General features: G+C 61.1%; 51 protein-coding genes and 1 pseudogene (2 of these 52 only partly in view). 37 read left to right on the top strand and 15 right to left on the bottom strand.

From position 1 onward, the window contains the following. Positions 1–1,103, top strand: partial view of an amino-acid N-acetyltransferase gene (argA, locus tag MRY17_RS24835; RefSeq protein WP_057723403.1) — the 3' portion only. It extends 196 nt beyond the left edge of the window; only the last 1,103 of its 1,299 coding nucleotides appear in the window; its start codon lies off the left edge, out of view; it ends in the stop codon at positions 1,101–1,103. A gap of 130 nt (positions 1,104–1,233) precedes the next feature. Here the strand turns inward: argA and tauA are convergent, their stop codons facing one another. Further along, on the bottom strand, positions 1,234–2,220 hold the full coding sequence (gene tauA, locus MRY17_RS24830; RefSeq protein ID WP_243353020.1) for a taurine ABC transporter substrate-binding protein: 987 nt from the start codon (positions 2,218–2,220) through the stop codon (positions 1,234–1,236). Positions 2,221–2,590: 370 nt separating this feature from the next. On the opposite strand from tauA, the gene MRY17_RS24825 reads away from it, so the two are divergent. From MRY17_RS24825 to MRY17_RS24790, 8 genes are all read left to right on the top strand, one after another. Continuing rightward, positions 2,591–3,934, top strand: coding sequence for an OprD family porin (locus MRY17_RS24825; RefSeq protein ID WP_181282566.1), 1,344 nt, complete (start codon positions 2,591–2,593; stop codon positions 3,932–3,934). A gap of 272 nt (positions 3,935–4,206) precedes the next feature. Next, on the top strand, positions 4,207–4,845 hold the full coding sequence (locus tag MRY17_RS24820; protein ID WP_017139542.1) for a peroxiredoxin: 639 nt from the start codon (positions 4,207–4,209) through the stop codon (positions 4,843–4,845). A gap of 324 nt (positions 4,846–5,169) precedes the next feature. Beyond that, on the top strand, positions 5,170–5,763 hold the full coding sequence (gene ssuE / locus MRY17_RS24815; protein ID WP_057723407.1) for an NADPH-dependent FMN reductase: 594 nt from the start codon (positions 5,170–5,172) through the stop codon (positions 5,761–5,763). A 96-nt stretch (positions 5,764–5,859) separates the two neighbouring features. After that, the gene (locus MRY17_RS24810; protein ID WP_243353019.1) at positions 5,860–6,828 is read left to right on the top strand and encodes a sulfonate ABC transporter substrate-binding protein; all 969 of its coding nucleotides are present in this window, start codon (positions 5,860–5,862) and stop codon (positions 6,826–6,828) included. Positions 6,829–6,853: 25 nt separating this feature from the next. Continuing rightward, complete coding sequence (gene ssuD / locus MRY17_RS24805; RefSeq protein ID WP_005792361.1) at positions 6,854–8,002, top strand: FMNH2-dependent alkanesulfonate monooxygenase; 1,149 nt, start codon at positions 6,854–6,856, stop codon at positions 8,000–8,002. A gap of 9 nt (positions 8,003–8,011) precedes the next feature. Next, positions 8,012–8,800: an aliphatic sulfonate ABC transporter permease SsuC gene (gene ssuC, locus MRY17_RS24800; protein WP_057723410.1), complete on the top strand. Its 789-nt coding sequence runs from the start codon at positions 8,012–8,014 to the stop codon at positions 8,798–8,800. Further along, positions 8,797–9,603, top strand: coding sequence for an aliphatic sulfonates ABC transporter ATP-binding protein (ssuB, locus tag MRY17_RS24795; RefSeq protein ID WP_191952549.1), 807 nt, complete (start codon positions 8,797–8,799; stop codon positions 9,601–9,603). The genes ssuC and ssuB overlap by 4 nt, the downstream gene beginning before the upstream one ends. Positions 9,604–9,622: 19 nt before the next feature. Continuing rightward, complete coding sequence (locus tag MRY17_RS24790) at positions 9,623–9,838, top strand: TOBE domain-containing protein (protein WP_003176783.1); 216 nt, start codon at positions 9,623–9,625, stop codon at positions 9,836–9,838. Between the two features lie 125 nt (positions 9,839–9,963). Here the strand turns inward: MRY17_RS24790 and MRY17_RS24785 are convergent, their stop codons facing one another. After that, entirely contained in the window at positions 9,964–10,593 is a 630-nt protein-coding gene (locus tag MRY17_RS24785) for a TetR/AcrR family transcriptional regulator (protein ID WP_243353018.1), read from the bottom strand. 222 nt (positions 10,594–10,815) lie between these two features. Beyond that, positions 10,816–12,192, bottom strand: a complete 1,377-nt coding sequence (locus tag MRY17_RS24780) for a glutamine synthetase family protein (protein WP_003176781.1) — start codon at positions 12,190–12,192, stop codon at positions 10,816–10,818. A gap of 597 nt (positions 12,193–12,789) precedes the next feature. Between MRY17_RS24780 and MRY17_RS24775 the strand changes: the two genes are divergently transcribed. From MRY17_RS24775 to MRY17_RS24740, 7 genes are all read left to right on the top strand, one after another. Next, positions 12,790–14,148: a glutamine synthetase family protein gene (locus MRY17_RS24775; RefSeq protein WP_057723413.1), complete on the top strand. Its 1,359-nt coding sequence runs from the start codon at positions 12,790–12,792 to the stop codon at positions 14,146–14,148. Between the two features lie 58 nt (positions 14,149–14,206). Continuing rightward, positions 14,207–15,571 (top strand): aspartate aminotransferase family protein, encoded by a 1,365-nt coding sequence (locus MRY17_RS24770; protein WP_181282562.1) that lies wholly within the window; start codon positions 14,207–14,209, stop codon positions 15,569–15,571. 150 nt (positions 15,572–15,721) lie between these two features. Next, the gene (locus MRY17_RS24765) at positions 15,722–16,816 is read left to right on the top strand and encodes a polyamine ABC transporter substrate-binding protein (RefSeq protein WP_181282581.1); all 1,095 of its coding nucleotides are present in this window, start codon (positions 15,722–15,724) and stop codon (positions 16,814–16,816) included. Between the two features lie 220 nt (positions 16,817–17,036). After that, positions 17,037–18,131, top strand: coding sequence for a polyamine ABC transporter substrate-binding protein (locus tag MRY17_RS24755; protein WP_191952551.1), 1,095 nt, complete (start codon positions 17,037–17,039; stop codon positions 18,129–18,131). Between the two features lie 62 nt (positions 18,132–18,193). Continuing rightward, entirely contained in the window at positions 18,194–19,336 is a 1,143-nt protein-coding gene (locus tag MRY17_RS24750) for an ABC transporter ATP-binding protein (protein ID WP_057723416.1), read from the top strand. Next, the gene (locus tag MRY17_RS24745) at positions 19,333–20,253 is read left to right on the top strand and encodes an ABC transporter permease subunit (protein WP_124360250.1); all 921 of its coding nucleotides are present in this window, start codon (positions 19,333–19,335) and stop codon (positions 20,251–20,253) included. Before MRY17_RS24750 ends, MRY17_RS24745 begins: the two co-directional genes overlap by 4 nt. After that, a complete protein-coding gene (locus tag MRY17_RS24740) occupies positions 20,250–21,134 on the top strand; it encodes an ABC transporter permease subunit (protein WP_057723417.1) in 885 nt (294 codons plus the stop codon). Before MRY17_RS24745 ends, MRY17_RS24740 begins: the two co-directional genes overlap by 4 nt. A 131-nt stretch (positions 21,135–21,265) precedes the next feature. Here MRY17_RS24740 and MRY17_RS24735 read toward each other — a convergent pair whose 3' ends face one another. Continuing rightward, on the bottom strand, positions 21,266–21,907 hold the full coding sequence (locus MRY17_RS24735; RefSeq protein ID WP_243353017.1) for an HD domain-containing protein: 642 nt from the start codon (positions 21,905–21,907) through the stop codon (positions 21,266–21,268). A gap of 272 nt (positions 21,908–22,179) precedes the next feature. Here MRY17_RS24735 and MRY17_RS24730 point away from each other — a divergent pair. Then, positions 22,180–22,808 (top strand): annotated as a pseudogene (locus tag MRY17_RS24730) (helix-turn-helix domain-containing protein). Between the two features lie 58 nt (positions 22,809–22,866). On the opposite strand, the gene MRY17_RS24725 reads toward MRY17_RS24730, so the two are convergent. Then, positions 22,867–25,221, bottom strand: coding sequence for a penicillin acylase family protein (locus tag MRY17_RS24725; RefSeq protein WP_243353016.1), 2,355 nt, complete (start codon positions 25,219–25,221; stop codon positions 22,867–22,869). Between the two features lie 27 nt (positions 25,222–25,248). Continuing rightward, a complete protein-coding gene (locus MRY17_RS24720; RefSeq protein WP_243353015.1) occupies positions 25,249–25,824 on the bottom strand; it encodes a DUF6436 domain-containing protein in 576 nt (191 codons plus the stop codon). Between the two features lie 99 nt (positions 25,825–25,923). Here MRY17_RS24720 and MRY17_RS24715 point away from each other — a divergent pair, with 99 nt between their 5' ends. Further along, positions 25,924–26,859 (top strand): alpha/beta hydrolase, encoded by a 936-nt coding sequence (locus tag MRY17_RS24715; RefSeq protein ID WP_181282579.1) that lies wholly within the window; start codon positions 25,924–25,926, stop codon positions 26,857–26,859. Between the two features lie 105 nt (positions 26,860–26,964). Here MRY17_RS24715 and MRY17_RS24710 read toward each other — a convergent pair whose 3' ends face one another. Next, complete coding sequence (locus MRY17_RS24710; protein ID WP_181282553.1) at positions 26,965–27,717, bottom strand: DUF2059 domain-containing protein; 753 nt, start codon at positions 27,715–27,717, stop codon at positions 26,965–26,967. A 131-nt stretch (positions 27,718–27,848) separates the two neighbouring features. Between MRY17_RS24710 and MRY17_RS24705 the strand changes: the two genes are divergently transcribed. Next, on the top strand, positions 27,849–28,481 hold the full coding sequence (locus MRY17_RS24705; protein WP_181282578.1) for a 2OG-Fe(II) oxygenase: 633 nt from the start codon (positions 27,849–27,851) through the stop codon (positions 28,479–28,481). 140 nt (positions 28,482–28,621) lie between these two features. On the opposite strand, the gene MRY17_RS24700 is transcribed toward MRY17_RS24705, so the two are convergent. After that, positions 28,622–29,101 (bottom strand): transporter substrate-binding domain-containing protein, encoded by a 480-nt coding sequence (locus MRY17_RS24700; RefSeq protein ID WP_243353014.1) that lies wholly within the window; start codon positions 29,099–29,101, stop codon positions 28,622–28,624. A 134-nt stretch (positions 29,102–29,235) separates the two neighbouring features. On the opposite strand from MRY17_RS24700, the gene MRY17_RS24695 reads away from it, so the two are divergent. Next, entirely contained in the window at positions 29,236–29,676 is a 441-nt protein-coding gene (locus tag MRY17_RS24695; protein WP_243353013.1) for a DUF4399 domain-containing protein, read from the top strand. Positions 29,677–29,742: 66 nt separating this feature from the next. On the opposite strand, the gene serA is transcribed toward MRY17_RS24695, so the two are convergent. After that, entirely contained in the window at positions 29,743–30,972 is a 1,230-nt protein-coding gene (serA, locus tag MRY17_RS24690) for a phosphoglycerate dehydrogenase (protein WP_003176761.1), read from the bottom strand. 205 nt (positions 30,973–31,177) lie between these two features. Here serA and MRY17_RS24685 point away from each other — a divergent pair, with 205 nt between their 5' ends. From MRY17_RS24685 to MRY17_RS24670, 4 genes are all read left to right on the top strand, one after another. Further along, positions 31,178–32,572 carry an FAD-binding oxidoreductase gene (locus MRY17_RS24685; protein ID WP_191956221.1) on the top strand — a complete coding sequence of 465 codons (1,395 nt, stop codon included), beginning with the start codon at positions 31,178–31,180 and terminating at the stop codon, positions 32,570–32,572. 11 nt (positions 32,573–32,583) lie between these two features. Beyond that, positions 32,584–33,249, top strand: a complete 666-nt coding sequence (locus tag MRY17_RS24680; RefSeq protein ID WP_191952558.1) for a fumarylacetoacetate hydrolase family protein — start codon at positions 32,584–32,586, stop codon at positions 33,247–33,249. Positions 33,250–33,502: 253 nt separating this feature from the next. Next, positions 33,503–34,429, top strand: coding sequence for an SdiA-regulated domain-containing protein (locus MRY17_RS24675; protein WP_181282548.1), 927 nt, complete (start codon positions 33,503–33,505; stop codon positions 34,427–34,429). A 121-nt stretch (positions 34,430–34,550) separates the two neighbouring features. After that, positions 34,551–35,459: an SdiA-regulated domain-containing protein gene (locus tag MRY17_RS24670; RefSeq protein ID WP_057723431.1), complete on the top strand. Its 909-nt coding sequence runs from the start codon at positions 34,551–34,553 to the stop codon at positions 35,457–35,459. On the opposite strand, the gene MRY17_RS24665 is transcribed toward MRY17_RS24670, so the two are convergent. Both MRY17_RS24665 and rpiA read right to left on the bottom strand, forming a co-directional pair. Further along, entirely contained in the window at positions 35,460–37,406 is a 1,947-nt protein-coding gene (locus MRY17_RS24665) for an autotransporter domain-containing protein (RefSeq protein ID WP_243353012.1), read from the bottom strand. It abuts the gene before it with no gap. 264 nt (positions 37,407–37,670) lie between these two features. Beyond that, a complete protein-coding gene (rpiA, locus tag MRY17_RS24660; RefSeq protein WP_048729769.1) occupies positions 37,671–38,342 on the bottom strand; it encodes a ribose-5-phosphate isomerase RpiA in 672 nt (223 codons plus the stop codon). Positions 38,343–38,479: 137 nt separating this feature from the next. On the opposite strand from rpiA, the gene ilvA reads away from it, so the two are divergent. Both ilvA and MRY17_RS24650 read left to right on the top strand, forming a co-directional pair. Continuing rightward, positions 38,480–39,994 carry a threonine ammonia-lyase, biosynthetic gene (gene ilvA, locus MRY17_RS24655; protein ID WP_191952560.1) on the top strand — a complete coding sequence of 505 codons (1,515 nt, stop codon included), beginning with the start codon at positions 38,480–38,482 and terminating at the stop codon, positions 39,992–39,994. A 40-nt stretch (positions 39,995–40,034) separates the two neighbouring features. Continuing rightward, positions 40,035–40,448: a DUF2269 family protein gene (locus tag MRY17_RS24650; RefSeq protein ID WP_243353011.1), complete on the top strand. Its 414-nt coding sequence runs from the start codon at positions 40,035–40,037 to the stop codon at positions 40,446–40,448. Between the two features lie 95 nt (positions 40,449–40,543). Here MRY17_RS24650 and MRY17_RS24645 read toward each other — a convergent pair whose 3' ends face one another. After that, on the bottom strand, positions 40,544–41,200 hold the full coding sequence (locus MRY17_RS24645) for an HAD family hydrolase (RefSeq protein ID WP_243353010.1): 657 nt from the start codon (positions 41,198–41,200) through the stop codon (positions 40,544–40,546). Between the two features lie 143 nt (positions 41,201–41,343). Here MRY17_RS24645 and MRY17_RS24640 point away from each other — a divergent pair, with 143 nt between their 5' ends. Together MRY17_RS24640 and ptsP are read left to right on the top strand one after the other, a co-directional pair. Then, a complete protein-coding gene (locus tag MRY17_RS24640; protein ID WP_053128161.1) occupies positions 41,344–41,823 on the top strand; it encodes an RNA pyrophosphohydrolase in 480 nt (159 codons plus the stop codon). 22 nt (positions 41,824–41,845) lie between these two features. Further along, a complete protein-coding gene (gene ptsP, locus MRY17_RS24635; RefSeq protein WP_181282541.1) occupies positions 41,846–44,125 on the top strand; it encodes a phosphoenolpyruvate--protein phosphotransferase in 2,280 nt (759 codons plus the stop codon). 126 nt (positions 44,126–44,251) lie between these two features. Here the strand turns inward: ptsP and MRY17_RS24630 are convergent, their stop codons facing one another. Next, positions 44,252–44,998 carry an NRDE family protein gene (locus MRY17_RS24630; protein WP_243353009.1) on the bottom strand — a complete coding sequence of 249 codons (747 nt, stop codon included), beginning with the start codon at positions 44,996–44,998 and terminating at the stop codon, positions 44,252–44,254. 216 nt (positions 44,999–45,214) lie between these two features. On the opposite strand from MRY17_RS24630, the gene lgt reads away from it, so the two are divergent. Both lgt and MRY17_RS24620 read left to right on the top strand, forming a co-directional pair. Beyond that, positions 45,215–46,027, top strand: a complete 813-nt coding sequence (gene lgt / locus MRY17_RS24625; RefSeq protein ID WP_057723439.1) for a prolipoprotein diacylglyceryl transferase — start codon at positions 45,215–45,217, stop codon at positions 46,025–46,027. 51 nt (positions 46,028–46,078) lie between these two features. Then, the gene (locus MRY17_RS24620) at positions 46,079–46,912 is read left to right on the top strand and encodes a thymidylate synthase (RefSeq protein ID WP_191956228.1); all 834 of its coding nucleotides are present in this window, start codon (positions 46,079–46,081) and stop codon (positions 46,910–46,912) included. 70 nt (positions 46,913–46,982) lie between these two features. On the opposite strand, the gene cadR is transcribed toward MRY17_RS24620, so the two are convergent. Continuing rightward, positions 46,983–47,423, bottom strand: coding sequence for a Cd(II)/Pb(II)-responsive transcriptional regulator (cadR, locus tag MRY17_RS24615; RefSeq protein WP_181282537.1), 441 nt, complete (start codon positions 47,421–47,423; stop codon positions 46,983–46,985). 85 nt (positions 47,424–47,508) lie between these two features. Between cadR and MRY17_RS24610 the strand changes: the two genes are divergently transcribed. From MRY17_RS24610 to MRY17_RS24580, 7 genes are all read left to right on the top strand, one after another. Beyond that, entirely contained in the window at positions 47,509–49,755 is a 2,247-nt protein-coding gene (locus MRY17_RS24610) for a heavy metal translocating P-type ATPase (RefSeq protein ID WP_243353008.1), read from the top strand. Positions 49,756–49,770: 15 nt separating this feature from the next. Next, the gene (locus MRY17_RS24605) at positions 49,771–50,634 is read left to right on the top strand and encodes a LysR family transcriptional regulator (protein ID WP_191952566.1); all 864 of its coding nucleotides are present in this window, start codon (positions 49,771–49,773) and stop codon (positions 50,632–50,634) included. A 228-nt stretch (positions 50,635–50,862) separates the two neighbouring features. Next, the gene (locus MRY17_RS24600; RefSeq protein ID WP_243353007.1) at positions 50,863–51,927 is read left to right on the top strand and encodes a putative 2-aminoethylphosphonate ABC transporter ATP-binding protein; all 1,065 of its coding nucleotides are present in this window, start codon (positions 50,863–50,865) and stop codon (positions 51,925–51,927) included. 1 nt (position 51,928) lies between these two features. Next, positions 51,929–53,641 carry a putative 2-aminoethylphosphonate ABC transporter permease subunit gene (locus tag MRY17_RS24595; RefSeq protein ID WP_243353006.1) on the top strand — a complete coding sequence of 571 codons (1,713 nt, stop codon included), beginning with the start codon at positions 51,929–51,931 and terminating at the stop codon, positions 53,639–53,641. A gap of 20 nt (positions 53,642–53,661) precedes the next feature. Continuing rightward, positions 53,662–54,675 (top strand): putative 2-aminoethylphosphonate ABC transporter substrate-binding protein, encoded by a 1,014-nt coding sequence (locus MRY17_RS24590; RefSeq protein WP_191952569.1) that lies wholly within the window; start codon positions 53,662–53,664, stop codon positions 54,673–54,675. Positions 54,676–54,805: 130 nt separating this feature from the next. Beyond that, positions 54,806–55,930 carry a TIGR03364 family FAD-dependent oxidoreductase gene (locus MRY17_RS24585; RefSeq protein ID WP_243353005.1) on the top strand — a complete coding sequence of 375 codons (1,125 nt, stop codon included), beginning with the start codon at positions 54,806–54,808 and terminating at the stop codon, positions 55,928–55,930. Further along, a complete protein-coding gene (locus MRY17_RS24580) occupies positions 55,930–56,502 on the top strand; it encodes a phosphonate degradation HD-domain oxygenase (RefSeq protein ID WP_181282530.1) in 573 nt (190 codons plus the stop codon). Before MRY17_RS24585 ends, MRY17_RS24580 begins: the two co-directional genes overlap by 1 nt. On the opposite strand, the gene MRY17_RS24575 is transcribed toward MRY17_RS24580, so the two are convergent. Next, on the bottom strand, positions 56,481–57,043 hold the 3' portion of the coding sequence (locus MRY17_RS24575; protein ID WP_191952572.1) for a DUF3482 domain-containing protein. The gene runs 805 nt beyond the window's last position; the window shows 563 of its 1,368 coding nt (coding positions 806–1,368); the start codon falls outside the window, past its right edge — the gene reads right to left on this strand; it ends in the stop codon at positions 56,481–56,483. The genes MRY17_RS24580 and MRY17_RS24575 overlap by 22 nt on opposite strands.

Genomic DNA, 57,043 nt, shown 5'->3' with positions numbered 1-57,043 from the left:
TGCGCCTTGAAGCGCGTGGCCTGACCCCGACTTACCACGAAGGCATGCGCATCACCGATGCAGCGACGCTGGAGTGTGTGATCGATGCGGTCGGCCACCTGCGGATCGCCATTGAGGCGCGCCTGTCGATGGACATGGCTTCGTCGCCGATGCAGGGCTCGCGCTTGCGCGTGACCAGCGGCAACTTTGTGACCGCCCGTCCTATCGGCGTCTTGGAAGGTGTGGACTATCACCACACCGGCGAAGTACGCCGGGTCGACCGCAAGGGCATCAACCGCCTGCTGGACGAGCGTTCCATCGTGCTGCTGTCGCCGTTGGGGTATTCGCCCACCGGTGAAATCTTCAACCTGGCCTGCGAAGACGTCGCCACCCGCGCCGCCATCGACCTGGGCGCCGATAAATTGCTGCTGTTCGGTGCGGACCTGGGCCTGATCGATGAAAACGGCCGCCTGGTGCGTGAGTTGCGTCCGCAGCAAGTGCCGGCGCACCTGCAACGCCTGGGCAGCAACTACCAGGGCGAGCTGCTCGATGCCGCCGCCGAGGCCTGCCGTGGCGGAGTAGGGCGCAGCCATATTGTCAGCTATGTCGAAGACGGCGCCCTGCTCACCGAACTGTTCACCCGCGATGGCGGCGGTACGCTGGTGGCCCAGGAGCAATTCGAACTGGTGCGCGAAGCGGCGATTGAAGACGTCGGCGGCTTGCTCGACCTGATCAGCCCGCTGGAAGAGCAGGGCATTCTGGTACGTCGTTCGCGGGAGGTGCTGGAGCGGGAGATCGAGCAGTTCAGCGTGGTCGAACGCGAAGGCATGATCATCGCCTGCGCGGCCTTGTATCAGATCGCGGATTCGGATGCAGGTGAATTGGCGTGCCTGGCGGTGAATCCGGAATACCGCCATGGCGCACGGGGCGATGTATTGCTCGAGCGTATCCAGACCCGTGCCCGGGCGCAGGGTTTGAAGACCTTGTTCGTCCTCACCACCCGCACCGCGCACTGGTTCCGTGAGCGCGGTTTTGTACCGAGCAGCGTGGACCGCCTGCCGTCGGCGCGAGCATCGCTGTACAACTACCAGCGCAATTCGAAAATTTTCGAAAAGGCTTTGTAAACCCGATCCAGCACACACTGCCTAACAAAATGTAGGAGGGGGCTTGCCCCCGATAGCGGTGGGTCAGTCAACTGATAAGTCACTGACAGACCGCAATCGGGGGCAAGCCCCCTCCCACATTGAACCGCGTTTATTCTGTGATGAATTTATCGGTCACATAGGCCGAATAGTCCGGCAACACCGTCTCCACCTTGCCCTGCTCCTTCAAGAACTTCGCCGTCTCCCCAATCGCCTTTGCCGTGCCGCCCTTGAGCAGCGCCTCAGTCTGTTGCGCCTGGGCATCCGCGAAGGTGCTGCCAGCCAACAACTCCGGAATGTCGGCGGCATTGGAGCCTGTCAATTTGGCGATTTTCTGCACCGGCTCCGAATCCACCGTCCAACGGTCTTTGTGTGCGGCATAGTCGGCAAACGCGTCCAGCGTGACCTTGGCGAACTTGGCCACGACGTCAGGGTGTTTTTCCGCGAAATCCTTGCGCGCCACCCACACCTCGAAGGTGGGCGCACCCCACTGACCCACCTGCGCCGCGTCTGTCAGGGTTTTGCCGGTCTTGCGGATTTCTCCGAGGGCAGGCGACCACACGAACGCGCCGTCAATATCACCGCGTTTCCACGCGGCTGCGATTTCGGCGGGTTGCAGGTTCACCACTTTGACTTGCCGAGTGTCCAGCCCCCAGTGTTTGAGTGCACCCAGCAGGCTGTAGTGGGAGGTCGATACGAACGGCGTGGCGATGGTTTTGCCGATCAGGTCGACGGGTTTGTCGATACCGCTGCCGTTACGCACTACCAGGGCTTCAGAAGCGTTGATCTGTGCCGATACGATAAACGCCATAATCGGTAAGTTGCGTGAAGCGGCCGCCGCGAGCGGGCTGGAACCCAGGTTGCCGATCTGTACGTCGCCCGATGCGATGGCCGTGACCACCTCCGGGCCACTGTTGAACCGGCGCCAATCGATCTTCTCGCCAATGGCTTTTTCGTAGAGACCGTCGGCCTGGGGGACTTTGCTGGGATCGATGCCGGTCTGGTAGCCGACAGTCAAACCGGCCGCGTTGACACCAAAAGAAACTAATACCGATACAAAAACTGTAACAAATTGACGGGAGGATATGCGTTTGGCCATGATGGCGTCGCCTTTTTGATCGTGAGTGACGTATGCAACGGAACGTCAACACTAATCGATCTAAAAAGGCACTGATAAATACCCTTTAGGAATTAGCTTATGGACGGGTTCGTCTATCCTGACCAGTCCGTTTCACGAATGCGCTTATTCCTGAATCGTATGAAAAAGAATGAAATAATTCTTTTTGGGTGTATGAAAAACTCATTACCCTGCAGGGACCAAATCAACTGCGATTAGACGAAGGTAGTAGACACACAAGGTTACGATTGACTTGGTGGTCACTATCTGGCGCTAATCGCGCATCTGTGGATCGAGGGCGTCAGACCCGAGACCAAAGAAATACAAAAATTAGAAATGAGAGGAGCGGTACATGAAGAAGTCCACCTTGGCTGTGGCTGTAGCGTTGGGCGCAATCGCCCAGCAAGCAGGCGCTGCCGGTTTCATCGAAGACAGCAAGGCCACACTGGGCCTGCGTAACTTCTACATCAACACCGATAACCGCGAAGGCACGGCCAACCCGAGCAAGAACGAAGAGTGGGGCCAAGGCTTCGATCTGCGTTTCATCTCCGGTTATACCCAAGGCACCGTGGGCTTCGGTCTTGATGCTATCGGCCTGTTGGGTGTTCGCCTGGATTCCGGCGGCGGTACCAACGGCGCGACTGCCACGTCCTACGGCGGCACCATCTTCCCGAGCAAGTCCAATGGCGAAGCCGTTGATAACTACTCGAGCCTGGGTCTGACTGCCAAAGCCAAGATCTCCCAGACTGAACTGAAGCTGGGTACCTTGCAGCCCAAGCTGCCGGTTATCGTGACCAACGATGGTCGTCTGCTGCCGCAGACCTTCCAGGGTGGCCAGATCACTTCCAGCGACATCAAGGACCTGACCCTGGTCGCCGGCCAGATCGAAAAGGCCAAGGGCCGTAACTCCAGCAACAACGAAAGCCTGTCGATCTCCGGTGCCAACAGCCGTGGCGTGAACTGGCGCTCGAGCAACAAGTTCTACTATGCCGGTGGCGACTACAAGCTCACCAAGGATCTGACTGCCCAGTACTACTACGGCAACCTGGAAGATTTCTACAAGCAGCACTTCCTGGGCCTGACCCACAACTGGGCTATCGGTCCGGGTGTATTGAAGTCTGACCTGCGTTACTTCAACAGCTCCGACGACGGTAACAACGGCAACCAGTCCGCCTACTTCTCCACAGGCAACTACGGTGGCGTCAACTCCGGTCGCGGCAAAGTCGACAACAATCTGTACAGCGGCCTGTTCCTGTACTCGGTTGCCGGTCACACCTTCGGTGGCGGTTACCAGGTCAGCAATGGCAGCAGCGACTTCCCTTGGCTGAACCAGGGCGACGGTTCGTCGGCCTACATCACCACTGACATGCAGATCCAGAAGTTCGCCCGTGCCGGCGAGCGTACCTGGCAAGCACGCTACTCCTATGACTTTGCCAAAGTCGGCGTACCTGGCCTGACCGCGGGTGTGGTTTACCTCAAAGGCGACCATATCGACACCGTTGCCAGCAACCGTGCCGAGTTCACCGGTCAGTCCGAGTGGGAACGTGACATCACTGTTGCCTACGTCGTACCGGAAGGTCCGCTGAAAAACGTCGGCGTGGCGTGGAAAAACGCTATGTGGCGCAGCGATATCGCCAACGCGCGTAACCAGGACGAAAACCGCTTGATCGTCAGCTACTCGATCCCGCTGTTGTAAGACTGTAAAACCTTGCCCGGCGCAATGCCGGGCAGGGTGTCTTGCCTTTCAAGTCGGGCTCAACCCCCGCAAGCCCTTCCTGAACCCTCTTTGTGCAGCGTCTCAAGGCCTTCTCGAACCTTGGAAACGATGGTGCTCCTCAGTGCTGATCACGTCCAATGAACAGATTTTTAATATTCGTTTATCGTCTAGATAAATCGATATTTATTCTTTTTAAATTATCTCCGTTCCATGCACAGTGGGCTCCATAAGCACTCATCAGGAGCCACACCATGAGCCTAAGACTGGGCGATATCGCCCCCGACTTCGAACAGGATTCCAGCGCCGGCAAGATTCGTTTCCACGAATGGCTGGGCGATAGCTGGGGCGTGCTGTTCTCCCATCCAGCGGACTTCACCCCGGTGTGCACCACTGAGTTGGGCTTCACCGCCAAACTCAAGGATGAATTCGCCCAGCGCGGCGTCAAGGCCATTGCGCTGTCGGTGGACCCGGTGGACTCGCACCACAAGTGGATCGAAGACATCAACGAAACCCAGAACACGGTCGTCAATTTCCCGATCCTGGCCGATGCCGACCGCAAGGTGTCGGACCTCTACGACCTGATCCACCCCAACGCCAGCGACACCCTCACCGTGCGCTCCCTGTTCGTGATCGACCCGAACAAGAAGATCCGCCTGACCATTACCTACCCGGCCAGTACCGGCCGTAACTTCCACGAAATCCTGCGGGTGATCGACTCGCTGCAGTTGACCGACAACCATAAGGTCGCCACCCCGGCCAACTGGCAGGACGGGGACGAAGTGGTGATCGTGCCGTCGCTCAAGGATGAAGAAGAGATCAAGCAACGCTTTCCGAAGGGCTATCGCGCGGTGAAGCCGTACCTGCGCCTTACCCCACAACCCAACCGTTAACGCAGGTCAAATCTGGAAACAGGACCAGTGTGGGAGGGGGCTTGCCCCCGATTACGGTGCCTCAGTTACCAAATATTTAGCTGACCCACCGCTATCGGGGGCAAGCCCCCTCCCACATGTTGAGCGCATTTCAAGCAGGGGTTTTCAGGCCATTTCGATGGCCTTTTTTTTTGCGTGGCGATCTGTTTCGCGCATATGTTTTTATGGAATAAACAAATGAATAAATAAGATTTAAAGATATATAAATCTGCTGCTAAGGTCTGTTCCATCTTGGCGTCATCGCTACACAGCGAACCGCCGACACTTGCTCAAGGAATTCCCTACATGCTGGTTGTAACACTTGGAGGCAGTCCCAGTCAGCGTTCCCGCTCCGGGGTCTTGCTGGAGAAAACCCGTCAATGGCTGCAAGACCAAGGCGTGGAAGTGGTGAGTTACCAGATCCGCGACTTCCCGGCCGAAGACCTGCTGCACGCGCGGTTCGACAGCCCCAAGGTCATCGACCTGTTGCAGCAAGTGGCGAATGCCGATGGCCTGGTGATCGCCACGCCGGTGTACAAGGCGTCGTTCTCCGGCGCATTGAAGACGGTACTCGACTTACTGCCCGAGCGTGCCCTGGCCCACAAGGTGGTGTTGCCGATGGCCACTGGCGGCAGCATCGCGCACATGCTGGCGGTGGATTACGCCCTCAAACCCGTGTTGTCGGCGCTCAAAGCGCAGGAATTGCTCCACGGGATTTTCGCCGAAGACAGCCAGATCGCCTACGGCGAAGGCAGTGCCCAGGCGCAGTTGGTGCCGGTGCTTGAACAGCGTTTGCAGGAAGCCCTGGAGCAGTTTTACAGCGCCATGGCCCGCCGCCCGAAACCGTTGGACCCACATGTGTTGAACGAACGCTTGTTGAGTGCCCGCTGGAGCATTTGAGCCTTACCCCGACATCTGGAAACACTCACCTTACTCAGCCGCCAACGGCCAAGCAGGTGCAGCCAATACCCCACTCGCATATTTGGAGAGAGCGCCATGCGCACTGTCATTTTGCGTCGCGGTCTGGTCGCACTGTTTGCTGCGGCTGTGTCCTTCGGCGCCATCGTTCAAGCCCACGCCGCAGAAACCCTGCGGATCGGTTATCAGAAATACGGCACGCTGGTGCTGCTCAAGGCCAAGGGCTCGCTGGAAAAACGTCTGGCCGCGCAGGGCGTGCAGGTGCAATGGACCGAATTCCCAGGTGGCCCGCAACTGCTTGAGGGCCTGAATGTCGGTTCCATTGACTTTGGCGTCACCGGCGAAACCCCGCCGGTATTCGCCCAGGCCGCCGGTGCGGATCTGCTGTACGTGGCCTACGAGCCGCCGGCGCCGACCAGTGAAGCGATCCTGGTGCCGAAAGATTCAACGATCAAGTCGGTGGCTGAGCTCAAGGGCAAAACCGTTGTCTTGAACAAAGGCTCCAACGTGCATTACCTGCTGGTGCGTGCCCTGGAAGATGCCGGCCTCAAATACACCGACGTGAAAACCGTGTTCCTGCCGCCCGCCGATGCCCGCGCCGCCTTCGAACGCGGCAGCGTGGACGGCTGGGTGATCTGGGACCCGTACCAGGCCGCCGCCGAGAAACAGCTGCAAGCGCGCACCCTGCGCGACGGCACCGGCATTGCCGACAACCACCAGTTCTACCTCGCCACCAAGCCCTACGCCGAACAGCATCCCGAGGTGATCAAGGCGCTGGTGGAAGAAGTGCGCGCCGTGGGCGAATGGTCCAAGGCCAACCCGCAGCAAGTGACTGACCAGGTCGCGCCGCTGCTCGGCCTGCCGGCTGATATCACCCTGACCTCGGTGAAACGCCAGGGCTACGGCGCGCTGTTCCTGACGCCGGAAGTGGTCGCGGCCCAGCAGAAAATCGCCGACGCCTTCTACCAGCTCAAATTGATTCCCAAACCCTTGAGTATCAAGGACGTGATCTGGACCCCACCCGCCGCTGTTGCCAAAGCGCCGTAATCCGACTTCTTCAGGAGACAACTCCATGAGCCTCAATATTTTCTGGTTCCTGCCTACCCATGGCGACGGTCACTACCTTGGCACCGCCGAAGGCGCTCGCGCCGTCGATCACGGTTACCTGCAACAAGTGGCACAGGCCGCTGACCGCCTGGGCTTCGGTGGGGTGTTGATCCCCACCGGGCGTTCCTGCGAAGACTCCTGGCTGGTGGCCGCCTCGCTGATTCCCGTGACCCAGCGGTTGAAATTTCTAGTCGCGCTGCGGCCCGGGATCATTTCCCCGACGGTGGCCGCACGTCAGGCCGCGACACTGGACCGCCTGTCCGGTGGCCGCGCACTGTTCAACCTGGTGACCGGCGGTGACCCGGAAGAGCTGGCCGGCGACGGCTTGTTCCTCAGTCATGAAGAGCGCTATCAGGCCTCGGTGGAGTTCACCCGCATCTGGCGTCGGGTGCTCGAAGGCGAGACCGTGGATTACGACGGCGAGCACATCAGCGTCAAAGGTGCCAAGTTGCTCTACCCGCCGGTCCAGCAGCCACGCCCGCCGCTGTATTTTGGCGGTTCGTCCGAGGCGGCCCAGGACCTGGCGGCCGAGCAAGTGGAAATGGTGCTGACCTGGGGCGAACCACCGGCAGCGGTGGCGGAAAAGATCGCCCAGGTGCGGGCCAAGGCTGAAAAGCTCGGACGCACCCTGCGCTTCGGCATTCGTTTGCACGTGATCGTGCGTGAAACCAACGAGGAGGCCTGGAAAGCCGCCGATAAACTGATCTCCCACCTGGACGACGACACCATCGCCCGCGCCCAGGCGTCCCTGGCGCGCTTCGATTCGGTGGGCCAGCAGCGCATGGCGGCCTTGCACGGCGGCAGTCGCGACAACCTGGAAGTCAGTCCCAATCTGTGGGCCGGGGTCGGGCTGGTGCGCGGCGGCGCGGGCACTGCGCTGGTGGGCGATGGCCCGACGGTTGCGGCGCGGGTCAAGGAGTACGCGGACCTGGGCATCGACACCTTTATATTTTCCGGCTATCCGCACCTGGAAGAGTCGTATCGGGTTGCCGAGTTGCTGTTCCCGCACCTGGATATCGAACGACCCGAACTGCCGAAAAGCGCCGGCTACGTCAGCCCGTTCGGTGAGATGGTGGCCAACGACATCCTTCCCAAAGCTGCATCGCAGAGCTGAGGCGGCGCCATGAACCTTGAGAAACTCAGCCATCGCGTGGCGCCCTGGGTGCTGCCGATTCTATTGCTGGCGGTGTGGCAGTTGTCGGTCACGGCAGGGTGGTTGTCGACGCGTATTCTGCCGGCGCCCAGTGCGGTCATCGAGGCCGGCATCCATCTGGTCCGCAGCGGCGAAATCTGGACGCACCTGGCTATCAGCGGCTGGCGCGCGGGCCTGGGCTTTGTGATCGGTGGCAGCATCGGCCTGGCCCTGGGCTTTATCACCGGCCTGTCTAAGTGGGGCGAACGTTTGCTCGACAGCTCGGTGCAGATGATCCGCAACGTGCCGCACCTGGCCCTGATTCCATTGGTGATCCTGTGGTTCGGGATTGACGAGACCGCGAAGATTTTCCTGGTGGCCCTGGGCACGCTGTTCCCGATCTACCTGAACACCTACCACGGCATCCGCAACGTCGACCCGGCGTTGGTGGAAATGTCGCGCAGCTACGGTTTGTCCGGCTTCAGCCTGTTCTGGCAAGTGATTCTGCCGGGTGCATTGCCGTCGATCCTGGTGGGCGTGCGCTTTGCCCTGGGCTTCATGTGGTTGACGCTGATCGTGGCGGAAACCATCTCGGCCAGTTCCGGCATCGGTTACCTGGCGATGAATGCCCGTGAATTTCTGCAAACCGACGTGGTGGTGCTGGCCATCGTGATGTACGCGATCCTCGGCAAGCTGGCCGACCTGGCGGCGCGTGGCCTGGAGCGGGTATGGCTGCGCTGGCATCCGGCGTATCAAGTGAACAAGGGAGGTGCGGCATGACGGCTCAACAACCCCCGCGCCTGCTCAAGGGTATTCCCCTGGCGGTGCGCAAATTGCGCAAGTCCTTTGGCGCTCGCGAAGTGCTCAAGGAAATCGACCTGCATATTCCCGCCGGCCAGTTCGTGGCCGTGGTCGGCCGCAGCGGTTGCGGTAAAAGTACCTTGCTGCGCCTGCTGGCGGGCCTGGATAAAGCCAGTGGCGGCGAGCTGCTGGCGGGCTCCGCGCCGCTGCACGAGGCGATCGAAGACACGCGGTTGATGTTCCAGGAAGCGCGCCTGTTGCCGTGGAAGAAGATCATCGACAACGTCGGCCTGGGCCTCAAGGGCAACTGGCGCCCCAGGGCGTTGCAAGCGCTGGAGGCGGTGGGCCTGGCCGAGCGTGCCGATGAGTGGCCGGCGGCCTTGTCCGGTGGGCAGAAGCAGCGCGTCGCCCTGGCGCGCGCCTTGATTCACCAGCCGCGCCTGCTGTTGCTCGACGAGCCATTGGGCGCGCTGGATGCCTTGACCCGTATCGAGATGCAGCAACTGATCGAAAACCTCTGGCAGAAGCACGGCTTCACCGTGTTGCTGGTCACCCATGACGTCAGCGAAGCCGTGGCCATTGCCGACCGGGTGATCCTGATCGAAGACGGCGAAATCGGCCTCGACCTGAACGTCGACCTGCCACGCCCGCGTGCCCGGGGCTCACATCGCCTGGCTGCGCTGGAGGCCGAAGTGCTCAATCGCGTGCTGTCACTGCCCGGCTCACCGCCGGAACCCGAACCTGTTTCACCGCTGCCGACGCAATTGCGTTGGGCTCAATAAACTACACAGGAAAACCATCATGACTATCAAAGCCATCAATGTGCGTAACCAGTTCAAGGGCACCATCAAGGAAATCGTAGTGGGCGATGTGTTGTCGGAGATCGATGTGCAGACGGCCTCGGGTATTGTCACCTCGGTGATCACCACGCGCTCGGTGAAAGAGCTTGAGCTGGTGATTGGCAGCGAGGTGATTGCCTTTGTGAAATCGACTGAGGTGTCGATTGCCAAGCTGTGACTGCTTCAGACCGCTATCGGGGGCAAGCCCCCTCCCACTTTGAATGTATTCACAGATCTAAATGTGGGAGGGCGGTGCGACGATTCGACTTGCCCCCGATGAGGCCGGCCCAGCCAACACAAGACTCAGCGCTTGGGCAAATACGCAGGCAGATAAAGCCCCACATACGCATCAAACACCCGCATCCCTTCCTCCGCCATGCGCGACGTAATCAGCCCATGCTGATGCACCGAGCGCGCATACACGCGGTCGCTCAATTCAAGGGCCAGGGCGAACACGTCCACATCGCTCGGTAGCGTCGGCACTTCGAAGTGGCGGTTGAACACCTCCAACATCAAGTCGCCCAATTCCAGATCGTGCTGACGATCGGCCTGCGTCACTTCAGTCAACCCGTGCTGTGCCAGGATCAACTGGCGCGCGGCGGCGTCATGGCTGTAGATCGCGAGCATGCGCTGCTCGACGATGCAGGACAGGTCACGCCAGGTCTTGAGCGAGTCGTGTTCGATGGGCGCCTGAATGGCCGCGCGAAAGGCCGCGTGCACATCGGCGGTCAACGCTTCCAGCAGTGCCGGCACGCTGGCGAAAAAGTGGTACACCGACGATGGCGGGATCTGCGCCCGTTCGGCCACGCTGTAGATCGATAAACCGGCCACGCCGTCGGCTGCCAGCAAGACGCGGGCGGCGTCCAGGATCGCGTCGATCCGGGCCTGGCTGCGGGCGCGGGGTTTGCGAGGGGCGGCGGGGCGGGTTGTCATGGAAGTCTCCTACAAGGCAGCGGGCATTGTATGAGCAGGAATCTTTGTTGTCTGCCAGACCGCCATCGGGGGCAAGCCCCCTCCCACACTTGAATGTATTCACAAATCTAACTGTGGGAGGGGGCTTGCCCCCGATGAGGCCGACTCGGTCTCCCTCGATAACCCCATAAAAAAACGCCACAGACCCTGAAGCCTGTGGCGTTTCTTCAATACTGCAACCGCTTACACGGTATGCAGATACCAGTTGTACTCAAGGTCGGAGATGGAGTGTTCGAACTCCTCCAGCTCACTTTCCTTACAGGCCACAAAGATATCGATGTATTTAGGATCGATGTACTTGGCCATTACCTCGCTGTCGTCCAACTCGCGCAGTGCATCACGCAGGTTGTTCGGCAGGCTTTGTTCGTTCTGCTCGTAGCTGTTGCCTTCCACCGGTGCGCCAGGTTCGATCTTGTTGGTCAGACCGTGGTGCACGCCTGCCAGGACCGAGGCCATCAGCAGGTAAGGGTTGGCATCGGCGCCGGCCACGCGGTGTTCGATACGTACGGCATCGGACGAGCCGGTCGGTACGCGAATCGCCACGGTGCGGTTATCCAGGCCCCAGCACGGTGAGTTCGGTACATAGAACTGAGCACCGAAACGACGGTAGGAGTTCACGTTAGGGCACAGGAACGCCATCTGGGCGGGCAGGGTCTCGAGCACACCGCCGATCGCGTGACGCAATGCGGCGTTCTGCTCGGGATCCTCGCTGGCAAAAATGTTCTTGCCGTCCTTGTCCAGAATGGAGATGTGTACGTGCAAACCATTGCCTGCCTGGCCTGGGTAAGGCTTGGCCATGAAGGTGGTGTCCATCTCATGGTCGTAGGCGATGTTCTTGATCAGGCGCTTGAGCAGTACCGCGTAGTCGCAGGCCTTGATCGGGTCGGCGACGTGGTGCAGGTTCACTTCGAACTGCGCCGGGGCACTTTCCTTGACGATGGCATCGGCCGGGATGCCTTGCTCTTTGGCACCTTCCAGGATGTCCTGGAGGCAGTCGACGTATTCGTCGAGGTCGTCGATCAGGTAGACCTGTGTCGAGTGCGGGCGTTTGCCGGAGATCGGCGAGCGCGGCGGTTGTGGGCGGCCGTTCACGTTCTCCTGGTCGATCAGGTAGAACTCAAGCTCGAAGGCGGCGCAGATGGTCAGGCCCATGTCGTCGAACTTGCTCACGACTTGGCGCAGTACTTCGCGAGGGTCGGCGAAGAAGGGTTCACCCTCCAGTTCGTGCATGGTCATCAGCAGTTGCGCGGTTGGGCGCTTTTGCCAGGGCTCATTGCACAGGGTGTCGGGGATTGGATAACAGATTCGGTCAGCATCACCGATGTCCAGGCCCAGGCCGGTGCTTTCCACCGTAGAGCCGTTGATATCCAGGGCAAATAAAGAGGCAGGCAGGTTAATGCCCTTCTCGTAAACCTTGTGGAGGCTGGTGCGTTCGATGCGCTTGCCGCGCACCACACCATTCATATCCGCAATTAGAAGGTCTACGTACAGAACCTCAGGATGATCCTTAAGGAACGCGTTCGCTTCGTTAAGCTGAACGGCACGCGGGGGTACCGACATGATGCAACACCTTTGTTGTTAAAAATATCAATCATTGATCTTTTCTGGTTTCAGTCAACCCGAACGGCATGCCGAAGTCAAGCAAGGGCTTTTTTGCCCTGAAAAAGCGCCACGGCGCCTTTTTTGGGGCTTTTTGGGGCGGTTTTTTGGGTTTCACAGTCTTGGGACCAGCAGGCTTGAGCGGGCCGTGTTGTATTTTTTACGGGGGTGTTGTGTAAAAAAATGAACAAGGCTAAGCTCGATTCAAACCCATAACAGCAATAATACCGGGGTGCTTCATGTTTCACCTGCCGCCAATCGGCGTCTGCGCCTGCATCAGCCAGGTGTTGTCCGCAGTCCGTTCGTCCCGCGTGAATGCTCACGCAGCGGCCAATATTCTTGACGGCCCGTCCGATCTCCCCTTTACCCATTCCTGCGCCGCTGACCGGCCCTCATTCGCCGTGCCGATCATAATTGTGCACAAGTTTGGCGTGAGGAATGCAACGTTGCAGCAAATGGCAGGTAAGCTCCTACCCTGAATGAACAAACGACGCGGATGCTGCGTCAACCAACGCCTGGTCTTTAACGGATGCCAGGAAACCCAGCCCAGAGGCATTTATGAGTAACAACCTCGACCAGCTCACCGATTGGTTGAAAGACCATAAGATCACAGAAGTCGAATGCATGATTGGCGACCTCACCGGTATCACCCGGGGCAAGATCTCGCCGACCAACAAGTTCATCGCAGAAAAAGGTATGCGCCTGCCCGAGAGCGTTCTGTTGCAGACCGTGACCGGGGACTATGTCGAAGACGACATCTATTACGAATTGCTCGACCCGGCCGACATCGACATGATCTGCCGCCCCGACCAGAACGCGGTATTCCTGGTGCCCTGGGCCATCGAGCCGACCGCCCAGGTGATTCACGACACCTACGACAAGCAAGGCAACCCGATCGAGCTGTCGCCGCGCAACGTACTCAAGAAAGTCCTCAAGCTCTACGCCGACCGCGGCTGGCAGCCCATCGTGGCGCCGGAGATGGAGTTCTACCTGACCAAGCGCTGCGAAGACCCGGACTTCCCGCTGCAGCCGCCGATTGGCCGTTCCGGTCGCCCGGAAACCGGTCGCCAGTCATTTTCCATAGAAGCCGCCAACGAATTCGACCCGCTGTTCGAAGACGTCTACGACTGGTGCGAACTGCAGGAGCTGGACCTCGATACATTGATCCACGAAGACGGCACCGCACAGATGGAAATCAACTTCCGTCACGGCGATGCGCTGTCCCTGGCCGACCAGATCCTGGTGTTCAAGCGCACCATGCGTGAAGCCGCGCTCAAGCACAACGTGGCCGCCACCTTCATGGCCAAGCCCATGACCGGCGAGCCCGGCAGTGCGATGCATCTGCACCAGAGCATCATTGACATCGCCACCGGCAAGAACGTCTTCTCCAACGAAGACGGGAGCATGAGCCAGCTGTTCCTCAACCACATTGGCGGCCTGCAGAAATTCATTCCTGAATTGCTGCCTTTATTCGCCCCCAACGTGAATTCATTCCGCCGCTTCCTGCCCGACACCTCGGCGCCGGTGAACGTGGAATGGGGTGAGGAAAACCGCACCGTGGGCCTGCGCGTACCGGATGCCGGCCCGCAGAACCGCCGCGTGGAAAACCGTTTGCCGGGCGCCGATGCCAACCCGTACCTGGCGATTGCCGCCAGCTTGCTGTGCGGCTATATCGGCATGGTCGAAGGCCATAACCCGAGCGCACCTGTGGTGGGCCGTGGCTACGAGCGGCGCAACCTGCGTCTGCCGTTGACCATCGAAGATGCGCTGGAACGCATGGAAAACAGCAAGACCATCGAAAAATACCTGGGTCAGAAATTCATCACAGGCTACGTCGCGGTCAAGCGGGCCGAGCATGAAAACTTCAAGCGCGTGATCAGTTCGTGGGAGCGGGAATTCCTGCTCTTTGCCGTCTGATGCGCCGGGCGCGCCCTGCACACGGCGCGCCCTTCACCGAAACGTCTAGGAGATCGGTATGTCCAGCAACAACCCGCAAACCCGTGAATGGCAAGCCTTGAGCAATGATCACCACCTCGCGCCGTTCAGCGACTTCAAGCAATTGAAAGAGAAAGGCCCAAGGATCATCACCAAAGCCCACGGCGTTTACCTGTGGGACAGCGAAGGCAACAAGATCCTCGACGGCATGGCCGGCCTGTGGTGCGTGGCGATCGGTTACGGTCGCGATGAACTGGCTGACGCCGCCGCCAGACAGATGAAAGAACTGCCGTACTACAACCTGTTCTTCCAGACCGCTCACCCGCCGGTACTCGAACTGGCCAAAGTCATTTCCGACGTCGCACCGGCCGGCATGAACCACGTGTTCTTCACCGGTTCCGGCTCCGAAGGCAACGACACCATGTTGCGCATGGTCCGCCACTACTGGGCGATCAAGGGCCAGCCCAACAAAAAAACCATCATCAGCCGCAAGAACGGCTACCACGGCTCCACCGTGGCCGGCGCCAGCCTGGGCGGCATGACCTATATGCATGAACAGGGCGACCTGCCGATTCCAGGCATCACCCACATCGCCCAGCCTTACTGGTTTGGCGAAGGCGGCGACATGAGCCCCGACGAGTTCGGCATCTGGGCGGCCAACCAGCTGGAAGAGAAGATCCTGGAACTGGGCGTGGACAACGTCGGTGCCTTTATTGCCGAGCCGATCCAGGGCGCCGGTGGGGTGATCGTGCCGCCTGAGACTTACTGGCCGCGCATCAAGGAAATCCTTGCCAAGTACGACATCCTGTTTGTCGCCGACGAAGTGATCTGCGGCTTCGGCCGTACCGGCCAGTGGTTCGGCAGCGATTTCTACGACCTCAAGCCCCACATGATGACCATCGCCAAGGGCCTGACTTCCGGCTACGTCCCCATGGGCGGCCTGATCGTGCACGACGACGTGGTGGCCGTGCTCAACGAAGGCGGCGATTTCAACCACGGTTTCACCTATTCCGGGCACCCGGTGGCGGCGGCGGTGGCTTTGGAAAACATCCGCATCCTGCGCGATGAAAAAATCGTCAGCCGCGTGCATGAAGAAACGGCACCGTATTTGCAGAAACGTCTGCGGGAACTGGCGGACCATCCACTGGTGGGCGAGGTGCGCGGGGTGGGCATGCTCGGTGCAATCGAGCTGGTGCAGGACAAGGCCACGCGCAAGCGTCATGAAGGGAAGGGCGCCGGCATGATTTGCCGAACCTTCTGCTTCGAGAATGGCCTGATCATGCGCGCCGTGGGCGATACCATGATCATTTCGCCGCCGCTGGTGATCAGCAAGGCGGAAATCGACGAGCTGGTGACCAAGGCCCGCCAGTGCCTGGACCTGACGTTGGCGGCATTGCAGGACTGAGTAGATAAATGTGGGGGCCGGTTGAAAGCGGGCCCCGGAACTTGCCAGACTGTCGTCCTGTTTTGTCGCCCTTTGGCTGGGCCCGAAACATATACAACGTGCGGCCCAAAAAAGAAAAAATCGGAGCATCACCCAATGAAGGCATTAGGTTTGAAAAACGCTGGCAAGACCCTCCTCGCCTTGTCCCTGATGGGCGCAATGGCGGGCGCGGCCCAGGCGGACAATAAAGTGCTGCACGTCTACAACTGGTCCGACTACATCGCACCGGACACCATCGCCAACTTCGAAAAAGAGTCGGGCATCAAGGTGGTGTACGACGTTTTCGACAGCAACGAGACCCTGGAAGCCAAGTTGCTGGCAGGCAAGTCCGGCTATGACATCGTCGTACCGTCGAACAACTTCCTCGCCAAGCAGATCAAGGCCGGCGTCTACCAGGAGCTGGACAGGTCCAAGCTGCCTGAGTACAGCAACCTGAACAAATCCCTGCTCAAGGCCGTGTCGGTCAGTGACCCGGACAACAAGCACGCGTTCCCGTACATGTGGGGCTCCATCGGTATCGGCTACAACCCGGAGAAGGTCAAGGCCGCGCTGGGCGTGGACAAGATCGACTCGTGGGACGTGCTGATGAAGCCGGAAAACATCGCCAAGCTGAAAAGCTGCGGCGTGAGCTTCCTCGACTCGCCGACCGAAATGCTGCCGATCGCGCTGCATTACCTGGGCCTGCCGACCGACACCCAGAAAAAAGCCGATCTCAAGCAAGCCGAAGACCTGTTCCTGAAAATCCGTCCTTCGATTGGCTACTTCCACTCGTCCAAGTACATCTCGGACCTGGCCAACGGCAACATCTGCGTGGCCGTGGGTTACTCGGGGGACATCCAGCAGGCCAAGTCCCGTGCGGCTGAAGCCGGTGGCAAGGTCAAGGTGGCCTACGACATTCCGAAAGAAGGTGCCGGCAGCTTCTTCGACATGGTCGCCATCCCGAAAGATGCTGAAAACGTCGATGCCGCCTACGCGTTCATGAACTACCTGCTCAAGCCGGAAGTGATGGCTTCGATCACCAACAGCGTGCGCTTCCCGAACGGTAACGAGAAAGCCACCGCACTGGTCGACAAAGACATCACCAGCGACCCGGGCATCTACCCACCAGCGGACGTGCAGGCCAAGCTCTACGCCATTGCCGACCTGCCGGCTGCAACCCAGCGTGAAATGACACGCAGCTGGACCAAGATCAAATCCGGCAAGTAACGCAAAAACCCTGTAGGAGCGAGCTTGCTCGCGAAAAATTCAAGAACGCTGCGGGGTGCCTGATACCCCGCATGATCGTTGACGATCTTCGCGAGCAAGCTCGCTCCTACAGTTAAATGACAGAAAGTTTTGCCGGATCGGTTTATCGAGGGTAAGTTGCGCGCCGGTTTTGTTGCCGGGCAACAACTTCAAGGCCCCAACTATTTAAGAGGACCTCCACTTGCCAATTTCTTTATTTCGCAAAGCCTTGCTGGTGGGTGCAGGGATCACGCTGGCTGTCAGCGTGCAGGCCGCACCGACTGTGCATGTTTATAACTGGTCGGATTACATCGGCCCCGACACACTGGCCAATTTCGAAAAGGCCACCGGCATCAAGCCCGTGTATGACGTGTTCGATTCCAACGAAACCCTGGAAGGCAAGCTGCTCGCCGGGCGTACCGGCTACGACGTGGTGGTGCCGTCCAACCACTTCCTGGGCAAGCAGATCAAGGCCGGGGCGTTCCAGAAGCTCGATAAGTCATTGCTGACGAACTACGCCAACCTCGACCCGGCGTTGCTCAAGCGCCTGGAAAAGAACGACCCGGGCAATGCGTACGCCGTGCCGTACCTGTGGGGCACCAATGGCATCGGCTACAACGTCGATAAAGTGAAGGAAGTGCTGGGTGTCGACCATATCGATTCCTGGGCCGTGCTGTTCGAGCCGGAAAACATGAAGAAACTCGCCAGCTGCGGTGTTTCATTCATGGATTCGGCGGATGAAATGCTGCCCGCAGTCCTCAACTACATGGGCCTGGACCCGAACAGTACCAACCCGGCCGACTACAAGAAGGCCGAAGAAAAACTGCTGAAAGTACGTCCCTACGTGACCTACTTCCATTCCTCCAAATACATCTCGGACCTGGCCAACGGCAATATCTGCGTGGCCGCCGGTTTTTCCGGCGATGTGTTCCAGGCCAAGGCCCGCGCGGCCGAGGCGGGCAAAGGCGTGAATATCGCCTACGCGATTCCCAAGGAAGGCGGCAACCTGTGGTTTGACGTGCTGGCGATTCCCAAGGACGCCGCCAACGTCAAGGAAGCCCACGCGTTCATCAACTATTTGCTGCAGCCTGAGGTGATCGCCCAGGTCAGTGATTACGTCGGTTACGCCAACCCCAACCCCGGGTCGGACACGCTGATGGAGCAATCGATACGCACCGACGCAGCGGTTTACCCACCGCAGGCGGTACTCGACCGGACATTCGTCAACTTCGAGTTGCCCCCGAAAGTGCAACGTTTGATGACCCGTAGCTGGACCAAGGTCAAGACGGGCAAGTAAGGCTCAAACTATCCAAGTTCGCTCACCTGGGGCGAACTGCAAATTTGTTGGGAGTTTCGTAAATGGCAGTTGCCTCCGGCGCCTACAAGAAAGCCCTCGAGGGCGACCAGACACCGAAAAAGGTGCTGGTCAAAATCGACCGGGTCACGAAGAAGTTCGACGAGACGATTGCCGTGGACGATGTGTCCCTGGAAATCAAGAAAGGCGAGATTTTCGCCCTGCTCGGCGGTTCGGGTTCGGGCAAGTCCACCCTGCTGCGCATGCTCGCAGGCTTCGAGCGCCCGACTGAAGGCCGCATCTACCTCGACGGAGTGGACATCACCGACATGCCGCCCTACGAGCGGCCGATTAACATGATGTTCCAGTCCTACGCACTGTTCCCGCACATGACCGTGGCGCAGAACATCGCGTTCGGCCTGCAACAGGACAAGATCCCCAAGGCCGAGGTCGACGCCCGCGTGGCCGAGATGCTCAAGCTGGTGCAGATGAGCCAGTACGCCAAGCGCAAGCCGCACCAACTGTCCGGCGGCCAGCGCCAGCGTGTGGCCCTGGCCCGTTCCCTGGCCAAGCGCCCGAAACTGCTGCTGCTCGATGAGCCGATGGGGGCGCTGGACAAGAAGCTGCGTTCGCAGATGCAGCTGGAGCTGGTGGAGATCATCGAACGCGTCGGCGTGACCTGCGTGATGGTGACCCACGACCAGGAAGAGGCCATGACCATGGCCGAGCGCATCGCGATCATGCACCTGGGCTGGATCGCCCAGATCGGCAGCCCGATCGACATCTACGAAACCCCTACCAGCCGCCTGGTGTGCGAGTTCATCGGCAACGTCAACATCTTCGACACTCAGGTGGTGGACGACGCCGAAGGCCACGCCGTGCTCAAGTGCCCGGACCTGGACCGCGATATCTACGTCGGCTACGGCATCGCCACTTCGGTGGAAGACAAGTCGGTGACCTACGCGATTCGCCCGGAAAAACTGCTGGTCACCACCCAAATGCCGACCTGCGAGCACAACTGGTCCAGCGGCAAGGTGCACGACATCGCCTACCTGGGCGGCCACTCGGTGTTCTACGTGGAACTGCCGAGCGGCAAGCTGGTGCAGTCTTTCGTAGCCAATGCCGAGCGTCGTGGCCAGCGCCCCACCTGGGGTGACCAGGTCTACGTATGGTGGGAAGACGACAGCGGCGTGGTACTTCGCTCATGAACATGAAGAAATTCAAGCGGCGCTTGGATCGCATCGTGCCCAGTGGCAAGCAGGTGGTCATCGGGATTCCCTTCCTCTGGCTGTTCCTGTTTTTCGCACTGCCGTTTTTCATCGTATTGAAAATCAGCTTTGCCGAAGCCGACGTGGCGATCCCGCCCTACACCGAGATCTACACCTACGTTGAGCAGAAGCTGCAAGTGGTGCTGAACCTGGCCAACTACAGCTTGCTGGCGGGCGACGAGTTGTACATCGCCGCGTACCTGGGCTCGTTGAAGATGGCATTCTTCAGCACGCTGCTGTGCCTGCTGATCGGCTATCCGATGGCCTACGCCATTGCCACCGCACGCAAAGAAATGCAAACCGTGCTGGTGCTGCTGATCATGATGCCGACCTGGACCGCAATCCTGATCCGCGTCTATGCGTGGATGGGCATCCTCAGCAACAACGGCTTGCTCAACGGCTTTTTGATGTCGATGGGGCTGATCAGCGAACCGCTGCAGATCCTTAACACCAACATCGCGGTGTATATCGGCGTGGTCTATTCCTACCTGCCGTTCATGATCCTGCCGTTGTACGCCAACCTGGTGAAGCATGACCAGAGCCTGCTGGAAGCGGCATCTGACCTGGGTTCGAGCACCTTCAACAGCTTCTGGAAAATCACCGTGCCGTTGTCCAAGAACGGCATCATCGCCGGCTGCATGCTGGTGTTTATCCCGGTGGTGGGCGAGTTCGTGATCCCGGAACTGCTCGGCGGCCCGGAAACTCTGATGATCGGTAAGGTGTTGTGGCAAGAGTTCTTCAACAACCGTGACTGGCCGGTGGCGTCTGCCCTTGCGGTGGTGATGCTGGCGATCCTGATCGTGCCGATCATCCTGTTCAACCGCAGCCAGGCCAAAGAGCTGGAGGGCAAGATATGAAGCGCTTTCGTTTCTCCAGCTTCATGCTGGTCGTGGGCTTGTTGTTCATCTACCTGCCGATGCTGATCCTGGTGATCTACTCGTTCAACGAATCCAAGCTGGTGACGGTGTGGGGCGGTTGGTCGATCAAGTGGTACGTGGGCCTGCTGGACAACACCCAGTTGATGGGCTCGGTGGCGCGTTCGCTGGAAATCGCCTGCTACACGGCGGTGGCGGCGGTGGCGCTGGGTACGCTGGCGGCGTTCGTGCTGACGCGCATCAGTCAGTTCAAGGGCCGTACGCTGTTCGGCGGCCTGGTGACCGCACCGCTGGTGATGCCGGAAGTGATCACTGGTCTGTCGCTGTTGCTGCTGTTCGTGGCCATGGCGCAGATGATCGGCTGGCCCCAGGAACGTGGCATCGTGACCATCTGGATCGCCCACACCACGTTCTGCGCGGCCTATGTGGCGGTGGTGGTGTCGGCGCGCCTGCGTGAGCTGGACCTGTCGATCGAAGAAGCGGCGATGGATCTGGGGGCACGGCCGTGGAAGGTGTTCTTCCTGATCACCATTCCGATGATCGCGCCATCGCTGGCGGCGGGCGGCATGATGTCGTTCGCGCTGTCCCTGGACGACCTGGTACTGGCCAGCTTCGTATCGGGCCCGGGTTCGACCACCTTGCCGATGGAAGTGTTTTCGGCGGTGCGTCTCGGGGTCAAACCCGAGATCAACGCGGTGGCGAGCCTGATCCTGCTGGCGGTGTCGCTGGTGACTTTCCTGGTGTGGTTCTTCAGCCGCCGTGCCGAAGAGCATCGCAAGAAAGCCATCCAGCAAGCCATCGAAGAGGCCGCGGCGGATGGCTGGCAGCAGCCGGACAAGCGCCGCGCCCCAGCCCCGGTCTAACTGCCGGAACTGGGTAAAAATGTGGGAGGGGGCTTGCCCCCGATTGCAGTGTGTCAGCCAGCTAATCTTTGGCTGACACTCCGCTATCGGGGGCAAGCCCCCTCCCACATTTTGATTGCATTTCAGGCTGGTTAAGCTGACCACGGCGACTGGCGAATCACCTCGACAAAGTTCATCGGCCTGAACCCCGGCTCCTGATCCACCAGCACATCGGTCTTCACGTTGCCAAACGTGGTCTGCGGGCGGTGGCGCAAGCCGTCGGCGAACGCGCAGATGATGCATTCCTTGAACCCCTCACCGCGTGGATGCGCATGCACCACCGCTTCGCGCTGCACCGTGGTAAATGCGGCGTAGTCCAGGCCCAGCACGTCCATCTCCACCCCTGCGGTGACCAGCGCCACGGTGGGGCGCAAATGCTGCGGCACGCCTGGCGTGGTGTGCAGGGCGATGGACAGCCACACCTGTTCGATATCGTCGTCGCTCAGACCATACGGCTTGAGAAAGGCGGCCGCTGCGTTGGCGCCGTCCACTTCAAAGCGCTCATTGTCGCTGCGATGGCCTTCCACCAGGCCGAGGTCGTGGAACATCGCGCCGACGTACAGCAGCTCCGGGTTGTAGGCCAGTTGCTTGCGCTCACCGCTCAAGGCGCCGAACAGGAATACTCGACGGGAGTGGTGGTAGAGCAGGTCGGATTCGATGTCGCGGATGTACTCGGTGGTGGCCCTGGCCAGGGCGCTGTCGGGGATTTTGATGCCGGCGATGGTGGTGTTCATGGTGGCGCTCCTCTGGAAAGCGTCCAGTCTCGTTGCGCGTGCGCGATGGAGCCATCGCAACGATGGAACGTTCTCGGCCAATGTGCCACCACATCGTGCCAAGGCAAAATCGGCTAGGGTAAGGCCTGCGACAATCCAAATGTGGGAGGGGGCTTGCCCCCGATGAGGGAGTGCCAGTCGGCATCTGATGAACTGACCCACCGCTATCGGGGGCAAGCCCCCTCCCACAGGGGATTTGTGTTTATCCAGTTGGAAAAAAGGCGTGTCTGACCATGAGCAAAACCGTCGCCATCCTGATCTTCCCCGGTGTCCAGTCACTGGATGTGACCGGGCCGATGGATGTGTTCTGCGAGGCCAACCGCTTCCTGGCGCCCGAAGCGCATTACCGCCTGGAAGTCATTGGCCTCGGCCATGGCACTATGGCGTGCTCGAACGGTTTGTGAGCGTGGCCAAGCGCCTGGTCGTGTTCACCCAGCGTGCGGGCGGCCAGTCGCAGTTCAGCCCGTTCCTCACGCCCCATGCCGATACCACCTCGGCGGTGGCGCTGGTGCAGTTGTACGTGCTGGCGAACCTGACCGGGGATTTGGGGATTGCCGACCTGGCCAGGGCAGCCAATATGAGCGCGCGCAATTTCTCCCGGGTGTTCGCCCGTGAAGCGCGGATCACGCCAGCGGAGTTTGTCGAGAGGGCGCGCGTGGACGCGGCGCGGGTGATGCTCGAAAGCACTCATGCGCCGTTGAAAACCGTGGCCTATCAATGTGGGTTTCGCGACGCCCAGCACATGCGCAGTGTGTTCAATCGCCGGCTGGGCGTGACGCCGCAGCAGTTCAGGCTGAATTTCGCCGTAAATGTGGGAGGGGGCTTGCCCCCGATGAGGGAGTGTCAGTCAGCACCTATGTGACTGACCCACCGCCATCGGGGGCAAGCCCCCTCCCACATTTTGACCGAGTGCAACATAGCTATCTGGCAGGCAACAGCTTCAAGGTGCCACGGGTATTCGCCGTGATCTCTTCCTCGCTGAAATGCGCCTGCTCGTACCCGCCTTCGATATAGGTTTGCGCCTGGTCGCTGTAGTGCGCATCAAACGGCACGCCGCTTTGCCCCACCGGGTTGATGGTGAGGGCATGGGCCGGGTCGGCGAAGTCGATCAGGCGGCGGGTCGAAGGGCCGTAGGTCACCGGCCAGGGTGCCGGGCCGATCAGGGCGGTCTGGTTGTTTGGCACTTCGTGGCTGCCCGGTGCCGCGAAGGGGCCGACGTTGAAGAGCTTGTCCAGCGGTTTCTGCATGCCCAGCGGGTGGCCGTGGGTCAGGGTGTGCGCTTTGCCCCACTGCCACTGGGACGGGTCATCGCCAAAGGTGGCTTTCAGGTGCGCCAGGCTGTTGTCCCAGGCCAGCTTGACGGTGTCGGCCCGCGTGCCGTTCCACCAGGGCGAATCCGGCGTGGCGGCCAGGCGTGGCAGGGCCGCGTCGATCACGCGGGTGCCGAGCAGCGTCTTGAACAGGGCGTCGCCCAGTTTCGGGTGGAAGGTCGCATCAGCGAGGTTGAACAGCAACTGGTTGAACAGGGTCGCGCTGGTGGAGTCCAGCGGGTAATCGCCTTTCCAACTTGCCAGTTGTTCCACCAGCTTCAACTGCGCCGGGTCTGTGACCACCTCGCGCAGCACCGGCAACAGCGGCGCCAGCAGTCGCGGGCCAAAGGCGGTGGTGGTGCCCAGTTGCAGGGCCTGGCTGTTGTCCACATCCCACTTCACGCGATTGTCGCTCAACTGCGCATTCAACTGCTGGCCACGGTCGGCCAGGTTGTAATAGCCGGGGATTTGCATGCCGGTAGGCGAGGCCGGCTGGGCGTTGGCGGAGACCACGTAGCCGCGCGCCGGGTTTTCTTCCTGGGGGTTGGCGCTGAACGGGTAGAAGCCCAGCTTGTCGGCCTGGGCGGTACTGCCGTCGAGGATGAACCCCGGGTTGACGCCGGCCGGGCGTATCGGCAACTGCGCCGCCGCCCACCAGCCGATATCGCCCTTGGCATTGGCCCACACGATATTCAGGCCCGGCGCCGATACCTTGGCCGCCGCAGCGCGTGCCTTGGCCAGGGTGTCGGCGCGGTTGAGCTGGTAGAAGCCCTCGAGAATCGGGTTTTCTGTATCGAGGAACGCCCACCACATGGCAATCGGCGTGGCGCCGGCGTTTTCACCGAGTACGTCATTGACGATCGGCCCGTGGGGTGAGCGGCGCAGGGTCAGCGTGACCGGGGCCTGACCCTTGACCTGGATTTGCTGTTCGCTGCTGCTCATGTCGACCCACTCGCCGTGGTACCAGACCTGGTTGGGGTTGGCCGGGTTGACCTTCTCGGCAATCAGGTCGAGGTCGTCGTTCTGGAACATGGTCAGGCTCCAGCCGAAATCCAGGTTGTGTCCCAGGAATGCCACCGGCACCAGCGCGTTGTGATAGCCATACAACTCAAAGCCGGGCGCCGACAGCTGCGCCTCGTACCACACCGACGGCACCGAAAAACGAATATGCGGATCGCCGGCCAATAACGGCTTGCCGCTTTTGGTACGGTTGCCGCTGATGGCCCAGGCGTTGCTGCCCTCGAACTGCGGCAGGCCGTTATCGGCCAGGGCCTGCTCGCTCAGGCGGGCGAGGGCACCGAGGTTTTTCCAGTCGCCGGCTGCCAGGTTGAGTGCGCCTTTGGGTTGCCAGTCCAGGTCGAACACCTTGAGGTAATCGCTGCCCAACTGGTCGCGCACGTAAGTCAGCACCGGTTCGGTACGAAAGGCTGCGGCAAAGCTGTAGGCCATATACCCGGCGACACTGATGGAGTCCTCGGCAGTGAAGGGCCGCTTGGGAATGCCCAGTACATCGAACTCCATCGGGCTGGCGTGGCTGGCCTGATACTGGTTGACGCCGTCCAGGTAGGCTTGCAGCGCCTTCCAGGCGGCCGAGTCACGGTTCATGTGCTCGACGTAGCTCAGGGCGCGCTCGCGAATGCGCAGGCTGCGAAACAGCTTGTCGGTCTCCAGCAGCTTGGGCCCCAGCACTTCGGCCAGTTCGCCACGGGCCAGGCGGCGCATGATTTCCATCTGGAACAACCGGTCCTGGGCATGCACGTAGCCCAGCGCGCGGTACAGGTCGGCCTCGTTCTCGGCGCGGATATGCGGCACGCCACGGTCGTCGTAGCGCACGGTGACCGAGCCTTGCAGGTGTGCCAGCGTGACCGTGCCCTGGCGGGTGGGTTGCTTGCTGTAGACGTACACGCCGGCGCCAAGGGCGACCAGCACAACCAGCACCACAAGAGCCTGCAAGACACGCTTCATCGACTTTCCTTATCCAGAATGGACAGACTACGGTTGCTCAGGCCACGAACAATAGCAGCCCACCGCGAGGGTGTGAGTGGCGTTGATTTCGCGGCCCGCTTGCAGGGCCTTGAGGATCGGCTCGATAAAGCTGTTGCCGGCATTGCAGGTCAGCCCTTCGCTGTACGGCCCGAAATACGCCAACTTGCCCGTACGATCCCAAATGCCCACGGCCGGGCTGGCCGGTACCTGATCGGCGCCGGGCAGGGCGTCGAGGGTTTTCATCCGGCGCAGGTTGTCCGGCAGGACGCCGTGGCTGCCGGCTTTTTGCAGGGCGTAGAACTCGACGCCTTGCGGCGCGTAGTGCTCGATCAGCTCGCCCAGGTGCTGCTGGTTACCGACATTGCACGGGCAGGCCGGGTCCCAGAAGTGCACCAGGCGAATCGGGCCAGGGCCGCTGAGCGCGGCGGGCAGTTGCAGCGCATCGCCTGAAAACACCGCCGTATGCTCGCTGAAGGCGCGCAGGTAACGGCCCTGGAACCAGTCAAGTGCGGCCCACAGCGCGCCGGCGCAGATGATCAGCACCAGGCTGGCGAACAGGGCAGTGCGGTGGGGTTGTCGCATTCAGAGGTATCCTCGCAGGTCGCGTAGCTTGCCATGCTTGTCCTGACAGATGAATATCGCAGCTCGATCTTCATCTTCACCGCCAGTCTGGAAGCCTTTATGCCCGTCACCTTTGACCCTGATCATCTGCGCGAAAGCTTGCGGCCCCTGGTGGAAGCGCAGCCGCTGTCAGCCGAGGCGCGGGTGTACCAGCGGTTCTACGGGTTGGACCTGCCGTCACGCCAAGCCACGAGCCGCCTGGGGCGTATGGAGGTGGCCGGGTTCGAGGTGGTTGCGCAAGTGTGGTGGCCTTCGGCGCCGGTGGCGACGATGTTCATGTTCCACGGCTTCTACGACCACATGGGGCTGTATCGTCATGCCGTGGATTGGGCGCTGGGGCAGGGTTTTGTCGTGATCGCCTGCGACCTGCCGGGCCATGGCCTGTCCAGCGGCACACGGGCCAGCATCGACGAGTTTGCGGTGTATCAGGACGTGGTGCAGGCGCTGTTTGTCGAGGCCAAGGCGCTGCAACTGCCGCAACCCTGGCACCTGTTCGGGCAAAGCACCGGCGGCGCAATCGTGGTTGACCACCTGCTCAACCACGGCAACGAAAGCCCTGCCCAGGGCAAGACGTTTCTACTTTCGCCCCTGGTGCGTCCGCGAGCCTGGGGTTGGTCGCAGCTCAGCTATTACTTGCTGCGCCCGTTTGTCAAAGGCATCGCGCGGCGTTTCAGCGATAACTCCAACGATCCGGCATTCAGACCTTTTCTCGAAGCCGACCCGTTGCAGCCGCGCCAACTGCCCACCGCCTGGGTGGGCGCACTGGCGCGCTGGATCAAACGCATCGAAGCCGCACCGCGCAGCGCTCGGCGCCCAGTGATCGTGCAGGGCGAGGAGGATATGACGGTGGACTGGCAGTACAACTTGCAGGTACTGCGCAGTAAGTTCGATCAGCCCGAGGTGTTGATGCTCAAGCGCGGCCGGCATCATCTGGCCAATGAGATCCCCGAGATTCGCGAAGAATACTTCCGATACTTGACGAACCACCTGACCTGACACAATCCAAATGTGGGAGGGGGCTTGCCCCCGATAGCGGTGTGTCAGTCAACTTATGTGTAGCTGATCCACCGCAATCGGGGGCAAGCCCCCTCCCACATTTTATTACTGCGCCAGGCTTGAGGTGCTCTGGCCGACAGCCAATCCCGCACGGATGGCCGCCAGCGCCGCCTGGTAATACGCCTTCCCCTCCGGCGATTCGGCAAACGTCGCGAACTCTTCCAGCTCCGGATCGGACAAGTCCCGATAGACGTACAGCAGCGTGTTATTCAGATCCTTGTCGATCTGCTGCATCAAGCGCTCACGCTGCCCATTCAACATGCCCTGGGCCTGACCGCCGCCCAACAGGCCGGGGATCATCTGGCTCAGGCTGTCCGCCGCCACGCCGGCAATCGCCAGGCTGACTTCGGCGCCGGCTTCACGCGCGGGCAGGGCCTGGGCCAGGTGGCCGATGATCAGACTGCGGGTGGCGTCGGCCTGGATTTTCGGCAGGCCCTGAGCGTTTTTCGCCAATTGGTCGCGACGCGTGGCGAGCAGCTCGGCGGCGACAATCTTGCGGCCAAGAGGCGATTGGAAAAACGCGAGGGCCGGTTTCGGGTCCGCCAGGTGCTTGCGCAATTGCGCTTCGGCACGCTGGTCCATGGCCTGGGCGGCGAAGCGTTTGCTGCTGTTGTCCACCAGCGCCTGGTACACCGCCGGCGGCAGGCTGTTACGGTAGCGCTGCTGTGCGCCAGTGAGGGCGTCGTTGAAGTGCGCACGTTGTTCGGCCCAGCCGGCGACTTTGTATAACTGGTCATGGCCGTCTGCCCAGGCGGGCAAAACGCAGAACATCAGCAAGGAAAAAAACAAACGACGCATAAGGACTCCTGTCAGTCGGCCACTATTGTCCGTGTCGGGCGTAGGATTTGTCGAGAAGTCCTATCAGTCGCCTGACTAAAGTGTATTCAGACGCTCGACGGCGCTGTCGGATTCACAGGCGTATGGATACTATGCGCGCCATGCAAACACCCCTCGATCACCCACTGCTGCAACGCATTGTCGACGACCTGGCCGAAAAAGGCTGGTCGCAGCAGAATGCCTTCCTGCCCCAGGCTCTGACCCTGGAGTTGGCGGCTGAGTGCCGTAAACGTGCGGCCGAAGGTGAACTGGCCCCGGCGGCGGTGGGGCGCGGGCCGGCCCAGGAAATTCGCGAGGGGATTCGCGGCGATCATATCCAATGGCTGGAAGAGGGCGACGCCGCCGTCTGCGACACCTACATGGCAGTGATGGACAGCCTGCGCCTGGCGATGAACCGTGGTCTGTTCCTCGGCCTGGAGGACTTCGAAAGCCACTTCGCGCTGTATCCGCCCGGGGCGTTCTACCTCAAGCACCTGGACCGCTTTCGCGACGATGACCGGCGCATGGTCTCGGCCGTGATCTATTTGAACGACGCCTGGCTGCCCGAACACGGTGGCCAGTTGCGCATGTACCTCAAGGGCGGCATCGAACATGACGTGGTGCCCACCGGCGGCAGCCTGGTGGTGTTCCTGTCGGGCGAGGTGCCCCATGAAGTGCTGCCTGCTACCCGCGAGCGCCTGTCCCTGACCGGCTGGTTTCGCCGACGGGGCAACGAGCCGTTCTGAGCAGGCAAAAGGCTCTGACCCATCCCTCAAGTCTTGCCTGGAACAAATGTGGGAAGGGGCTTGCCCCCGATAGCAGTGGGTCAGTCAGCTGATTTGTGGCTGACACCCCGCCATCGGGGGCAAGCCCCCTCCCACATGGGTTATCGCGTATTCCCGTCGAGCCACTTCTCTTCCAGCGCCTTTAACCGACCATCGTCCTTCACCCGTTTCAACGCCCCGTCCAGGCTGCTCTTGAACGCAGGGTTGCCCTTCTGAAACGGAATCGCCAGTTCAGGTTTGTCGTTATACGCGGCGCTGAAATCGAAACGATCCTCCAGCTCGGCAGTCATAGCGATATGGTTGATTGCCACATCGTATTTACCGGTCGCCACGCCGTTCAGCAGGTCGGCATCATCGGTGGTGATAAACGAGGAGCGTACGTCCATTTCCTTGGCCAGTTGCTCGCCCAGTTCCACTTCAAAGCCGGTGAGCTTGTCGCCTTCCTTGAAGTTGAAGGGCGGGGTGTTGGCTTCGAGGGCGATGCGCAGTTCACCGCGATCGTTGACGTCGTCGATCAGTTCGGCGTGAGCCCACGGGCTCAGAAGGGGAAGCAACAGTAACAGGCCAGGCGAGAAGCGCATGGTCACTCCTAAGGAATTCGATTGTACGAGGCGCTGTTCAGCATCGTTTTGCTATGGTGTCGAGTGCCTTGGACAGCAATTTGCCGCGAAGTTGTCATAACCCTACAGATTTCACCGAAAAACTGGAGAAGCGAATGAAAGCCCTTTTGTCCCGTGCAACCCTGGCCAGCCTGTTGCTGGGCGCTTCGATGTTGGCGACCGCCGCTGACGGTATCCCGCGTAGCGCTCCGCCTGAAGGTGCCAAGGTATTTATCGTTTCGCCGAAAGATGGCGCCACCGTCGATAAAACCTTTACCGTGAAATTCGGCATGGAAGGCCTGAAATTGGCCCCGGCCACTGACCAGACGCCTGACACCGGCCACCACCATCTGCTGATCGATCAGAAAGAACTGCCGGATGCGAAACTGCCGATCCCGGCCACCGACACCGTGATCCATTACGGCAAAGCCCAGACCGAGACCGAACTGACCCTGACGCCCGGCAAGCACACCTTGCAACTGGTGGCCGGCGACAAGCTGCACATGCAGTTCAACCCGACGGTCGCCTCGAAAGTCATCACGATTAACGTCAAGTAAGCCTTGTTCAGGCAAAAAAAAGGGAGACCCCGGCGGGTCTCCCTTTTTTTGTGCAGCGTTGAAGCGTTAGAACAACACGCGACTACGAATTGTGCCGTTGATGTGCTGCAGCTTTTCCTGCGCCAGGTCCGAATACTCGGCGTCGACGTCGATGACCACGTAGCCGACCTTCTCGTTGGTCTGCAGGAACTGACCGGAGATGTTGATGCCGTTTTCCGCGAACACCTTGTTGATCTCCATCATCACACCCGGAATGTTCTGGTGGATGTGCAGCAGACGGTGCTTGCCAGGGTGAGCCGGCAGGGCCACTTCCGGGAAGTTCACGGACGAGACCGAGGTACCGTTGTCGCTGTACTTGACCAGTTTTTCCGAGACTTCCAGGCCGATGTTGGCCTGGGCTTCAGCGGTGGAGCCGCCGATGTGCGGGGTCAGGATCACGTTGTCCAGGCCGCGCAGAGGGCTTTCGAAGATGTCGTCGTTGGAGCGAGGCTCTACCGGGAACACGTCGATGGCGGCGCCGATCAGGTGCTTGTCCTTGATCGCGTCGGCCAGGGCGTCCAGCTCCACCACGGTGCCGCGCGCGGCGTTGATCAGGATCCCGCCTTTCTTGATGGCGCGGATTTCCTTCTCGCCGATCATCCACTGGGTCTCGGCGGTTTCCGGAACGTGCAGGGTGACGATGTCGGACATGCCCAGCAGTTCGGTCAGGCTCGACACCTGCGTGGCGTTGCCCAGCGGCAGCTTGGTCAGGGTGTCGTAGAAGAACACCTGCATCCCCAGGCCTTCTGCCAGTACCGACAGCTGCGTGCCGATCGAACCGTAACCGACGATACCCAGTTTCTTGCCGCGGATCTCGAAGGAATTGGCCGCGCTCTTGATCCAGCCGCCACGGTGGCAGGAAGCGTTCTTCTCGGGGATACCGCGCAGCAGCAGGATGGCCTCGGCCAGCACCAGTTCCGCAACGGAACGGGTGTTGGAATACGGGGCGTTGAACACCGCGATACCGCGCTCGCGCGCCGCGTTGAGGTCGACCTGGTTGGTGCCGATGCAGAAACAGCCGACGGCCACGAGTTTCTTGGCGTGGTCGAAGATCTCTTCGGTCAGCTGAGTGCGGGAGCGAATGCCGATAAAGTGCGCGTCGGCGATCTTTTCCTTGAGCTGGGCTTCCGGCAGAGAACTGGTGATGTACTCAATGCTGGTGTACCCGGCGGCTTTCAGAACGTCGACAGCCGATGGGTGGACGCCTTCCAGAAGAAGGAACTTGATCTTGCTCTTATCGAGAGAAGTCTTGCTCATCTGCGTAAACCTGTATCCCGGAGAAAAATGGCAGGGAATCGGATCGCTTAAGCTGACCCGGACGGCAGGAAAGCCGTCACCGCAGAAACGCCCTTGGGCTCTGTCCTGCGGGGGCGGTATGCTAGCATACGCGCCCCGCTAAACACCTATTCCTGCGACGTGAAGCGTTCTCAGGATGACCATGAATTGTTCGAGAGTTCTGTCAATGACCCATCCTGCCCTGATTGATGAGCTGAAGACCCTGGTTGAGCCCGGCAAAGTGCTGACCGACGCCGACTCCCTGGAGGCTTACGGCAAGGATTGGACCAAGCACTTCGCGCCCGCGCCATGCGCCATCGTGTTCCCCAAGACCACCGAGCAGGTGCAGGCCATCGTCCGTTGGGCCAATAGCCACAAGGTGGCGCTGGTGCCGTCCGGCGGGCGCACCGGCCTGTCGGCGGCGGCTGTTGCGGCCAATGGTGAAGTGGTGGTGTCGTTCGACTACATGAACCAGATCCTCGACGTGAACCTCACCGACCGCACCGCCGTGTGCCAGCCGGGCGTGGTCACCCAGCAGTTGCAGAACGTCGCTGAAGAAAACGGCCTGTACTACCCGGTGGATTTCGCGTCGTCCGGCTCCAGCCAGATTGGCGGCAATATCGGCACCAATGCCGGCGGGATCAAGGTGATTCGCTACGGCATGACCCGCAACTGGGTGGCCGGGATGAAAGTGGTCACCGGCAAGGGCGATGTGCTGGAACTCAACCGTGATCTGATCAAGAACGCCACCGGCTACGACATGCGTCAGTTGTTCATCGGCGCCGAAGGCACCCTGGGCTTTGTGGTGGAAGCCACCATGCGCCTGGACCGTGCACCGAAAAACCTCACCGCCATGGTGCTGGGCACCACCGACTTCGACTCGATCATGCCGGTGCTGCACGCCTTCCAGAGCAAGCTCGATCTGACCGCGTTCGAATTCTTCTCCGACAAGGCCCTGGCCAAGGTCCTCGGCCGTGGTGATGTGCCGGCGCCGTTCGACACCGAATGCCCGTTCTACGCACTGCTGGAATTCGAAGCCACCACCGAAGAGGTCGCCAATCACGCCCTGGAAACCTTCGAGCACTGCGTCGAGCAGGGCTGGGTGCTGGACGGCGTGATGAGCCAGAGCGAAACCCAGCTGCATAACCTGTGGAAGTTGCGCGAGTACATCTCCGAGACGATTTCCCACTGGACGCCGTACAAAAACGATATCTCGGTCACCGTTTCCAAAGTGCCGGCGTTCCTTAGCGAAATTGACGCAATTGTCGGCGAACATTACCCGGATTTCGAAATCGTGTGGTTCGGTCACATTGGCGACGGTAACCTGCACCTGAACATCCTCAAGCCGGAAAATCTGAGCAAGGACGAGTTCTTCGCCAAGTGCGCCACCGTGAACAAGTGGGTGTTCGAGACCGTCGCCAAGTACAACGGCTCGATCTCCGCCGAGCACGGCGTGGGCATGACCAAGCGCGATTACCTGACCTACAGCCGCTCGCCGGTTGAGATCGAATACATGAAGGCCGTGAAAGCGGTGTTCGACCCGAACGGGATCATGAACCCAGGCAAGATCTTCGCTGTTTAAGGAGTCGTTCAATGAGCTACCAGCACAAGTATATCGACGGCACCAACATCCACTTTCCCGTGGGTAAAGTCGTGTGTATCGGGCGCAACTACGCCGAACACGCCAAGGAACTGGACAACCCGGTACCCACCGAACCGTTGCTGTTCATCAAGCCGGGCAGTTGCGTGGTGCCGCTGGAAGGCGGTTTTGCCATTCCAACCGAGCGCGGTTCGGTGCACTACGAAGCGGAGATCGCCGTGCTGATCGGCAAGCCGTTGTCGAACAAACCAAGCCGCGAAGAAGTGCTCGATGCCATCTCCGGCTTCGCCCCGGCCCTGGACCTGACCCTGCGCGACAAACAGGCGGAGCTCAAGGCCAAGGGCCTGCCGTGGGAGATCGCCAAGTCGTTCGACGGCGCTGCGGTGATCGCGCCTTTCGTGGTGAGCAGCACCTTCGCCGACGTGACCGATATCGGCATTCGCCTGAGCATCAATGGCGAAGTGCGTCAGAACGGCAACAGCGCGCAGATGCTCAACCCGATCGTGCCGATGATCCAGCACATGGCCGGCTGCTTCTCGCTGCAGGCCGGTGATGTGATCCTCACCGGCACACCGGCGGGCGTCGGGCCGCTGAATGTCGGTGACAGGCTGGTGCTGGAGTTGTCGGGCGTCAACCGCTTCGAAAGCGTGGTGCGCTGATTTTTTCCTGACGAAACGCAGTAAAAAATGTGGGAGGGGGCTTGCCCCCGATTGCAGTGTGTCAGTCGGCAAATCTGTGGCTGACACTCCGCTATCGGGGGCAAGCCCCCTCCCACATTTGATTGTGTACATCTGCCAAAACCGGTGTTTTTGCATTTTTTTCACACACCACCCGGATAATCCCGAACTTCTCGCACAGGCCTCTGGATCCTGTGCTATTCCCTACCGCTGACTTTCCGGAAAAAAGCGCCCCATGGCCGTGCCTCTGCCCACTTCCAAACCTACGCTTCGCTCGCGCCTGACCATGCGCTGGTATTCCTGGGTGTTTCTGGCCGGGGCGATCCTGTATGGCATCGCCTGGGCCATGCACTGGGACGATCGGGGTGTGCTGTGGGTGCTGGAGGGTTTTGAAAGCCCGGCCGAACGCCGGGAAAGTGTGTGGCTGCCTGACTATCACGCGATCATCGACGCCAAGCTGCTGCCCGGTATGGAGAAGGATGAGGCTTCGGACCTGTCCTACAACCCCCAGACAAAAACCCTGTTTTCCGTGATGGGCAAGAACCCGTTCCTGGTGGAGCTGAGCCTGCAGGGCGATGTGCTGCGCAAGATGCCGCTCAATGGCTGGAACAACCCGGAAGGCGTGACGGTGATGGAAAATGGCCTGATGGCCGTGGTCGATGAGCGCCAGCACAGCCTGACCCTCATCAAGATCGACGCAGGCACCACGGCATTGAACAAGGCCGATTTTCCCAGCTATGACCTCGGCCCGTCCAAGGATCAGAACAAGGCCTTCGAAGCCATTACCTGGGACAAGCGCAACCAGCAACTGGTGCTGGGCGAAGAGCGCCCACCGGCGCTGTTCACCTGGAAAAGCGATGGCAGCCAGACCCTGGCAGGCGACAAGCAAAAGCTGGCCAGCACCGAACTCGACATGCGCAACCTCTCGGCGCTGGCGGTTGACCCGCGTACCGGGCACTTGCTGGTGCTGTCGGCCGACTCCCACCTGTTGCTGGAGCTGGACGAGAAGGGTGAGCAAGTCAGCTTCATGACGTTGCTGGGCGGCTTCAACGGCCTCAAAGACACTATCCCGCGTGCCGAAGGTGTGACCATGGACGAGAGCGGCACCCTTTACATGGTCAGTGAACCGAACCTGTTCTATCGTTTTGAAAAGCAGAAATAACGTACGTTTACGTCAGACATTTCTCAAATAGCGGCATTCGCCAGGCATCCCGGCGCGTTTAAGTTTAAATTCAGGCGACCTTGATATCTATTCGCCAGTTTTTCTCTCTGAGCCCGCCCCGATGCGCCGACTTGCCCGCCCCAAACCCGCTTTAGTCATCCTGATTCTGATTGCCCTGGTTGCCGCCGGGGTCGTTGCGCAGCAGTTCCGTCTGTTCGAACGTGCCTGGTTCAACTGGCGGGTGTGGCATCAGCCGGCCAATGAACGCAGCATCGGCCTGGCGGATTATCGCGTCTCCCTGGAGGCCCAGGTGATCGAAGGGCTCGACGACGATGTGTCGGCCCTCACTTACGATCCGGTGCGCAAAAGCCTGTTTACCGTCACCAATAAAAACGCCGAGCTGGTCGAACTGTCCCTGCAGGGCAAGATCCTGCGGCGTATTCCCCTGGTGGGTTTTGGCGATGCCGAAGCAGTGGAGTTCATCAGCGACAACATCTATGTGATCAGCGACGAGCGCCAGCAGCGGCTGATCAAAGTGCATGTGGACGATGACACGCAATTTCTCGATGCCGCCGATGCGGAGCAGATGACCCTGGGCGTGCACATCGGCAGCAACAAGGGTTTCGAGGGCCTGGCCTATGACTCGGTGGGCAAGCGCCTGTTTGTCGCCAAGGAACGCGACCCGATGGTGATTTACGAAGTCCACGGCTTTCCCCATTTCAAAGCGGAAAAAACCTACTCGGTGCACGTGATCAATAACCCCAAGCGTGATGCCGGGTTGTTTGTGCGCGACCTCTCCAGCCTGCAATACGACGAGCGCAGCGGCCATTTGCTGGCGCTGTCGGATGAGTCGTTTCTGGTGCTGGAGCTGGACATCGACGGTCGCCCGCTGAGCAGTCTGTCGCTGCTCAACGGGCGCCACGGCCTGAAAAAACGTGTGCCCCAGGCCGAGGGGGTCGCCATGGATGACGAGGGCACGCTGTACCTCGTCAGTGAGCCGAACCTGTTCTATGTGTTCAAAAAGCCCTGATCAGAACATCCACTGCACGCCCAGGGAGTAGCCAGTCTGGCTGCCCTCGGCGTGGCCAAGCCGGCTGTTCACTTCGGCGTACACCCCCAGTTGCGGGGTGATCGCCAGTTGGCTGCCGATCTGCGCGCGGCCGAAGCTTTTGTCGACTGATCCCAGTTTGGCGGTGCGGGCCTGGCCATCGGCGCGGGCGGTCAATTGCAAGTCGTCCAGGCGCCCGTCGGCCAGCTCCTTGACCCACGCGAGATTGCCATAGGGCATCAGAGTCAGGCCGTAAGGCAGGGCGACGGCACCGCGCACGCGCCAACCCAGGCTGGCTTCCAGGGAGTCGAACGACTGTTCTTCGTACTCGAGGGCCGTGCGCAGGTTTTGCTTCTCGTCGAACTGATCGATGCGGTAATGGCTGTAGTCGAGCCCGGCAAAAGGGCCGCTTTTAATTGCGCCGAAGTCGAAGTCGTAGCCGCCCAGCACCCGTGCGCCCAGGGAGAGTGCGTCGGTGTTGCCGGTCAGTTGCTGGTTGAGCAGGACCGGCCCGCCGTTGGCCTGTATCAGCAGGTTGCGCCTGGCGTCGAAGCGCGTATGGCCGACGCTCAGGTCACCGGCCAGCCAGCTCGGCCCGCCGTCATTGAGCAGGGCGTAGACGGCGGCCTGCCAGGTGTCGCTGTCCAGTTTGCCGCGATGCTCCAGCTTATCGCGCCCGTTGAGGTAGCTCAGGCTGGCGCCGATGTTCAGGCTTGAACTGAGTTGATAATCACCCAACGCGTGCACGCCCAGGCGACGGGCCTCAGGGTTGAGCGGGGTGTCGAAGCCATTGTCCGGGTTGTATTCCCCGTCCACGCCGACCTCGCCATCAAAGCTGCCGACCTCGCGACCGGTGGCCTGCAGGGTCAGCCAGCGGCGCTCGTGCAGGCGCGCCAGCGCCTGGTGCTGGCGCTGCAGGTTGTCCTGCATATTGCGCGCAGCGGCGCCGCCGGAGGCGGTCGAGGCCATCAAGTCGGCGTTGGTCAGCTCCAGCACCAGGCGGCTGAGCAGGCGCGAATAATCGCGCAGGCGCTGGTCGATGCGCGCCTGGCCGAAGGCATCGGTGAGCACGGCTTTGTTGTCTTCGCTCGGGTCGTGCCAGGTTGAGCCGCCGGGAATTTTCGGGTTGTCGGTCTGGGTGTAGCCGTCCAGGTCGCCCAGCTCCCAGTTGGTGGCCTCGATATACAGGATCGGTATATTCAGCGGTTCGAACGGTTCGCCATCGCTGCAACAGCCGGTGCCCTTGGGGTATTGCGGGTCCAGGCCGGGGTTGGTGAACAGGGCGATATTCAATTCCCTGGCGATCTGGAACGTGTGTTCGCGCAACGCCGCCAGACTCGGGTTGGCCGTACTGTTCTGACCGGCGTGGGCGTACATCATGTCGCCGGTGATCAGGCTGTCGAGGTTGATCATGGCGAGCATATTGGCGCGCTGGCTTGCGTTCAGGGAATCGACGAAGGCCCTGGAGCCGCGCAGGCCTTCTTCCTCGGCGCCGAAGCCGACCACCTGCAGGCCATTTTCCAGTTGCAGCCCGCCCAGGTTCTTCGCCACCTCGGTCAGCACGCTGGCGCCGGAACCGTTGTCGTCCAGGCCTTGCAGAGTGGGCCGACCGAAGTAGGTGTCGAAGTGCGCGCCGATCACCACGTACTGCGCCTTGGTGCCGGCAGCGTAGGCCACCACATTCTGCGAGGCGCGACTGCCATTGTTCCAGGTGAAGTCCTGGCGACTGATGCTGTAGGCCGTGCCCATCCGGCTCTGCATCCAATCGGCGGCCCCGGCGAAATTGGCGGTGCCGCGATAACGGCCGGGGTAGTCATTGATCAGCTTTTCCAGCGTGGCAGTTGCGTGCTGACCGTATTCGTAGGCCTGGGTTTGTGCCGACAACAGGGCGCCGGCGACGCTGATAGCGAGGGCTAGGGGCTTTATCACAGGGTCTTCCTTGAGGTGTAATTTGTAACGGATTGGATACCAGGAAGGGAGGTGTCTGCCGTGACGGAGCGCACGGTTTTGGCGAGGAGTGCTGCGAAAGGTAGTGTTTTTGTTACATAAATCCAGCGTGGAGCACATACCAAATGTGGGAGGGGGCTTGCCCCCGATTGCAGTGTGTCAGTCAGCCTATCGGGTACTGATATACCGCTGTCGGGGGCAAGCCCCCTCCCACATTAGAGTTTCCACATTGGAACTGCGGTGCTTTTAGGCCTTGAGGGTTTTTACACCTTCCGGGGTGCCCAACAACAACACATCCGCCGGGCGCGCGGCGAACAGGCCGTTGGTGACCACGCCGACGATGGCATTGATCTGCGTCTCCAGCTCAACCGGGTTGGTGATCTGCATGTTGAACACATCAAGGATGATGTTGCCGTTGTCGGTCAACACGCCTTCGCGGTACACCGGGTCGCCGCCCAGTTTCACCAGCTCGCGGGCCACGTGGCTGCGGGCCATCGGGATGACTTCCACCGGCAGCGGGAACGCGCCGAGTACCGGCACCAGCTTGCTGGCGTCGGCGATGCAGATGAAGGTCTTGGCCACCGCCGCGACGATCTTCTCGCGGGTCAGGGCTGCGCCGCCGCCCTTGATCAGGTTCAGGTGTTCATCGCTTTCGTCCGCGCCGTCGATGTAGAACTCCAGGTCGCTCACGGTGTTGAGCTCGTACACCGGAATGCCGTGGCCTTTAAGGCGTGCGGCGGTCGCTTCGGAGCTGGCCACCGCGCCATCGAACGCGCCTTTGTGCAGGGCCAGCGCATCGATAAAGCAGTTGGCGGTGGAGCCGGTGCCCACACCGACGACGCTCTTGTCGTCGAGTTTGGGAAGGATTAAATCGACGGCGGCCTGGGCCACTGCCTGTTTGAGTTGATCCTGGGTCATGCGGGCTCCGGAGCGGGCGGGGAGTTATCGAGGGCGGCGAGTATACCCCAACAAACCTTGGGATTCGTGTGGTCTCCCGGCCAAAAGCCGGGTTAGACTCCGTGGTCCTGCCCAACCCCCGAAGTAGATGCCTGCCGATGCTTGAACACTACGTCAAAAAGATCCTCACCTCGCGCGTTTACGACGTTGCCGTAGAAACACCCTTGCAGACTGCCCGCCAGCTTTCCGAGCGGCTGGGCAATCAGATTTGGCTCAAGCGCGAAGACTTGCAGCCGGTGTTCTCGTTCAAGATTCGCGGCGCCTACAACAAACTGACCCAGCTCAGCGCAGAAGAGCGCGCACGTGGCGTGGTCACTGCCTCGGCGGGCAACCACGCCCAGGGCCTTGCGCTGGCGGCCAAGGTGCTGGGGGTCAAGGCCACTATCGTGATGCCCAAGACCACGCCGGAGATCAAGGTCGAAGGCGTGCGCTCCCGTGGCGGTAAAGTGGTATTGCACGGCGACTCCTTCCCGGAAGCGCTGGCCTACTCGCTCAAGCTGGTCGACGAAAAAGGCTACGTCTACATTCACCCCTACGATGATCCGCACACCATTGCCGGGCAGGGCACCGTGGCGATGGAAATCCTGCGCCAGCACCCCGGGCCGCTGGATGCGATCTTCGTGCCGGTGGGCGGCGGCGGGCTGATCGCCGGTATTGCGGCGTACGTGAAATACCTGCGCCCGGAGATCAAGATCATCGGCGTCGAGCCGGACGACTCCAACTGCCTGCAAGCGGCGATGGCGGCGGGTGAGCGCGTGGTGTTGCCCACCGTGGGCATCTTCGCCGATGGCGTGGCGGTGGCGCAGATCGGCCTGCACACCTTCGACATCTGCAAAGACTATGTGGACGAAGTGATCACCGTCAGCACCGATGAAATCTGTGCGGCGATCAAGGACATCTACGACGACACCCGCTCCATCACCGAACCGGCCGGTGCCTTGGGCGTGGCCGGGATCAAGAAATACGTGGAGACCCGTGGCGTCAGCGGCCAGACCTTCGTCGCCATCGATTCGGGCGCCAACGTCAACTTCGACCGCCTGCGCCATGTAGCCGAACGTGCCGAACTGGGTGAGGGCCGCGAAGCCATCATCGCCGTGACCATTCCCGAGAAGCCGGGCAGCTTCAAGGCCTTCTGCGAAGCGGTGGGCAAGCGCCAGATTACCGAGTTCAACTACCGCTATCACACCGGCAGCGAGGCGCACATCTTCGTCGGCGTGCAGACCCACCCGGAAAACGACCCGCGCAGTGCGTTGATCGCCAGCCTCACGGGCCAGGGTTTCCCGGTGCTGGACCTGACCGAAAACGAATTGGCCAAGTTGCACATTCGCCATATGGTCGGCGGGCATGCGGCCAAGGTCAGCGACGAGTTGGTGTTTCGTTTTGAGTTCCCGGAGCGTCCGGGCGCATTGTTCAACTTCCTGCACAAGTTGGGCGGGCGCTGGAACATCTCGATGTTCCACTACCGCAACCACGGCGCGGCTGATGGCCGTGTGGTCGCCGGCCTGCAAGTGCCGGCGGACGAGCGCCACCTGGTACCGGCCGCCCTTGCCGAGATCGGCTACCCGTACTGGGATGAAAGCGAAAACCCGGCCTACCAGTTGTTCCTCGGTTGAGCGACTAAACTGACTGAGCGGCCTTCAAGGAATCGAGACTATGGAAACGCTGACCACCCTCAAGGTTATCCACATCGCCGCCACCGTGTTGCTGCTGCTCAGCGGCCTCGGCCTGGCGCTCCTGGCCTGGCGCAAGCGCAGCGCCGGGCCTGCGGTGACTGTGCAACGGCCGTGGGCCTTCGTGTGGCTGCTGATGGGTATTTGCCTGGTCAGCATGCCGTTCACCGGTTGGTGGCTGGTGCACCTGACCGGCTGGCCGCTGGGGCAAACCTGGATTCTGGGTTCCAGCATTCTCTATACGGTGGCGGCGTTGGCCTGGTTCTGGCTGGTGGCGCGGCTTAATCGGTTGCGTCGAGGCGAGGGCGGCAGCTTGAATTTCACCTTGGTGCTGGCGGTGGTCAGCCTGGCGGGGTTTGTGGCGATTGCGGGGTTGATGGGGGCCAAGCCGGTTTAGGGCTTGAGACCGAGTTGTCTGCATCGGGGGCAAGCCCCCTCCCACATTTGAAATACATTCCAAGTGTGGGAGGGGTCTTGCCCCCGATAGCTTTATCAGCTGCGCAGGGTAATCACCGGCCAGCCGCGCCGTTCAGCCTCAGCCCGCAAATTGGGATCCGGATCCACCGCCACCGGATGCGTCACCTGCTCCAGCAACGGCAAGTCATTCATCGAGTCGCTATAGAAGTAGCTGTCTTGCAGGCTATACCCGGTCTCTTCCAGCCACCGGTTCAAGCGCGTCACCTTGCCTTCGCGAAAGCACGGCACATCGGTGCTGCGTCCGGTGTAGCGGCCATTTTCCATCTCGCACTCGGTGGCGATCAGGGTGTCAACGCCCAGGCGTGCGGCAATCGGCGCGGTGACGAAACGGTTGGTGGCGGTGATGATCACCAGCTTGTCGCCGGCGGCGCGGTGTTTGGCCAGCAGTTCAACGGCCCTCGGCAGCATGATCGGCTCGATGCAGTCGCGCATATAGTCGTTGTGCCATTCGTCCAGCTGAGCCATCTCGGTGCGACCGAGGATTTCCAGGCAGAAGTTCAGGTAGGCGGCGTTGTCCAGCGTGCCGGCCAGGTAGTCCTGGTAGAACTCGTCGTTACGAGCCTTGTAGGCCAGCGCGTCGAGAATTCCTCGCTCACACAGGTAATCGCCCCAGGCGTGGTCGCTGTCACCGCCCAGAAGGGTATTGTCCAAGTCGAATAAAGCCAGGCGCATTGCGGTTACTCGCTGAAAAGTCTGTAAAAAGGCGTCCAGAATACGGTCTTTTCACAAGAGTGCACATAAGGTAAGAAGCCTCGTTGCCGCTGGAGGAAGCTTTGTGGAACAATGCGACGATATGCGTTTGCGAGGTTGTTGCCGTGATCGACCCCGATGGTTTCCGTCCTAATGTCGGGATTATTCTTACGAATGATGCCGGACAGGTGCTATGGGCTCGCCGAATCAACCAAGATGCCTGGCAGTTTCCTCAAGGTGGGATCAACCCCGACGAAACCCCTGAAGACGCCTTGTACCGTGAGTTGAACGAAGAAGTCGGCCTTGAGCGCGAAGATGTGCAGATTCTGGCCTGTACCCGTGGCTGGTTGCGCTATCGTTTGCCGCAACGCCTGGTGCGTACCCACAGCCAGCCGCTGTGTATCGGCCAGAAGCAGAAATGGTTTCTCCTGCGCCTGATCTCCAATGAGCAGCGGGTGCGGATGGATTTGACCGGTAAACCGGAGTTCGATGGCTGGCGCTGGGTCAGTTATTGGTATCCGTTGGGCCAGGTGGTGACATTCAAGCGCGAGGTTTATCGTCGCGCGCTCAAAGAGCTTGCCCCGCGCCTTTTATCGCGCGACTGACGACGGAGTTCGACCCCGAGCCATGCTCAATACGCTGCGCAAGATCGTCCAGGAAGTTAACTCCGCCAAGGATCTCAAGGCGGCGTTGGGGATTATTGTGTTGCGCGTCAAGGAAGCCATGGGCAGCCAGGTCTGCTCGGTTTACCTGCTGGACCCCGAGACCAACCGTTTTGTGCTGATGGCCACGGAGGGCTTGAACAAGCGCTCCATCGGCAAGGTCAGCATGGCGCCCAATGAAGGTCTCGTGGGCCTGGTGGGGACGCGTGAAGAACCCCTGAACCTTGAACACGCGGCCGACCACCCGCGTTATCGCTACTTTGCCGAAACCGGCGAAGAGCGCTACGCCTCGTTCCTCGGCGCACCGATCATTCACCACCGCCGCGTCGTCGGCGTGCTGGTCATCCAGCAGAAAGAACGCCGTCAGTTCGACGAAGGTGAAGAAGCCTTCCTGGTGACCATGAGCGCGCAGCTCGCCGGAGTGATCGCCCACGCCGAAGCCACCGGCTCGATTCGCGGCCTGGGCCGCCAGGGCAAGGGCATCCAGGAAGCCAAGTTCGTCGGCGTGCCGGGCTCACCGGGTGCCGCCGTCGGTACCGCCGTGGTCATGCTGCCTCCGGCCGACCTCGACGTGGTGCCGGACAAGACCGTCAATGACATCGACGCTGAAATCAAACTGTTCAAGACCGCCCTGGAAGGCGTGCGCGCCGACATGCGCAACCTGTCGACCAAGCTGGCGACCCAGTTGCGCCCCGAAGAGCGTGCGCTGTTCGACGTCTACCAGATGATGCTGGACGACGCGTCCCTGGGTAACGAAGTCAAGACCGTGATCAAGACCGGCCAGTGGGCCCAGGGTGCACTGCGCCAGGTGGTCACCGATCACGTCAACCGTTTCGAAATGATGGACGACGCCTACCTGCGCGAACGTGCCTCGGATGTACGTGACCTCGGTCGCCGTCTGCTCGCTTACCTGCAGGAAGACCGCACCACCAACCTGGTCTACCCCGACAACACCATCCTGATCAGCGAAGAACTGACCGCCACCATGCTTGGCGAAGTGCCTGAGGGCAAACTGGTGGGCCTGGTCTCGGTATTGGGTTCGGGCAACTCCCACGTGGCGATCCTGGCCCGGGCCATGGGTATCCCGACGGTGATGGGCCTGGTGGACCTGCCGTATTCCAAAGTGGATGGTATCGACATGATCGTCGATGGCCATCGCGGCGAAGTCTTTACCAACCCCAGCGAATTGCTGCGCAAGCAATACGCCGAAGTGGTCGAGGAAGAGAAACAGCTGGCGCTGGGCCTGGACTCGCTGCGCGAACTGCCGTGCGTGACCCTCGACGGCCACCGCGTGCCGCTGCTGGTCAATACCGGCCTGCTGGCCGATGTGGCCCGTGCGCAACAGCGCGGCGCCGAAGGGGTAGGGCTGTACCGCACCGAAGTGCCGTTCATGATCAACCAGCGTTTCCCGAGTGAGAAGGAGCAGCTGGCGATTTATCGCGAGCAACTGCAGGCCTTCCACCCGTTGCCGGTGACCATGCGCAGCCTGGATATCGGCGGCGACAAGTCACTGTCGTATTTCCCGATCAAGGAAGACAACCCTTTCCTCGGCTGGCGCGGTATTCGCGTCACCCTCGACCATCCTGAAATCTTCCTGGTGCAGACCCGCGCCATGCTCAAGGCCAGCGAAGGCCTGAACAACCTGCGCATCCTGCTGCCGATGATCTCCGGCACCCACGAGCTGGAAGAAGCCCTGCACCTGATCCACCGCGCCTGGGGCGAAGTGCGCGACGAAGGCGCCGACGTGCCGATGCCGCCGATTGGCGTGATGATCGAAATTCCGGCGGCGGTGTACCAGGCCAAGGAGCTGGCGCGGCAGGTGGACTTCCTGTCCGTGGGCTCCAACGACCTGACGCAATACTTGTTGGCCGTGGACCGCAACAACCCAAGGGTCGCCGACCTGTACGACTACCTGCACCCGGCCGTGCTGCAGGCGCTGCAACACGTGGTGCGCGACGCCCATGCCGAAGGCAAGCCGGTGAGTATCTGCGGGGAAATGGCTGGCGACCCGGCAGCGGCGGTGCTGTTGATGGCGATGGGTTTTGACAGCCTGTCGATGAACGCCACTAACTTGCCGAAAGTGAAGTGGATGCTGCGCCAGGTTGAATTGAGCATGGCCAAGGATTTGCTGGCCGAGTTGATGACTATCGACAACCCGCAAGTTATCCACAGCTCGCTGCAATTGGCGCTGAAGAACTTGGGGCTGACGCGGATGATCAATCCGGCTTCTGCCAAGACTCTCTAGAGACATGCGCTGATCAAAAATGTGGGAGGGGGCTTGCCCCCGATAGCGGAGTGTCAGTCAGAAGGGTTTTAACTGACAGATCGCAATCGGGGGCAAGCCCCCTCCCACATTTGATTTTCAGTGTATTCAGAAATTGAGTTCGACCTCGCCCAACCGGCCACCCTGCGGCCCGAAACTGCGCTCCACCATCCGCCGCGTGCCGTCGGCATTCACAATCAGCGCCGTGCTTGCCCGCGTTCCGTAGCTGGGGCTGGCGATAAATACACTCGACAGCAGGCTCTCGGTCGCCAGGCCGACGCCGGTATCCGGCAGCTCGGCAAACGGTGCGGTCTGCGGGTCGCTCAAAATCTCCAGCAACGCCTGCGGCTGCGGATCGTCGAGGATGTCTGCGAGGGCCGCCCTGGCCTTGAGCAACTTCGGCCAGGGCGTATCCAGTCCTGCATTGGATAATCCATAAACGCCTGCCTTCAAGCGCGTCGGCTCGGTGTCGTTGGCGTTGTAATGCCACAGCTCTTCCGGTGTGCCCACCAGCAGGTTGAATCCGGCATATTCAATTGAACGTCCGTTAACGTCCGCCAGATAATCGCCAACTGGCAGCGAACCGCTGAGAAAGCGTGCCACCAGCTCACCACGGGATTTACGCGACGGTGGCTGGTGCGGGTCGCGAATGTTGGTCAGCGCGGCAAAGCGTCCATCGGCGTTGACCCCCAGCCAGGTGCCGCCGGCTTCCTGGTCGCGGCCGGCGTAGACCTGGGGCGCATCCGGCCATTGCGCCAGGGGCAGGCTGGGCCGGGCGTAGAACTCATCGCGGTTGGCCGCGACGATCAGCGGCTGGGCGTGGCCCGGCCGCCAGGCGAAAACAATCAGGCACATCGGGCGATCCCTTGTGTGTTTTTCTCCACTCTACCCACACAACCGCAGGCGTTCCATCGCAACGAAGTTGGGCCGCGCACCTTCCATCCGTTAACATGCCGGGCTGTTTGGTGTGTATGTGAACTTCTTAATTTGATCTCGCAGCTGTAACGCAGGCTTAATCGCGCATCGGCATGGTCCGGTGCGTCATGACTAAATGTTTAACGAGGAGTCGCAATGCTGCCTTACCCGCAGATCGACCCGGTGGCCCTGGCCATCGGTCCGCTGAAAATCCATTGGTACGGGTTGATGTACCTGATCGGCATCGGCGGTGCCTGGCTGCTGGCTTCCCGGCGCCTGAACCGTTTCGACCCGACCTGGACCAAGGAGAAACTCTCCGACATGGTGTTCTGGATGTCGATGGGGGTAATTGTCGGCGGGCGCCTGGGGTATGTGCTGTTTTACGATTTGTCGGCGTATATCGCCAACCCGACGCTGATCTTCGAAGTGTGGAAGGGCGGAATGGCGTTCCATGGCGGCTTTGTCGGCGTGATGATCGCCGCCTGGTGGTTTGGCCGGCGCAACGGCAAGTCGTTCTTCCAGTTGATGGACTTCGTTGCACCCTTCGTGCCCATCGGTCTGGGCGCCGGGCGCATCGGCAACTTCATCAACGCCGAGCTGTGGGGCAAGCCCACCGACGTGCCGTGGGCCATGGTGTTCCCGCCGTTCAGCGACCCGGCGCAACTGCCGCGCCATCCGTCGCAGCTGTACCAATTCGCCCTGGAAGGTGTGGCACTGTTCCTCATCCTCTACCTCTTCTCGCGCAAACCGCGCCCAACCATGGCGGTTTCCGGGATGTTCGCGCTGTTCTACGGGATCTTCCGCTTTATCGTCGAGTTCGTGCGGGTGCCGGATGCGCAGTTGGGCTACCTGGCGTGGGGCTGGCTGACCATGGGGCAGGTCCTCAGCATTCCGATGATCCTGGCGGGCCTGGGCCTGTTGTGGTGGGCGTACAACCGTCCGCAACCGCTGAAGAACGCCGCGCTTTAAATTCGAATGCCAGGACCAGGAGGTCCTGGCTTCAACGATACGGGTAATCACATGAAGCAATACCTCGAACTCCTGCACGACGTCGTGACCAATGGCCTGACCAAGGGCGATCGTACCGGCACCGGCACCAAGGCTGTGTTCGCCCGCCAGTATCGGCATAACCTGGCCGACGGCTTCCCGCTACTGACCACCAAGAAGCTGCACTTCAAAAGCATCGCCAACGAGCTGATCTGGATGTTGAGCGGCAACACCAACATCAAATGGCTCAACGAAAACGGCGTGCGCATCTGGGATGAATGGGCCACCGAAGATGGCGACCTGGGCCCGGTGTACGGCGAGCAGTGGACCGCCTGGCCGACCAAGGACGGCGGCACGATCAACCAGATCGATTACATGGTGCACACGCTCAAGACCAACCCCAACAGCCGCCGCATCCTGTTCCACGGCTGGAATGTCGAATACCTGCCGGACGAAACCAGGAGCCCCCAGGAAAACGCGCGCAACGGCAAGCAAGCGCTGCCACCGTGTCACCTGCTCTACCAGGCGTTCGTGCACGACGGCCATCTGTCGATGCAGCTGTACATCCGCAGCTCCGATGTCTTCCTCGGCCTGCCCTACAACACCGCCGCGCTGGCGTTGCTCACCCATATGCTGGCGCAGCAGTGCGACCTGATCCCCCACGAGATCATCGTCACCACTGGCGATACTCACGCCTACAGCAACCACATGGAACAGATTCGGACCCAGCTGGCACGCACGCCGAAAAAGCTGCCGGAGCTGGTAATCAAGCGTAAGCCTGAGTCGATTTATGACTACAAGTTCGAAGACTTCGAAATCGTTGGTTATGACGCCGACCCGAGCATCAAGGCTGACGTCGCGATCTAAGGCCTGTCTCGGTCAAAACTGTGGGAGGGGGCTTGCCCCCTCCCACATTTTGGCCTGTGTTCACTTGAGGCTAATGGCCATGGCTGCGGCCCACATGCGAGGGCTCGGCCTCGCTGGCCGCAATCGCGCCGCTGACTTCCAGCTGCTGCAGGATTGCGCACTGCTCCCCACCCCCGCAGCGCTGGCGCAAGTCCAGTAACTGCTCCTGCAATGCCAGCAGCCCATCGATCCGCGCTTTTACATGGTGGATATGTTCATCAATCAACGCATTCACGTTTTCGCACTGATCCTGGGGACTGTCGCGCAGGCTGAGCAAGCTGCGGATTTCTTCCAGTGTCATGTCGAGGCCGCGGCAGTTGCGGATAAAGATCAGCCGCTCGGTATGCGCTTGGGTGTAGACGCGGTAGTTGCCATCCGTGCGGGCGGGAGGCGGCAGCAGGCCTTCCTTCTCGTAATAACGGATGGTTTCCACCGGGCAGTCGGTCAGTTTGGCCAGTTCGCCGATCTTCATCGCAGCAATCTCCAAATGGGTGCTTGACCCTATAGTGGCTACAGGGTCTTTACTTGGCAACAGGCACCTTTCCGGACGCGACACGATGAGCGATTCCATCCACACCCCGAACAAGCATGACCACGATCACGACCACGGCGAGCACACGCTCAAGCCGGTGCATGACCACGGCGGCGCCTGTTGTTCCGGCACCCCGGCACCTGCGCGGGTGCAACTGAGCGACGCCCCCACCGCCGGCTCGCGCCTGAGCACCTTTCGCATCGAAGCGATGGACTGCCCCACCGAACAGACCTTGATCCAGAACAAACTGGGCAAGCTTGCCGGCGTGCAGCAGTTGGAATTCAACCTGATCAACCGCATCCTCGGCGTCACCCACGATCTGCCGAGCACCGCGCCGATCATCGAGGCGATCAAATCCATCGGCATGCAGGCCGACCCGATTGAAGAAGGCAGCCCTGACGCCGCGCCGCCTGCCAAGAAGCACTGGTGGCCGCTGGCAGTGTCGGGCGTGGGGGCGTTAAGCGCCGAGGTCCTGCATTTCAGCGGCGTTGCACCGACCTGGGTGATCGCTCTGGTAGCGCTGGTGTCAATCCTCAGCGGTGGCCTCACCACCTACAAGAAGGGCTGGATTGCCCTGAAAAACCTCAACCTGAACATCAACGCGCTGATGAGTATCGCCGTGACCGGCGCCGTGCTGATTGGCCAGTGGCCGGAAGCGGCGATGGTGATGTTCCTGTTTACCGTGGCGGAGTTGATCGAAGCCAAGTCCCTGGACCGCGCACGCAATGCCATCAGCGGCTTGATGCAGATGACCCCGGAGCAGGCCACGGTGCGGCAGGCTGACGGTTCCTGGATGGAACAGGACGTCAAAAGCATCGATCTTGGCGCCATTGTGCGGGTCAAGCCCGGCGAGCGCATCGGTCTGGACGGTGAGGTCACTGCTGGTCAATCCACCATCGATCAGGCACCGATCACCGGTGAAAGCCTGCCGATTGAAAAGACTGTGGGCGATAAAGTCTTCGCCGGTACGATCAACCAGGCCGGTTCCCTGGAATACACAGTGACCGCAGCGGCCAACAATTCCACCCTGGCGCGGATCATCCATGCGGTCGAGCAGGCTCAGGGCGCCCGGGCACCGACCCAGCGTTTCGTCGACCGCTTCTCGACAATCTACACCCCGGCGGTGTTCCTGTTTGCCCTGGGCGTGGCCGTCATCCCGCCGCTGTTCATGGCGGGCGTCTGGTTCGACTGGATCTACCGCGCCCTGGTGTTGCTGGTAGTCGCGTGCCCGTGCGCCCTGGTGATTTCCACCCCGGTGACCATTGTCAGCGGCCTTGCGGCGGCGGCGCGCAAAGGCATCCTGATCAAGGGCGGCGTATACCTGGAGGGCGGCTACAAACTCGACTACCTGGCCCTGGACAAGACCGGCACCATCACCCACGGCAAGCCGGTGCAAACCGACTATGTGCCGCTGTTCGACACCGTGCAGGACAGCGCGCAGGCCCTGGCCGCGAGTCTGGCGGGGCGTTCCGACCACCCGGTGTCCTTGGCCATTGCCAACGCGGCGGTGGATAAAAACCTGCCGTCCCACGTTGTGGATAACTTCGAGGCATTGCCCGGGCGTGGTGTGCGCGGTGACATCAACGGCGAAACCTACCATCTGGGCAACCACCGTCTGGTGGAAGACCTCGGGCTGTGCTCGCCGGCGCTGGAGGAGAAACTCTTCGCCCTGGAAAAACAGGGCAAGTCCGTGGTGTTGCTGCTCGAAAAGTCCGGCCCGCTGGCCTTGTTCGCGGTGGCCGACACCGTCAAGGACAGCAGCCGCGAAGCCATCCGGCAATTGCACGATCTGGGCGTCAAGACCTTGATGCTGACCGGCGATAACACCCACACCGCCCAGGCGATTGCCGCTCAGGTCGGTATTGATCAGGCCCGGGGCGACTTGTTGCCCACCGATAAACTGCAGGCCATTGAAATGCTCTACGGCCAGGGCCACCGCGTCGGCATGGTCGGCGACGGCATCAACGACGCGCCGGCCCTGGCCCGCGCCGAAATCGGCTTCGCCATGGCGGCGGCGGGCACCGACACCGCGATCGAGACGGCCGACGTGGCATTGATGGACGATGACCTGCGCAAGATTCCCGCATTCATTCGGCTGTCCAGGCAAACGTCGAGTATCCTCAAGCAGAACATTGCCCTGGCGCTGGTGATCAAGGCGATCTTCCTGGCGGTCACCTTCCTGGGCATGGCGACCATGTGGATGGCGGTGTTCGCCGATATGGGCGTCAGCCTGCTGGTGGTATTCAATGGCCTGCGCCTGTTGCGCAAATAACAGTGAGAGGGTGGTGTGCTGAGTGCTGAGCTGAAGGCGTTTTACAAGGTCGCCCGCCTGGGCAGCATCACCCAGGCGGCGAAAAAACTCGGCCTGAGCCAGCCCACGGTCACGACCCAGATTCGCAACCTGGAAAGCCAATACGGCGTTGAACTGTTCTACCGTGGCGGTCGCCGTCTGACGGTGAGCGATGAGGGCGCGCGGCTGTTGCCGATGGTCAAGGCGCTGTTGCAACAGGAAGCGGATATCGAGTTTTTCCTGCGCAACAACGGCCAGGTTCAAGGCGCGCTGAGGGTCGCTGCGACCGCGCCTTACTACATCCTCGATCTGGTCAAAGCCTTTCGCGAACGCCTGCCGCAGGTGGAAGTGTCGGTGGAGATCGGCAATTCCCAACAGGTGCTCGAAGCGCTGGACGACTACCGCGTCGATGTCGCCGCCTCGTCGCAATTGCTGGAAGATTCGCGTCTGGTGCGCCGCGTGCTGGGCACTGATCCTTTGGTGCTGGCGGTGCATCGCAGCCATCCGCTGGCCCGGCTTGATCATGTGCCATTGACGGCGCTGGCCGGGCATACGCTGCTGATGCGCGAAGCGGGCTCCACCACCCGCAGGCTGACGGAAGACCTATTGCAGGGCGCCGGCGTCGGTTATGGGCCGCTGTTGGAAATCGGCAGCCGTGAATCGATCCGCGAGGCGGTGCTGCGCAATATCGGCATCAGCATCATTGCGCGGCAGGAAGTGCCGCATGACCCGCAGTTGAAGGTGCTGACCATCGAGAATGCGCCGCAGATTCCGGAGTATCTGTACTGCCTCAAGGAGCGCAAGGGCGCGCGACTGCCGGCGGCTTTTCTTGGCCTGGCTCAGGAAATGTCGCCAATTTAACCTTTGTGGCTGGCTTGAGGGCCAATCGGGGGCAAGCCCCCTCCCACAGTTGACCGAGTTCCAACATGAGAACGTGGTCAAAATGTGGGAGGGGGCTTGCCCCCGATAGCGGTAGATCATGCACAACCCAAATCCACCAATACCCCTATCACTCCCTTTTGCCCTTCTGCCACATCAGCGACGCATTCCCTCCCTAGCATGGCCTTATCAGTTCGATGAGGCGCCACCATGCACACAGCCCTGACCCACCCCGGCGCACCGATGAAGGTGCGCGGCATCCAGAAACGCTTCGGCGCCTTTACCGCGTTGGACAACGTGTCGCTGGACGTCGCCGCCGGCGAGCTGGTATGCCTGCTGGGCCCCTCCGGCTGCGGCAAGACCACGATGCTGCGCTGCATCGCCGGCCTTGAGCGCCAGGACAGCGGCGAACTTTACTTGGGTGACCGCGATGTTTCCCTGCTGCCGCCCCAGGCGCGGGATTACGGCATCCTGTTTCAGTCCTACGCGCTGTTTCCCAATCTGACCGTTGAAGCGAACATCGGCTACGGCCTTACCGGCAGCGGCCGCGATGAGGTGCGCAAGCGTGTCGCGCAGATGCTCGAACTGGTCGGCCTGCTTGGCAGCGAAAAGAAATACCCCGGCCAACTGTCCGGCGGGCAACAGCAGCGGGTAGCCCTGGCGCGTGCCCTGGCGCCGGCACCGTCGTTATTGCTGCTGGATGAACCGATGTCGGCCCTCGACGCCCAGGTTCGCGAGCATCTGTGCACCGAGCTGCGCCAACTCCAGCGACGCCTGGGCATCACCACGCTGATGGTCACCCACAATCAGGATGAAGCCATGCTGATGGCCGACCGTATCGCCGTGATGAACAACGGCAAGGTCGAGCAATACGCGACGCCCCAGGAAATCTACGACCGCCCGGCCACGCCGTTCGTGGCGGAGTTTGTCGGCCAGGGCAACTGGTTGCCGTTCAGCCGCAACAGCGCCAGCCACGCCCAGGTCGGTGGGCTGAACATGCGCCTGGCCGACGACGCCGGCATGGCCCAATCCGGTCGCCTGTTCTGCCGGCCGGAAGCCATCAGCGTGAACCCGCCGGTGCATGAAGAAAACCTGTTTGCGGCCAAGGTCCGCGAGATCACATTTCTGGGCAACCGCTGCCGCATGAGCTTTGAACTGGCGCAACTGCCGGGCCACCCGTTGCTGGCCGAACTTGCGCCACAGGACATGCCGCGCCTGGGCGCCCAGGATATCTGGGTAGCCTTGCCGCCGCGCAGCCTGCAGGTGTTTGCCTGAGATGGCTGCGGTCATGACCGTGCCGCTGCCGCGTCAAGTGTCCCGCGCCGAGTGGGGCGACCGTGTCTTCGTGGTCGGCGGCAAATGGCTCTGGCTGGGCCTGTTGGTGGTGGCGGTGTTGCTGCCGCTGCTGGCGATCTTCTGGCGCGGCTTGAGCAGCGAAGCCGGGCAGGGCGGTGGCCTGATCGCCGCACGGGAATTACTGACCAGCGCCAACTTTCACTGGTTGCTGGGCAATAGTCTGAAAGTTTCCCTCAGCGTAGCCGCCATCGTCGTACCGCTGGCCTATCTGTTTGCCTACGCCCTGCAGCGCACCTTGATTCCCGGCAAGGTGATCTGGCGTGGCGTGTCGCTGTTGCCCTTGATGGCGCCCTCGATGTTGCCGGGCATCGCGCTGGTGTATCTGTTCGGCAACCAGGGGCTGTTGCGTGGCTTGCTCTCGGACAATATCTACGGCTTCTGGGGCATTGTCCTGGGCGAAGTGATTTACACCTTCCCACACGCCCTGATGATTCTGCTGTCCGCATTGTCGCTGGCGGATGCGCGCTTGTTCGACGCAGCCTCCAGCATGGGCGCCAGCCCCGCCCGGGCGTTTCGCAGTATCACCTGGCCGGCCACGCGCCAGGCGGTGTTCGCGGCGTTTTGCCTGGTGTTCACGTTGACGATCACCGACTTTGGCGTGCCGGTGGTGGTCGGCGGCGACTACCAGGTGCTGGCCCTGGAAGCCTACAAGGCGGTGGTCGGTCAGCAACAATTCGGGCGTGGTGCGTTGATCGGCATGGTGCTGCTGTTGCCGGCGCTGTTCAGCTTTGGCGTGGATGCGTGGTTGCGCCGCCGTCACGCTGATGCCATGAGCGGCCGTGCCCAGGTATTTCAACCGCTGCCGTCGCGTTCAAGGGATGGCTGCTACCTGGCTATCGTGCTGCTGATCTGTGCGGCCCTGCTGCTGGTGTTCGGCATGGCGGTGTATTCCTCGCTGGTCAAATTCTGGCCCTACAACCTGTCGCTGTCGCTCAACCACTACCAGTTCGAAGACACCGCCGGCGGCGGCTGGCTCGCCTATCGCAACAGCCTGACCATGGCACTGTGCACGGCGCTGATCGGCAGTGTGCTGATCTTCACTGGCGCCTACCTGATGGAAAAAACCAACGGTCAGAAGGGCCTGAACCTGGCTCTGCGCCTGCTCAGCTTCGTGCCGATGGCGGTGCCCGGCCTGGTACTGGGTCTGGGCTATGTGTTCTTTTTCAACCTCGGCGGCAACCCGCTGCATGTGTTCTACGGCAGCATGGCGCTGCTGGTGGTGTGCACCATTGCTCACTATCTGACCACCGCACAAATGACCGCCACCACCGCACTGCGCCAGCTGGACGCCGAATTCGAAGCCGCCGCGTTGTCCCTCAAGGCGCCGCTCTACCGCCATTACTTGAAAGTGACGGTGCCGATCTGCCTGCCCGCGCTGCTGGATATTCTGCGTTACCTGTTCGTGTCGGCAATGACCACCGTCTCCGCTGCGATCTTTCTCTACAGCCCCGACACCATCCTCGCCGCCGTTGCCGTATTGAACATGGACGACGCCGGCAATGTGGGCGGCGCGGCGGCCATGTCCACCCTGATTCTGTTCACCTCAGGCAGCGTCTCGCTGCTGCTGGCGTGGGCTTCACATGGCGCCTTGCGCCGCTCCCAAGCCTGGCGCCAGACCGCGCCGGGGCAATGATCCTTCAAAGGAGGTATTTCATGTTCAAGCCCCTGGCGCTGGTCGCTGCCGTACTCACTGCATTCAGCCTGAATGCCTTCGCCAAGACCGAGCTGACCGTCTACACGGCCCTCGAAGCCGAGCAGTTGAAGAGCTATAAAAAAGCGTTTGAGCAGGCCAACCCCGACATCGAAATCAAATGGGTACGTGATTCCACCGGGATCATCACCGCCAAGCTGCTGGCCGAAAAAGACCGTCCGCAAGCCGACGTGGTCTGGGGGCTGGCCGCTTCCAGCCTGGCGATCCTCGACCAGCAAGGCATGCTCGATACCTATGCCCCGAAAGACCTGGACAAGATCGGCAAAAACTACCGCGACGCCGCCAATCCGCCGGCCTGGGTCGGCATGGATGTATGGGCGGCGACCATTTGCTTCAACACGGTGGAGGCCGAAAAACAGGGCCTGAGCAAACCGGTGAGCTGGCAGGACCTGACCAGGCCTGAGTACAAGGGCAAGATCGTGATGCCCAACCCGGCCTCCTCCGGCACAGGTTTTCTGGACGTGAGCGCCTGGTTGCAGACCTTCGGCGAGAAGCAGGGCTGGCAGTACATGGACGACCTGCACCAGAACATCGGCCAGTACGTTCACTCCGGTTCCAAGCCGTGCAAGCTGGCGGCGTCCGGGGAGTTCCCGATCGGGATTTCGTTTGAATACCCGGCCGTGCAGTTGAAGCGCCAGGGCGCACCGCTGGACATCATCCTGCCCAAAGAGGGCCTGGGCTGGGACATCGAAGCCACGGCGGTGATCAAGGGCACGGCCCATGCCGAGGCTGCGAAAAAGCTGGCGGACTTCTCTGCAAGCCCGGCGGCGATGGCGTTGTACAAGGACAATTTCGCCGTGCTCGCCCAACCGGGAATCGCCAAGCCACAGACCGAATTGCCCGCCGATTACGAGCAGCGGTTGATCAAGAACGACTTTGTGTGGGCGTCGAAGCATCGCGACAGCATCCTGGCTGAGTGGCGCAAGCGCTATGACGGGAAGTCGGAGAAACAATAACTTTTACCTCAACCTGTAGGAGCGAGCTTGCTCGCGAAAAACCAACAGGCGACGCGGGTAATCAGACGCACTGCGTCATCGTTGGCGACTTTCGCGAGCAAGCTCGCTCCTACAGAGGGCTGCATACTCCATGACAGATTTACTGATTGTCGGCGCCGGCATCCTCGGCCTGTCCCACGCCTACGCCGCCGCCAGACGCGGCCTCAAGGTCAAGGTCTTCGAACGCAGCGCCACGCCCCAGGGCGCCTCGGTGCGCAACTTCGGCCAGGCGCTGGTCACCGGCCAACCGCCGGGGCCGATGCTCGACCTGGCAAGGGAAAGCCATGATATCTGGGGGCATTGGGCGCAGGTGGCCGGCCTTGCGCTCAAGCGCAATGGTTCCTACCTGTTCGCCCGCACCGAAGCCGAAGAGCACCTGCTCCAAGCCTTCTGCGCCGGGCGCGCCCGCGAGCACGGCTACAACGTCGAGCTGCTGCGAGGCGCGGCATTGAACGACCTGTACGGCGGCCAGTTCCGCCATCACCGCGCCGCGCTGCACGGCAGGGACGATCAGCAACTCTACTCGCGTGAAGCGATCCCGGCGCTGATCAACTACCTGGCTCAAGCGCTGAACGTGGAGTTTCACTTTTCCACCCTGGTGCGTGACGTCGAACCGGGCCAATTGCACAGTACGGCGGGGTGTTTTCGCGGCGAGCAGATCATTGTGTGTTCCGGCCACGACTACCAGACCCTGCTGGCCGAATCGATCGCCGCGCTCAACCCGCAAGTGTGCCGCCTGCAAATGCTGCGGGCGCGGCCGGCGTTGAATCTGAACCTGCAACATGCCTTGCTGACCGGCCTCAGCTGCGTGCATTACGGCGCGTTTGCCGATCTACCCGAGGCCGCAGCGGTACAGGCGCAGATCCTGCGCGAAACGCCGCACCTGCACGCACACGGCATCCATCTGCTGATCAGCCCTACGCCCCATGGCGAGCTGATCATCGGCGATTCCCACGAGTACGGCAGCGATGCATCGCCTTTCAACGCCGAACGGGTCGATGACTGGCTGATCGAACTGGCCGAGCAGACCCTGGGCTGCAAGATCCAGGTGGTGGAGCGTTGGCAGGGCGTGTATGGCTCGCGTGGGCCCGCGCCGTTTTCGTTTGTCCAGGCGGCTGCGGGCATCAGCGTCGCGTTGATGCATACCGGTGTGGGCATGAGCGTGGGGCCGGCGATGGCCGAGCGAAATATCACCACAGTGTGGGGGCCGGCCTGATGAGTCGGGAGCGCTTGATTGCCGAGCTGTTCGGCCTGTACGAACGGCATGGCACGACGGATTATATCGGCGAGCCGGTGTCGCAGATCGAGCACATGTCCCAGGCCGCGCAGTGTGCGATGGTCGAAGGTTTCGACGATGAGGTGGTGCTGGCGGCGTTCTTCCACGATATCGGCCACCTGTGCGGTCAGGGCGGCGAGGGCATGGGCGGTTATGGCGTGCTCGGCCATGAGCGGCTGGGTGCAGATTATCTGCGCCGTGCAGGCTTCAGCGAACGCATGGCGAGGTTGGTGGAGTATCACGTACAAGCCAAGCGTTACCTTACCTTCACCCAGCCGGACTATTACGCACGGTTAAGCGAGGCCAGCCGCCGTACGCTGGCGTACCAGGGCGGCGTGATGACCGCGCAGCAAGCGCTGGCGTTCGAGCAGGACCCGCTCTGTCACATCAGCCTGCGCATGCGCCATTGGGACGAACAGGCCAAGCAGATGCACGTCTCGTTGCTGGACCTTGAAGTGCTCAAGGCCAAGGCTCTGCGACTGCTGGCGGATCAGGATGCGTCCAGCCGCTGAGCCAGCGCCTCGATTTGCTCCTGACGCTCGGCCTGGCTCAGTTTGGGATGCGGGTTGAGGGATGACCACTGCGGATAGGCTCGAGCCCTGTTCAACGCGTCTGGCAGCTTGCCTTCGCGCCAGGTTTTATCCTGGGGCGTGTCGACCTTGATGCTGTGCATCGCCGCATGCCCGCGCAGGTTCAGGGCCTTGAGCAGTTGGCGTTGGCGCAGGGCGAGCAGGCGCAGCACGCTGTCGTCGACGGTCAGCTCGCGCTGGCCCTTGATCTTGCCCAGTAGGCGGCTGCCGTAACTGCGTGCGGTCTGCAGGGCACCGCCGGCGATCGCGCCGGCCAGCGCAGCAGCGCCAAGGGTCAGGCCACCGACCAAGAGATCCACGCCAGCACCGGCAGCGGCGCCCGCGGCGATTCCACCGCCGACCCGCACGCCGAGCTGCTTGAGGGTTTCGGGGTTGAACAAGTCATCGCCCCAGCGTCCATCCAGCAGCGGCAAGTCGCTGGCAGCGGCATCCTGCGGGCGGAAGCCGAACAGTTTGAGCAGGG

Origin of the sequence: Pseudomonas orientalis, assembly GCF_022807995.1 — a bacterium.
Classification (GTDB): Bacteria; Pseudomonadota; Gammaproteobacteria; order Pseudomonadales; family Pseudomonadaceae; genus Aquipseudomonas; species Aquipseudomonas orientalis_B.
Note: the sequence above shows the minus strand (reverse complement) of the source record. Positions and strands in the feature narration are given on the sequence as shown.

Coding starts and splice junctions, on each gene's coding strand:
- MRY17_RS24600 (WP_243353007.1), top strand. CDS start 50,863: ATGCACACAGCCCTGACCCACCCCGGCGCACCGATGAAGGTGCGCGGC.
- ilvA (WP_191952560.1), top strand. CDS start 38,480: ATGCTTGAACACTACGTCAAAAAGATCCTCACCTCGCGCGTTTACGAC.
- MRY17_RS24725 (WP_243353016.1), bottom strand. CDS start 25,221: ATGAAGCGTGTCTTGCAGGCTCTTGTGGTGCTGGTTGTGCTGGTCGCC.
- MRY17_RS24650 (WP_243353011.1), top strand. CDS start 40,035: ATGGAAACGCTGACCACCCTCAAGGTTATCCACATCGCCGCCACCGTG.
- serA (WP_003176761.1), bottom strand. CDS start 30,972: ATGAGCAAGACTTCTCTCGATAAGAGCAAGATCAAGTTCCTTCTTCTG.
- MRY17_RS24590 (WP_191952569.1), top strand. CDS start 53,662: ATGTTCAAGCCCCTGGCGCTGGTCGCTGCCGTACTCACTGCATTCAGC.
- MRY17_RS24775 (WP_057723413.1), top strand. CDS start 12,790: ATGAGTAACAACCTCGACCAGCTCACCGATTGGTTGAAAGACCATAAG.
- ssuE (WP_057723407.1), top strand. CDS start 5,170: ATGCTGGTTGTAACACTTGGAGGCAGTCCCAGTCAGCGTTCCCGCTCC.
- MRY17_RS24735 (WP_243353017.1), bottom strand. CDS start 21,907: ATGAACACCACCATCGCCGGCATCAAAATCCCCGACAGCGCCCTGGCC.
- ssuD (WP_005792361.1), top strand. CDS start 6,854: ATGAGCCTCAATATTTTCTGGTTCCTGCCTACCCATGGCGACGGTCAC.
- MRY17_RS24620 (WP_191956228.1), top strand. CDS start 46,079: ATGAAGCAATACCTCGAACTCCTGCACGACGTCGTGACCAATGGCCTG.
- ssuB (WP_191952549.1), top strand. CDS start 8,797: ATGACGGCTCAACAACCCCCGCGCCTGCTCAAGGGTATTCCCCTGGCG.
- MRY17_RS24790 (WP_003176783.1), top strand. CDS start 9,623: ATGACTATCAAAGCCATCAATGTGCGTAACCAGTTCAAGGGCACCATC.
- tauA (WP_243353020.1), bottom strand. CDS start 2,220: ATGGCCAAACGCATATCCTCCCGTCAATTTGTTACAGTTTTTGTATCG.
- MRY17_RS24780 (WP_003176781.1), bottom strand. CDS start 12,192: ATGTCGGTACCCCCGCGTGCCGTTCAGCTTAACGAAGCGAACGCGTTC.
- MRY17_RS24680 (WP_191952558.1), top strand. CDS start 32,584: ATGAGCTACCAGCACAAGTATATCGACGGCACCAACATCCACTTTCCC.
- ssuC (WP_057723410.1), top strand. CDS start 8,012: ATGAACCTTGAGAAACTCAGCCATCGCGTGGCGCCCTGGGTGCTGCCG.
- MRY17_RS24745 (WP_124360250.1), top strand. CDS start 19,333: ATGAACATGAAGAAATTCAAGCGGCGCTTGGATCGCATCGTGCCCAGT.
- MRY17_RS24580 (WP_181282530.1), top strand. CDS start 55,930: ATGAGTCGGGAGCGCTTGATTGCCGAGCTGTTCGGCCTGTACGAACGG.
- MRY17_RS24585 (WP_243353005.1), top strand. CDS start 54,806: ATGACAGATTTACTGATTGTCGGCGCCGGCATCCTCGGCCTGTCCCAC.
- MRY17_RS24595 (WP_243353006.1), top strand. CDS start 51,929: ATGGCTGCGGTCATGACCGTGCCGCTGCCGCGTCAAGTGTCCCGCGCC.
- MRY17_RS24710 (WP_181282553.1), bottom strand. CDS start 27,717: ATGCGTCGTTTGTTTTTTTCCTTGCTGATGTTCTGCGTTTTGCCCGCC.
- MRY17_RS24675 (WP_181282548.1), top strand. CDS start 33,503: ATGGCCGTGCCTCTGCCCACTTCCAAACCTACGCTTCGCTCGCGCCTG.
- MRY17_RS24715 (WP_181282579.1), top strand. CDS start 25,924: ATGCCCGTCACCTTTGACCCTGATCATCTGCGCGAAAGCTTGCGGCCC.
- MRY17_RS24825 (WP_181282566.1), top strand. CDS start 2,591: ATGAAGAAGTCCACCTTGGCTGTGGCTGTAGCGTTGGGCGCAATCGCC.
- ptsP (WP_181282541.1), top strand. CDS start 41,846: ATGCTCAATACGCTGCGCAAGATCGTCCAGGAAGTTAACTCCGCCAAG.
- MRY17_RS24610 (WP_243353008.1), top strand. CDS start 47,509: ATGAGCGATTCCATCCACACCCCGAACAAGCATGACCACGATCACGAC.
- MRY17_RS24670 (WP_057723431.1), top strand. CDS start 34,551: ATGCGCCGACTTGCCCGCCCCAAACCCGCTTTAGTCATCCTGATTCTG.
- MRY17_RS24785 (WP_243353018.1), bottom strand. CDS start 10,593: ATGACAACCCGCCCCGCCGCCCCTCGCAAACCCCGCGCCCGCAGCCAG.
- MRY17_RS24820 (WP_017139542.1), top strand. CDS start 4,207: ATGAGCCTAAGACTGGGCGATATCGCCCCCGACTTCGAACAGGATTCC.
- lgt (WP_057723439.1), top strand. CDS start 45,215: ATGCTGCCTTACCCGCAGATCGACCCGGTGGCCCTGGCCATCGGTCCG.
- rpiA (WP_048729769.1), bottom strand. CDS start 38,342: ATGACCCAGGATCAACTCAAACAGGCAGTGGCCCAGGCCGCCGTCGAT.
- cadR (WP_181282537.1), bottom strand. CDS start 47,423: ATGAAGATCGGCGAACTGGCCAAACTGACCGACTGCCCGGTGGAAACC.
- MRY17_RS24810 (WP_243353019.1), top strand. CDS start 5,860: ATGCGCACTGTCATTTTGCGTCGCGGTCTGGTCGCACTGTTTGCTGCG.
- MRY17_RS24720 (WP_243353015.1), bottom strand. CDS start 25,824: ATGCGACAACCCCACCGCACTGCCCTGTTCGCCAGCCTGGTGCTGATC.
- MRY17_RS24705 (WP_181282578.1), top strand. CDS start 27,849: ATGCGCGCCATGCAAACACCCCTCGATCACCCACTGCTGCAACGCATT.
- MRY17_RS24695 (WP_243353013.1), top strand. CDS start 29,236: ATGAAAGCCCTTTTGTCCCGTGCAACCCTGGCCAGCCTGTTGCTGGGC.
- MRY17_RS24750 (WP_057723416.1), top strand. CDS start 18,194: ATGGCAGTTGCCTCCGGCGCCTACAAGAAAGCCCTCGAGGGCGACCAG.
- MRY17_RS24685 (WP_191956221.1), top strand. CDS start 31,178: ATGACCCATCCTGCCCTGATTGATGAGCTGAAGACCCTGGTTGAGCCC.
- MRY17_RS24630 (WP_243353009.1), bottom strand. CDS start 44,998: ATGTGCCTGATTGTTTTCGCCTGGCGGCCGGGCCACGCCCAGCCGCTG.
- MRY17_RS24740 (WP_057723417.1), top strand. CDS start 20,250: ATGAAGCGCTTTCGTTTCTCCAGCTTCATGCTGGTCGTGGGCTTGTTG.
- MRY17_RS24645 (WP_243353010.1), bottom strand. CDS start 41,200: ATGCGCCTGGCTTTATTCGACTTGGACAATACCCTTCTGGGCGGTGAC.
- MRY17_RS24700 (WP_243353014.1), bottom strand. CDS start 29,101: ATGCGCTTCTCGCCTGGCCTGTTACTGTTGCTTCCCCTTCTGAGCCCG.
- MRY17_RS24770 (WP_181282562.1), top strand. CDS start 14,207: ATGTCCAGCAACAACCCGCAAACCCGTGAATGGCAAGCCTTGAGCAAT.